Source organism: Vibrio sp. 03_296 (assembly GCF_002265885.1).
Map to the genome: position 1 here is coordinate 1 of NZ_NPKW01000143.1, position 48,696 is coordinate 48,696.

The following is a 48,696-nucleotide window of genomic DNA, read 5'->3' on the forward strand; positions in this document are numbered from 1 at the left end:
GACATGGTTACAACGACAAGGTGTAACAGAGCGAAATGCGTGGAAGCTGGCGATGTCAGATAAAGGGTGGTGGCACTTAGCCCTCTCGCCCCAGGTGAATCACGCAATGCCAATCAAATGGTTCGAGGAGAGGGGACTGTACTCATTGAGAGATGGGTATGAGTCACTAAAGATATATTCGGAACCGCCGTATGCGACCCACGCTTGTACGGTGGTGTGAGAGGATGGAGGCCGTGAGGCCTCCTCCTACTCGATTTCGTTCAGTAACCTATACCCTTCTTGCTTGAAGCTGCAGCGGTGTTGGCGACGTTCGTTCACCCCAATTACATAGTTCATCTATGCTCATGGGGATTCACTCACTTGCCGCCTACCTGCAACTCCAAGCAATTTGGGTATAATGAGGTTGTTACTTTTTCGCTTTGGCAAACGCGGCTGCGAATGCGCCGCCCATGGCACCACCAAGCGTATTGTCGTTGTCTTGGCGACGTGGCGATGGAGCGCGGCGCTCTTGCTGGCCACGTGGTGCGGCGGAGCGTTGGCTGCGATTGTCTTGCCCCGGCTCATCATTGAGACGCATCGACAGTGCGATACGCTTACGTTGCACATCCACTTCCATCACTTTGACTTTGACGATGTCGCCCGCTTTAACCACTTCACGCGGATCAGAAACAAAGCGATCGGTCAGCGCTGAAATGTGCACCAAGCCATCTTGGTGAACACCGATGTCAACAAAAGCGCCAAAGTTGGCCACGTTTGATACCACCCCTTCAAGAATCATCCCAACTTCCAGATCGGACACATTATGAATGCCTTCGGCGAAGGTGGCGGTTTTGAATTCAGGACGAGGGTCACGGCCCGGTTTATCCAACTCTTTGATGATGTCGGTCACCGTTGGCACACCAAAGTGCTCGTCGGTGTAATCCACTGCGCGCAATCCTTTAAGGAAGCTCGAATCGCCAATCAACGCTTTGACCGCTTTTTGATTCTTCTCGGCAATCGCTTTGACCACAGGGTAGGCTTCAGGGTGAACCGAAGAAGCATCGAGAGGGTTTTTGCCATCCATAATACGTAGGAAGCCCGCACACTGTTCAAACGCTTTTGGCCCTAAACGTGGCACTTTTTTCAATGTGGTACGGCTGTCGAAACGGCCATTCTCATCACGAAAATCGACAATATTCTGCGCCAACGTGGTCGAGAGACCGGCCACGCGGGTCAGCAGCGCGGCAGAAGCGGTGTTGACATCCACACCGACCGCGTTTACACAATCTTCCACCACCGCATCAAGGCGTTTCGCCAGCATGGATTGGCTCACGTCGTGCTGATATTGGCCCACACCGATTGATTTCGGATCGATTTTCACCAGCTCGGCCAGTGGGTCTTGCAGGCGACGAGCAATCGACACCGCGCCACGCAGTGACACGTCCATATTCGGGAACTCTTTGGCCGCCAGTTCTGAGGCAGAGTAGACCGAAGCGCCTGCTTCGCTGACCATGATTTTCTGTACTTTGAGATTGCCACGTTTAATCAAATCTGCAGCAAAGGCATCGGTTTCGCGTGAAGCAGTGCCGTTACCAATCGCAATCAAATCGACGTTGTGTTGCTTGATCAACGCGGCCACCGTTTGCATGGCGCGATCGTACTGGTTCTGCGGCACGTGTGGGTAAATGGTATCGGTGGCCAGCACTTTACCGGTGGTGTCCACCACCGCGACTTTACAACCGGTGCGCAGGCCAGGGTCAAGGCCAAGCGTTGCGCGTGGGCCCGCAGGCGCAGCCATCAACAGATCTTTGAGGTTAGTGGCGAAGACTTCAATCGCTTCGATTTCCGCGCGCTCTTTCATTGCCGCCATCAACTCGGTTTCCATGTGCATTGAAACCTTGATGCGCCATGCCCAACTGATGACCTGTTTGCGCCAGTTGTCTGCAGGGGCGCTGCTCAGCGTCACACCATAGTGATCGGCAATTAGGGTTTCGCAATAGGATTGGCGCACACTTTCTTCTTGCTGTGGATCGGCATTGAGCGTCAGGCTGAGGAAGCCTTCGTTTCGGCCGCGCAACATCGCCAAAGCACGGTGAGAAGGCACTTTGCTGATCGCTTCGTTATGCTCAAAGTAATCTTTGAACTTCTCGCCTTCTTGTTCTTTGCCCGCCACCACGCGTGACACAATTTCAGCATGACGATTGAGGTACTGGCGAATTTTCTCCAGCAAGTTGGCGTCTTCGGCAATGCGCTCCATAAGGATAGCACGTGCGCCATCGAGCGCGGCCTTGCTGTCTTCCACCCCTTTTTCGCCATTAATGTAGCGGATCGCTTCACTTTCAGGCTCGGTTTGTGGGTGGTTCCAAAGTGTATCGGCCAGTGGCTCTAGGCCTGCTTCAATCGCGATTTGCCCTTTGGTACGGCGCTTTGGCTTATAAGGCAGGTACAGATCTTCAAGGCGCGTTTTGCTATCGGCCGTGAGGATTTCACTTTCCAGCTCTGCGGTGAGTTTGCCTTGCTCTTGAATCGACTTAAGAATGGTTTGGCGACGGTCATCCAGCTCGCGCAGATAGGACAAACGGCTATCGAGGTTGCGCAATTGGGTATCATCAAGCCCACCGGTTACCTCTTTACGGTAACGGGCGATAAAAGGAACGGTGTTGCCATCATCAATTAGGGTAACGGCAGCAGTGATTTGCTCAGGGCGAACATTCAGCTCTTGAGCAATCAGACGACAGATAGCTTGGCTCATCCGTGGGATCTCTTTGTTCTTCGTTAGTGGGTCTAATATGGGGACAGTTCGCGTCAGTTTCTACCCTTGTGGGAGAGTGGCTGAGTGACCTGCGTTCATGTTGGTGATCAATAACACGTTTTGCCGCCGCTTTTGAGAGTATTGCGTCAAATCTTCGCAGGTGACTGGCAAAGCGCAGCAAAACTCGTTACTTTTTGCATCATCTGATTCCGTTCGAGCCATTAAGGGAAAGTTCGTGAAAACCAAAATGATTACCCGCGAAGGGTACAACAAGCTCAAGCAAGAGCTCGATTATCTATGGAAAGAGCATCGCCCTGAGATCACGCAGAAAGTGTCGTGGGCGGCGAGCCTCGGCGATCGCTCAGAAAACGCCGATTACACCTACAACAAGCGTTTGCTGCGTCAAATTGACCGACGTGTACGTTTCCTGAGTAAGTTTTTACCGGAAGTCAAAATCGTTGATTACGCGCCGCAGCAAGAGGGCAAAGTCTTCTTTGGTGCGTGGGTGGAAATTGAAAACGAAGCGGGTGAAGTGATGAAATTTCGCATCGTCGGCCCTGAAGAGATATACGGTGATGCCAAAGGTTACATTTCGATTGATTCACCGATGGCGCGCGCGCTGCTGAAAAAAGAAGTGGATGACGAAGTGCAAGTGCCAACCCCAAGCGGCATCAAAGAGTGGTTCATCAATTCGATTGAATACGATAAAGGGGAGTGATGTTTTGTTGAAGTGACGACTTATCTTGGAAAAAATGTTGTTTAGCGCTTGACTCTCCCCTTTACAGGAGACTCTAGGATAAAGCCTCCAGTAAATCATCGAGGCAGAAAATGAAAACAGCATTCATCAGTGGTTCAACATCGGGTATCGGTTTGGCTTTTGCGCAGCATTTGGCGCAGCAAGGTTATGCATTGATTCTTCACGGACGTAACCAAACGCGACTGAATCAGTTGGCTGAGACACTACCCAATGTCAAACTCACCATCGCAGCAGATTTGTCACACTCACAACCACTTGCTCATCTACTCCAACAGCTTGAAGGCTATCCAGAACCTATTGAAGTGGCGATTAATAACGCAGGATTTGGGCTGCATGGTGAGCATTTGTCACTTGCCGAAGAAGCGATTGATAACATGTTGGCGCTCAATATTTCCGCCACCACCAAGTTAAGTCGATATTTCGCTAATCGCATGACCAAACAAGGCGGAGGGCATATGCTCAATGTCGCGTCGACCGCAGCGTATCAACCCCAACCTTACATGGCCGCTTACGCTGCCAGCAAAGCCTATGTCTCCAGTTTTACTGAGTCTCTGGCTAAGGAAATGCGCGCGCAGAAAGTGAACATTACTTGCCTCTCTCCTGGGCGCACCAATACGGGTTTCTTTCACTTTGATGGACAAGATGCCGCAAGGTTTGGGCAGGGAACATTTGCGGAAAAACATCGCGCGGATCCCCACACCATTGCGAAATTGGGTCTGAACGCACTTTTCAACCATCAAGTGAGAGAAATTCCGCTGTGGGAGAACAAGTTCTATGTATTTCTCAATCGCTTATTGCCAAGAAACTGGGTGCTGAGCTTGTACCATCGCGCGATGGCGAATATTTAAACTTCGGCGTTTTCTAATGACATGAGCAGGCAGGCGTTGTGTAAGGAAACACTTTGCTCCAATTGTCCAAGCCCTTTGAGCATCCGTTCGATTTGGTTCTGCTGCTCGAGCAGTTTAGTGCGTTTTGCATTGATGTGCTCAAGTAGCAAATCCATTGGGATCAAGCCCTGCTGGGTTTTGGCTTGGGCTATCATTTTGAGCTCTTCAAGGGTGAAACCTAAGCTTTTGGCCAACTTAATCATCGCCAAAATATCCAAATAACTGGCATCGTAGTGCCGGTATTTGCCTTGGCGTAGTGGCGATTTGATCAGACCAATCTCTTCGTAATGTCGGATAGCCTTGATACTGTTCCCAGATTTCTTTGCTAGCTCGCCAATATACATGCTCTTTCCTGTTGCTCGAGACGACCGTCCTTTTCAGGGAGGGGTCATTTATCCGCTAGTGACGGTTAGTGTTTTTCCAAGCTTAATAAGTAATTACGCAGATTGACGCCGCGATTGGTGATGCCCAATTTGTTGCGTAGGCTGTTGCGGTGGTTTTCCACCGTCTTTCTCGCAACATTGAGCGTGCTGGCAATCTCTTGGCTCGACATGCCACTGCGAATGAACTCCGCCACCTGTAGCTCCGACGGTGTCAGCACTTCGAGTAAGCGACTGTTGATCGCACCGCCCTCTTGAAGCAGATTTTCCATATTGGTCTTAACGATTTCCAAGCAGAGCTTCAAGCTAGGATCTTGCAGCTGTGATAAACGACGTTCCACTTCTGGTAGGTGTTTGTTACGGATCTCTTGTTGCAGCTCGTTAGGCAGTTGTGTTGTCCCCGATTGGCTTAATAGGCTTAAGGACTCCGTTAGCTCATGAATGATTTGATAGTCTTGTTCGATGGCGCTGAGTTTCGGCTCGATAGCGACTTTTTCTTTCGATTCAATCTGCAAGCAGTAAAGTGGCTGAGCATTCGTATCCTGCAATAGACACATGGAAAAATGTAAGTTAGCGATATCAAAACTGAGTTGGGTGGTTTGCCCTTTCAATAAAGCGCGGATTTGACTAATGAACTGCGGCCCAACAAGAAAGACCAAATCATCCAAGGTCTTTAGCGATAATGTGGCAACAGGATAGTTACTTGCCACGACTTTTTCCTCGTGATCAAAAGCCACAAAATAAATGTCATGCAGGGCGAGCAATTGTTGATACATATTGCTGGTCATTCGACTTTTGATTGTGTCTGAGGAGGGCATAAACCGTTACATATCTCTGCTGATTGAACTGAACTGACAATATACCTATCTTTTACCTATTAGGCATCTCAAATTTAACCCACGCCATTCTACGCTTTTGCGCTTGCAGTGCGATGATTCCGCGCAATATGTACCGTTTTGTTTAATTATTAGTCATCTTTGCGATTGTTATCACAATGTAAAAAGTGATTGATGAGATCTCGACCTCATATGAATACCTATAAAATACCTAAATTAATACCTACCTAATACCCATAAGGTTGGATGAGAAATGGAAAAACAAGCAATAATCAGTTTATGTCGTGCGGTAAGTATGAGTGCTGTGCTTGCCGTGAGCAGTTTGGCATTCGCGGTCACGGAAACCAAAGGCCCTAATGGAGAAAGCGCGACGCCTTATTCACAAGTGAAGCTTTCTGAGGTGGAGAAAAATCAAGTGCGCGCCGCAGGTTATACCGCCGCCATTTTGATGCATAGCACATCGGATTGGTCCAATGCCTTGATTGAAGGAGCAAAGGACAAGTTTGCTGACTTGAACATCAAAGTGGTTGCGGTGACGGATGCAGAGTTCAATGCCAATAAACAGAAAACGGACGTTGAAACCACCATGGCTATGAAGCCTGACATTCTCATTTCGTTGGTCGTTGATCCGGTTTCGGGGGCTGCGGCGTTTCGTCCAGCGGTCGAGCAGGGCAGTAAGCTTGTGCTGATCAGTAACCTACCAAGCGGTTTTGAGCATGGTAAAGATTACGCCGGTATTGTGACGGATGATTTATCTCAGATGGGCAAAATCGCCGCTGATCTCATCGCCGATGCCGTAGAGGAAAAAGGCAAAGTCGGCTTTATCTATCACGAAGCCAACTACTACGTCACCAACCAGCGTGATCAAGCAGCGTTAGCCAACTTGCAACAACGCTATCCAAACATCGAAGTGGTCGCAAAACGCGGTATTGCCAATGCCAACGATGGTGAAGTGATCGCGTCAGCCATGATTACTCAATATCCTGACATTAAAGCGATTTATGCGCCATGGGACAGCATTGCGGAAGGGGTAGTAGCCGCTACTCGTGCTGCGGGGCGTAAAGACATCAAAGTGATCACCATGGATTTGGGCGCGGCCAATGCTTTAGACATGGCCAAACAGCGCAACGTGGCAGGCATTGTGACGGATTTGCCTTATGACTTGGGGCAAACACTGGCACGCATGGGAGCCTTGGCGAAACTGGATCAGCCAACCCCTCCTTTTGTGACCGTTGGTGCCAGCGCGGTGACCCGCGATAACTTGTTGGAAGCGTGGCAGCAAGCGCTGCGTCGCCCTGCGCCTGAAGCGGTGCAAAAAGCACTGAAATAGAAATAATCACAGGCCTGCCAGCCTGCTGGCAGGTTGAACCTGATTCAAACAGGGAGAGAGTGTGTGAGTAATGCAATTGAAGCCCGTGGTTTAAAAAAAGGGTTTGATGGTACTCCGGTGTTGAAAGGCGTCGATTTCACCTTAAAGCAAGGGGAAGTTCATGCGCTAGTGGGGCAAAACGGCGCCGGGAAATCCACGTTGGTGAAGCTGATCAATGGTTTCCATGCTCGTGATGGCGGTGAAATTCGCTTGTTTGGCAAAGAGGTCACCTTCTCGTCACCGAAGGCGGCACAAGCCGCTGGAATTGCGATGGTTTATCAGGATCTCAGCCTCGTACCGACATTAAGTATCGCTGACAATATTTTTCTGAACCATCCGACCGCAAAGCGCAGCTTGATTTCCAACCGTGCCCGCGAGCGTCAAGCGAGGCCACTGCTGGAGTTGCTGGGCGTGGAGATTGACCCTAGCCAGCTTGTTGAAACCTTGAGCTTGGGTGAGCAGCAGCTGGTGGAAATAGCCAAGGCGCTGGCATTGGATGCCAAAATATTAGTGTTAGATGAGCCGACGGCGTCACTCTCCAACAATGAAATCAACGAGCTATTTCGTGTGATCGAAAAACTTAAGGCGAGTGGTATCAGCATCATCTACATCACGCACTATTTGGCCGACATCCTGCGCATTTGCGATGCAGTGACGGTGCTACGTGATGGCTACAGTGTGCTGGAAACCGCGACGTCACAAACGTCAGTCGATGCGCTGGTTGAGGCGATGTTAGGCAATAAAAGTGATACCCAAATGGATTGGCTTCGCCCTGTGGTTGATACGCAGAAAGTGCCGTTGCTTGAACTCAGAGAGGTGACGACCGATCAGCTTGATGCGATTTCGCTCAAAGTGATGCCAGGACAAGTGGTGGGCTTAGCCGGTTTACTGGGCAGTGGTCGCACTGAAATCTTGCAAGCCATCTATGGTTTAACGCCACTCACCAAAGGGGAAGTCTTGGTTGAGGGCAAACCAGTACACATCCGTTCACCGCGGGATGCGATTGAAAATGGCATCAATATGGTGCCCGAAGAGCGCCGCTCACAAGGGTTAGTACTGGATTTCTCCGTGTTTGATAACCTGCTGATGGCCTCTTTTGATCGTATTTCTCACTCCTTGGTCATTGATAAAAATGAAGGGCAAGGCATTGTCGATGCGGCGATTCGCCGTCTCGGAGTAAAAACTTCTGGAGCGTCCCAAGCCGTCCGCTACCTCTCTGGAGGAAATCAGCAAAAAGTGGTGATTGGTAAATGTCTCTCGACCCAAGCCAAAGTGCTGTTGCTCGATGACCCAACATTTGGCATCGATATCAATGCCAAATATGAAATCATGAAAATCGTCAATCAGTATGTGGAGCAAGGCAACGGGGTGATTTTTGTCTCCAGTGAATATGCCGAAGTTGGCAGCTTTTGCGATGTGATCTACGTGGTCAACAAAGGTCGAATCGTCAAACAGATTCAGGGACAACGAATGTCAGAAGAGGAGTTGCTGGCAGCGGTCCAGTAATAAGGAAATGAGTTATGAATGAAAAAACCATCCCAGCGCCAAAAGAACGCACCATCCAGTGGCGTGACTATATTATCTATTTTGTGTTTGTCGGCATCTTCATCTTCTTTTCCGTGATGTTGCACGATAAGGGGTTCTTGACCTCGATGAACTTGATGAACATCGCACGTCAGACAGCCACCATCGCCATTATGGCCGTGGGTATGACGTTTGTGCTCAGTGCGGCTGAAATTGACCTTTCGTTTGGTGCGACGGTGGCCTTGTCTGCGATCGTCTCAGCGCTAACTTTGCAAGAAACGGACAGCATTTTGATGGCGGTTTCGGCAGCGCTTTTGGTTGGCACCATGATTGGCTTCATCAACGGTATTTTCGTCACTCAGGTTGGAATACCTTCGTTCCTCGTTACCTTAGGGACGACAGGCATCATTACTGGGGTGGCACGTTGGTCTACCTCTTTGCAATCCATTCCAATTGATAATGACACCTACGCGTTTATTTTCGGTTCTGGTGACATTGGCCCCTTCTCCGTTCTCTTCATCTGGACATTGGTCGTCACGGTGATTGGCGCCTTTGTGCTGCGCAACACCACGTTTGGCAAACACGTTCTGGCAACCGGTGGAAATAAGGTCTCTGCCATGTACTCAGGAATTAACGTCAATCGCATCAAACTCTACGTTTTGATGCTCAATGGTTTCCTTGCTGCCTTGGCTGGCATTTTATACTCGGGACGTTTGTACAGTGCACGTTATACCTTAGGTGAGAGCGATCTGATGCTGGTGATTGCCGCCGTGATCATCGGCGGAACCAGTTTGTTTGGTGGAAAAGGTACAGTGATTGGCTCGGTGATTGGCGCGTTGATTATGGGAATGGTGAATAACGGTCTGATTTTGATGGGCTTAAACGTTGATCAGCAACTTATTTTACGCGGAATCATCGTGATTGTGGCGGTGACGTTCACCATGGGACAGATCAAACAGTTGCGCAAAAAATAGCGGTGTAAATTTAAGGAGAACAAACAATGGTAAGCCAACAACAGATCGCAAATCAGATCGCCCAATGGAGCTTGAAAGAGAAAGTCGGACAACTGTTTATTTTGGCCTTTCCCGGCAAATCGGCTCAGGCCGCACAGCGGATGATTGCGGAATACAATCTCGGTGGCTGTTACTTGAGTCAAGATAACGCAGAGACCTTTGCCGAAGCTCAACAGCTCAATCAAGCGTTACAGTGCTTACTTGATGCTCATCAGCGTCTACCGTTATTGCTCGGTGTCGATCAAGAAGGGGCATGGGGCGTGTTGGTTGGAGAATCGACCACGGGGCCCGGCAATTTGGCGCTAGGCGTGGCGGACCAAGCCGTGGGCACGGAACGTATGTATCAAGTGTTTGCCGAAGAGATGCGCAGTGCCGGTTTTAACTGCATTCTTGGCCCATGCTGCGATGTGAACTTAAACCCAGCTTCGCCGATCATCGATACTCGTTCGTTTGGTGATCAGCCAGAGAAAGTCGCACTTCACTCAGCAGCAGCAGTTCGTGGTCTGCATACTGGAGGGATCACCGCGTGTGCAAAACATTTCCCAGGCCACGGTGATACCCATGGCGACACTCACCGCGATATTCCACGCGTTGATAAATCCTACGACGATCTGAAACTTAACGACTTAGCACCTTTCCAAGCCGCCGTGGATGCGGGCGTTGATCTGGTCATGACCAGCCATATTCTCTACCCACAGTTGGACGCTCATGCCCCTGCAACACTCTCAGCGACGATATTGCAACAAGTACTGCGCCAAGATATGGGATTTGAAGGGGTGATTATTTCCGACAGCATGAATATGGGGGCTATTGTCAATCATTACGCGCCTGTCGATGCAGCCGTCAAAGCCATGCAGGCGGGCATCACCATGATTATGCTTTCTGAGGAACATTATGACCACTCTGATGCCTATTTAGACAAACAACTGGCGATGATCCATGGTGTGATCGATGCCGTTGAGCTGGGGGATTTGGCGGAATCAGTGATCGATCAAGCCTTGGAGAAAGTCGTACGCCTAAAACTGGAGAAACTGGTACCGATGGCGTTGTACCAAGATCTTTCTCTTACCGAGAACCAACAAGTCGCAGCAGACGTATCTCAGGGCGCAGTGACTTGGGTTCGCGGTGGTCTTGAGCTTAGCGGTCAGAAACTCTATTTGCTCAATGCCACACCAGCGACAAGTTACCACAACTTAATGAATCCGCGTGGTATTGGCCCCAACCAAGCATTGCCCGCGTTCAGCGCGCTGTGTCAGGCTTTAACGGAACAAAACGCCAATTGGCAATTGATCCAAGAAGAGCAATTGGATGCATGTCGTGATGGTTACCTCATTGTAGTGACCGAGAATCACCCATTGCCCGGAGAGGACTTTGAGCAAGTTGAAGCGCAAGCCAAGGTACAGCAGCTCAGTCAGGATTTCCCTAACCTCATCGTCCTTGCGTTACGAAGTCCTTACGACTTACTGCAATACCCACATGTGAAGCATTATTTATGCTCGCATTCCCCACGGCCAGAAAGTGCCGTTGCCGCCGCTCGTGTGTTAACTGGGTACACAGCGCCTGCTCGAGGTTGCGCGGTGGAACGAGTAGGCTAGCAATGACATTTAGAAAACAAAAAAACGAAAACCCGCCTTGTGCGGGTTTGTTTTATCTTAACGATTAGTGACGTATGACGTTGCAAGTGGGTAGTGCATCCGCTAAAAAGTAATAAAGATTAACAATTCTTTGCGCCACATTCGGATGATTGGTGTTACATTTTACCGAACCAAATTTGGTGGAAGCTTATGAAATAGGTGGACGGACACATGCAAGAGAATTTTAAAATTTTAGTGGTTGATGATGATGCTCGCTTGCGTGCGTTGTTGGAGCGTTATCTATCAGAGCAAGGTTTCCAAGTGCGCAGTGTCGCCAATGGAGAGCAGATGGATCGCCTATTGACCCGTGAAAACTTCCACTTAATGGTACTGGATTTAATGCTTCCTGGTGAAGATGGTCTTTCGATCTGTCGTCGTCTGCGTAATGCCAACAACATGTTGCCTATCCTGATGCTAACGGCCAAAGGCGATGAAGTTGACCGCATCGTTGGTTTAGAAGTGGGCGCGGATGACTACCTGCCAAAACCGTTCAACCCACGTGAGTTACTTGCGCGTATTAAAGCGGTGTTGCGTCGTCAAACGATCGAGCTGCCTGGTGCGCCAAGTGCGGAAGAGAAAATTGTCGAGTTTGGTGAGTTTCGTTTGAACTTGGGCACGCGTGAAATGTTCCGCGGTGATGAGCCGATGCCACTCACCTCGGGTGAATTTGCGGTACTGAAATCGCTAGTGACCAATGCGCGTGAACCGATGTCGCGCGACAAGTTGATGAACATGGCGCGTGGACGTGAATACTCCGCGATGGAACGTTCCATTGACGTGCAAATTTCTCGCCTGCGTCGCATGTTGGAAGAGGACCCAAGCAAACCTCGCTACATCCAAACTGTATGGGGCTTAGGTTATGTGTTTGTTCCTGATGGCAAACCAGCTTAATCTGACATGATGATTCTTCTCCAATCCCTGGCTTTGACCAGGGATTGTTGTTTATTCTACCTTCGTACTCTACCTAGCTGCCGAGGTCTTTGATGCGTTTTCGTAGTTCCTTTACCCAATCGATCTTTATCTTCATTACGTTGCTGCTCGCCAGTCAGGTGTTCTCCTATTACGCGGTGTTCAACTACGCGCTATTGCCGAGTTTGCAGCAGTTCAACAAAATCCTCGCCCATGAGCTGAATTTGGTGCTCGATGATGATAGTGCGCTGATGGCGGATGCGCCGTTGCGTCGGCAGGTTCTGGAGCAACTTGGCGTGACGGTGCACGCGGCCGACAGTGAGCAAGCCAAAGAGTTTGACCATGCAATGACCATCGATCTGATGAGTGAAGAGATGACTCATGAGCTTGGTTCGCCAACCGAAGTGCGTCTGCTGTTGGGCAGTGAAAGCTACATTTTGTGGATGAAAATTGACGAGCTTCCAGGCTCACTGATCCGCATTCCGCTCTCTGAACTGCAAGAAGAAGATTTCGCTCCACTGTTTCGCAATAGTTTGATTGTGGCGCTGCTGATCGTCGCTGGTGGTTGGCTGTTTATCCGTTTGCAAAATCGCCCTTTGATCGCGCTGGAGAAAGCGGCCAAGGAGGTGGGGCGAGGGGAGATCCCACCGCCGTTGCCAGAAAAAGGGGCCACAGAGATCCGTGCGGTGACGCGAGCATTCAATCAGATGTCTCGCGGCATTCAAGAGTTGGAAGCTGACCGTGCGTTGTTGATGGCGGGCATTAGCCACGATTTAAGAACGCCGTTAACACGAATTCGCCTTGCCACTGAGATGATGTCGCCAGAAGACAGCTACTTAGCGGAAGGGATCATCAGTGATACTGAAGAGTGCAATGAAATCATCAGCCAATTTATGGACTATCTCAAACCGGTGAATACCCAAAGTTTCACCGAGGTCGATATCAACGGGATTTCTGGGGATATAGCGAGCTCAGAAGGGGGCTATGAAGTGCAGATTGAGACCGCCTTCCAGCCTTCGATTCGCCCCGCTTTTGGCAGCCCGATTGCGATTAAGCGTGCTGTGAGCAACTTAGTGGTCAATGCGCTGCGTTATGGTAATGGATGGGTGAAAATCAGCACGGGGATGACGGCTGATCGCAAGTTGGTGTGGGTGTGTGTGGAAGATAACGGCCCAGGGATTGAAAAATCGCAAGTGGCGAAGCTGTTTGAACCTTTTACCCGTGGCGATACGGCTAGAGGTAGCGAAGGAACCGGCTTAGGGCTGGCTATTGTCAAACGTATTGTCAGCCAGCATCACGGCTCGGTGGTGGTGAACAACCGCAGTGAAGGTGGGCTCAAAGTACAGCTGAGCTTTCCGACTGGCGAACGTTAGTTGTAACCGTATTTTGGAAGGGTTAGTTGGGTTAAAAAAGGGTTGCCTCCGTCGGCAACCCTTTTTCTTTGTGCAGATTAACGCTTTGCCATTGCAGGCTCGTGCGCTTTTTCCTCTTCTTCGTCCTGAAGCTTTTCAGGCAGAAGAAGGTTGAGCACAATTGCGGTAATACCGCCAGCAGCAACGCCGGAAGAAAAAATGCTCTTAATGAATTCAGGCATAAACTGCAAAATCTCCGGTTTCTGCGCAATGCCTAAACCCATCGAGAACGACAGTGCCATGATGAGAATGGCACGGCGATCGAGGTCAACACGAGAAATGATGCGCACACCTGCAGCAGCGATGGTGCCGAACATTACGATGGTTGCACCGCCTAAAACCGGTTCCGGAATCAACTGAACAAAACTAGCCACGCCAGGGAACAGCCCAAGCAATACCAACATGCCGGCGATGAAGTAACCGACGTAGCGGCTTGCCACACCCGTTAGCAAGATCACGCCGTTGTTTTGGCTGAAAGTGGAGTTCGGAAAACTATTGAACACGGCCGCGATTGCCGAGTTAAGACCGTCGGCCAATACGCCGCCTTTAATGCGTTTCATGTACACCGGGCCTTTGACTGGTTCGCCAGACACTTCCGAGGTGGCGGTAATATCACCAATCGCTTCCAGCGCGGTGATGAGGAAAATCAGGACCAGTGGAATAAACAGCGACCAGTCGAAACTCAGACCAAACTGCATCGGGATTGGCAAGGCAACCAGTGCGCTACTGCTGCTGGCTTGGCGAGTATCTACCATGCCCATGAAGTAGGCCATGACATAGCCCACCAACATGGCAATCACAATCGACGCCACGCGTACGTAAGGGTTCTTGGCGCGATTGAGTAACACAATCAGGCCCAGTACGGTTCCCGCCAGCGCCAACTTATCGAGGCTGCCAAAGGTGCCATCGCCCAGTGCTGCGTAGCCGCCGCCCATCGATACCAAACCGACTTGAATCAGGGTCAAACCAATTAAGGTCACAACGATGCCAGAAACCAATGGAGTAATGATGCGACGCGCGTATTCCAACACGCGCGAAAGGAGAATCTCTGCAAACGAGGCAACTAAAATGGTGCCAAAAATCGCCGCCATCATGCTCTCAACGCTGGCGCCGCCAGCCTTCAGCGCCAAACCAGCACCGATAATCGGACCTAAGAAGTTAAAACTGGTGCCTTGTACGGACAGAAGCCCAGAACCAATCGGACCAAAAGTACGGATTTGAATAAAGGAAGAAATGCCCGAAGCAAACAGCGACATGCTGATGATGGTGTTGGTTTGCTCGGCAGACACGCCAAGTGCTTGGCAAATAATCAAAGATGGGGTGATCACAGCGACAAACATCGCCAGCAAGTGCTGCAGGGCAGCAAACAAAGTTTGCGGCAAAGGTGGACGATCATTGAGTGGATAGATCAGGTCCGTTTTACGCGTCGGGTTCGGCGTTGTCATGGTATTTTCCTAATTGTTGTACGCAGACTTAGCGCTCGCTGAATGGGAGGCCAAGGTGAACGGATGTCATCATCTGTGATTGCTGTTACTCAGAAATCCGCTCTGGTTGGAAAGGTGAGAAAAGTCATCCTCACAATTTGTGCGGCATTATAGGGCGATTATTCTAAAAAGCAATCGTTTGCTATTTTATGTTGACTAAACAGGATGATTGATTCGACAGGGAGCGAAGAGAGAATGGTCAATGAAAGGCGTGGATCACGCCTTAGAATAAATATCACGTTCGCCCAACCAGCGTTCAATAATCGCGGCGGCATTTTGTGGGTAATTGTGGTGAATGTAGCGTGCGGCGCGCTGAACTTCGGGGATCAGGCGCTGATCGCGGACGAGATCGGCAATTTTGAAATCCGCCAATCCGGTTTGTTTGGTGCCGAGCAGCTCACCCGGCCCGCGGATTTCAAGATCGCGTTGGGCAATGACGAAACCATCGTTACTTTCGCGCAGCACCGAGAGGCGCTTTTGCGCTGTTTTGGACAGCGGAGCGTGATAGAGCAATACGCAGTGGCTTGCAACTGAGCCTCGACCGACGCGACCGCGCAACTGATGCAATTGTGCGAGACCCAAGCGCTCAGGGTTTTCGATGATCATCAAGCTGGCGTTGGGCACATCGACACCGACTTCGATCACTGTGGTGGCGACCAAAAGATGTAATTCATTGTTTTTGAACGCTTGCATTACCGCTTGTTTTTCAGCCGGTTTCATTCGGCCATGCACCAAACCAATGCGCACATCAGGCAATTTACGTTGCAGCTCTTCGGCAGTGTCGGCAGCCGCTTGGGCTTCCAATACTTCCGATTCATCAATCAAGGTACAGACCCAATACGCCTGCTTGCCCTCATTGAGGCAGGCATGACGAATGCGCTCGACAATGTCCTCGCGTTTGGTATCGGGAATCGCGACGGTTTGGATCGGGGTTCGCCCCGGCGGTAACTCGTCGATTACTGACGTTTCCAAATCGGCATAGGCGGTCATGGCCAATGTGCGAGGGATCGGAGTGGCGGTCATGATCAGTTGGTGTGGGTAAGCACCTTGTTTGGCGCCTTTTTCACGCAGCTCCAAGCGTTGATGTACGCCAAAGCGATGTTGTTCATCAATGATCACAAGCGCAAGATGGTCAAACACCACGTGTTCTTGGAACAGCGCATGCGTCCCAACCACCATTTTCGCTTCGCCACTGGCAATGCGGGCTAACTCGGCTTCTTTGGTCTTGCCTTTGAGCTTGCCTGCTAGCCAGCCAACGGGGATGCCCATTTTTTCAAACCAATTAGCGAAGTTGATCGCGTGCTGCTCGGCCAGCAGTTCGGTGGGCGCCATCAGCGCCACTTGGTAGCCATGTTCGATAGCGCGTACCGCCGCCAATGCCGCCACTAAGGTTTTGCCCGAACCGACATCCCCTTGCACCAAACGCATCATCGGATGCGCTTTTTGCAAATCTTCTTCAATCTCTTGCACCACCCGCGCTTGGGCATTGGTCGGTGAAAAAGGCAGCTGGGCTAACAGCTGTTGTTTAAGCTGGTGGACAGGGGGCAGTGGCAACGCGACATCTTGCTGACCTTTGCTGCGCACGGCGAGCATGGATAAGTTCTGAGCCAACAACTCTTCCATAATTAAGCGGATTTGGGCTGGGTGCTTTCCTTCATCGAACAGTTCCAGATTCATCTCCGGCGAAGGACGATGGATAATGTGCAGCGCTTGTCCCATGGTCAGTTGTTGGTCATACAACCCGGCAGGCAGTAACTCTTGAACCGCGGCTTTATCGAGCAGGGCGAGGGCTTGGTCTGTGAGGTTACGCAGCGTGATTTGCCTTAAGCCATCGGTGGTAGGATAAACAGGCGTTAAGCTCTGTTCCACATCGGGCTTCTGCGTTGGGGCGAAAAACTTGTAGTCTGGGTGAACGATCTCCAGCCCCATATTGCCGCGCTTAATTTCGCCGTAAGCGTGTACTAACTTACCTTCGGCAAAATTGTTTTTCATTGCCGCGGTAAAGTTGAAAAAACGCAGCGTGATGGTGCCATTCCCGTCGCTGAGTTTTACCGTTAACATCTTGCGTTTACCAAACAAGGTATCCACTTGCATCACATTACCCTGCACAGCGGCCCACAATCCAGCATGCAATTTGGCTATCGGGTAGATGCGGGTACGGTCTTCGTAACGAAGTGGCAAGTGAAACAGCAGATCTTGCACGCTGCTTAGGCCAATTTTCTCCAGCTTTTCAGCCACCTTAGCACCGACGCCGCTGAGGGACGTGAGGGGGACAGCAGATAACAGTTGGGCAGACATATTGGCCTCAAGACAATGATAAACATAGCGTTATGTTAACCATTAAGCTGTGTTTTTGTACAGGAAAAATAGGCTCTAGAAAACTAGAAAACGACTATTTCTTTTGCATGTCTGCCCACCAGTCAGGATCCGCAACAATTTGTCCGGCATCATCCAGTGGTGGGTAAGCAAGTCCTTTGCGCTTGGCGACCTTGGCCAGCACCGGGTGGCCGCGTTCAAACAAAATGCGGTTGATGGTTTCGGCATCAATCGAGCTTTCGTCGTTTTGGTACATACCCGCGGCTTCACGTTGGCGCTGCGCTTCATACAGAATCACCGCGCACGCGACCGAAACGTTGAGAGATTGCACCATGCCCACCATAGGAATAATGATGTCTTGATCGGCCAGCGCTTTGGCTTGCTCCGAAACGCCAATCTTTTCGCTGCCCAAAATGATCGCGGTCGGTTGGGTGTAATCGATTTGGCGAAAATCGACGGCGCTATCAGAGAGGTTGGTCACCAACACTTGCATGCCTTGTGCTTTTAAGGCGCTCACGGCGTCTGCGATGGAGTCATGCGTATCCACTTCCACCCAGTTTCTTGCACCAGCAGAGGTGTTCTTCAAGGTCTTCATTCGCTCGGTGGGCCACACGGCATGCACTTTGTGCAATCCCGTGGCATCGGCAGTGCGGATCATCGCTGACACATTATTGGGTTTATGCACTTCTTCAAGGCACAAGGTGAGATCGGTTTGACGTGCTTTTAAAACTTGTTGGATTCTCTGATAACGTTCTTCATTCATAACATTTTGAATTTGGCTTTCTGATAAAAATAAAAAGCCCTTGAAACCTTGATTTCAAGGGCGATGAAAAGCGATCGAATGCGGTGATCAGTTCTTGCGACGACGCACGCGTGAACAAGATGGCATGACGCGAATCTTCTTCATGATGCCTGCAAGATGCACACGATCTTTGGTGGTCAGTAGCACCGTTACGGTATACAAACGGCCATCACGCTCTTCAGTCGACAGGCCATGGATGTTTGAACCCGTTTTGGAAATCACGTTAGTCAGCTCTGCCAAAGCACCTTGATGGTTGAGCATGTCGACTTTAAGTTCCGCGATGAACTCTTGATCGTAATCGTCTGACCATGCCACCGCCATGTACTTATCGGGTTCGCGTTGGTAGCCACGTACGTTTGGACAGGTCTCACGGTGAACCACCAAGCCTCTGCCCGGTGACACATGGGCAATGATGTGATCATCTGGGATCGGATGACAACAGTTGGCAAACGTGAGCAGTAACCCTTCTGAGCCACGAATTGGCAGCTTCTTCTTGGTTTTGCTGTCGTTTGAACGCAGTTCCGTGAGCTCGTCTGCATCGCCTAATAAACGACGCGCAATCACGATGCTCATACGCTCACCCAAACCGATGGCTGCAAGCAGATCATCCAAAGATTGGATTTTGAGATCGCTCAAGACATGGTTGAGATTTTCTGGGCTGATGTCGGCAAGTGAGTGCTCACCGAGCGCATGATTCAACAAGCGGCGACCGAGGGTAATCGACTCTTCACGACGCATGGTTTTCAGCACTTGGCGAATCTTAGTACGTGCACGAGAAGTCACCACATAGTTGAGCCAAGCTGCGTTAGGACGGGCGCCTGGGGCACTGATGATTTCAATAGTTTGACCATTTTTCAGCGCTTTGCTCAGCGGGTATGGATTGCGATCGACACGTGCACCAACACAGGTATTACCGACATCGGTATGCACGGCATAGGCAAAATCCACCGCCGTCGCCCCGACAGGCAGTTCAACAATGCGGCCTTTCGGTGTGAAGACGTAAATCTCATCCGGGAAGAGATCCGACTTAACGTTCTCGATGAATTCGAAGGAGTTACCTGCGCTCTGCTGAAGTTCCAGCAAACTTTGCATCCAGCGCTGCGCCTTCACTTGCGCTGTGGTGCCAGTGCGTTCGCCATTACCCTTATAAGACCAATGTGCCGCGACCCCTTTGTCCGCCATTTGGTCCATGTCTTCGGTGCGGATTTGCACTTCGACCGGAACGCCATGAGGGCCGACCATCGAGGTATGCAGCGATTGGTAGCCGTTGGCTTTAGGGACCGCTATGTAATCTTTCATACGACCAGGGCGAGGCTTGTATAAGCTGTGTACCTGGCCGAGTACGCGATAGCAGGTGTCGGCGGTATCGACCACGACACGAAACGCGTAAATATCCATGATGGTGTGAAAACGTTGCTCTTTGGTTTTCATCTTGTTGTAGATGGAAAAAAGATTCTTTTCACGACCGACTACGCGAGCTTTCAAACCCACTTCTTGCAAGCGGCCTTCAATTTCACTGTGGATACGTTGGATCATCTCTTTGCGGTTACCACGTGCAGATCGAACGACTTCTTTTAACACGCGGTAGCGATTGGGGTAGAGGGCTTCAAAGCCGAGCTCTTCCAATTCGGTTTTAATATTGTGGATACCAAGGCGATGAGCCAAAGGTGAATAGATTTCGAGTGTTTCGCGGGCAATTCGGCGTTTTTTGTCTGGGCGAAGTGCGCCCAAGGTACGCATGTTATGAGTACGGTCGGCCAATTTGATCAGGATAACGCGAATATCTTGCACCATCGCCAGCACCATTTTGCGGAAGTTTTCCGCTTGTGCTTCTTTGCGATCGCGAAACTTGAGTTTATCTAGCTTGGAAACCCCATCGACTAACTCTGCCACCGTGTGGCCAAATTGTGCTTCGAGATCTTCTTTGCTGACGTCACAATCTTCAATGACATCATGGAGTAAAGCTGCTTGTAGAGTTTCAACATCCAAGCGCATGTCGGCCAGAATGCGCGCTACTGCGACTGGGTGGATGATATACGGTTCGCCGCTTGAGCGGGTTTGCCCTTCGTGGGCATCTCGCGCTACCACATAAGATTGACGCAGAGCCTCAAGTTGAGGCTCTGTAAGGTATTCTTGGGCAACGTCTTTGAGGCTATCGAATAGATACAAATTATGGGCCCGGGATGTTGTGTTTTAAGGCGTATTAACGGTTGCGAGCGATGCTGCTAACGGCCGCTAACTCAGCTGCTTCTTGTTCTTGTTGCTCTTGACGCTCACGTGCATCAAGTACATCTTTAGTGATAAGGCCTTCTTCAATTTCGCGAAGTGCGATAACAGTTGGCTTATCATTCTCTTCCGGCACTAATGAATCTTTGCCGCCAGTTTGCATTTGACGAGCGCGGCGAGCCGCAATCAGAACCAAGTCGAAACGGTTGCCAACTTTTTCAACAGCGTCTTGAACAGTTACGCGTGCCATGAGAACTCCAAATTAGTTAACTAAATTTTTTTGAATGACGAGAAAGTATACAGGCTCTCAGTTCTCAGTGTCTAGCTTGAGGTACCTTGAGTTGTATTATTAGTGCCACAGAATGCTTTCTGGGGTCTTATTCCGCTAAAAGCGCGTCAAGCATACCGCTATATTTAGCAGCTTGTTTGTCTTGCTTCAATCTTTCTGCTCGGATAATGGCCTTAAAGTCCATTAAAGCAGTATCGAAATCATCATTGATGATCACGTAATCGTATTCGTTGTAGTGCGAGATTTCGGATTTCGCTTCTGCCATGCGCTTGGCGATCACCGCTTCGCTGTCTTGACCGCGCGTATTAAGACGACGCTCAAGTTCACCATTAGATGGTGGTAAGATAAAGATGCTCTTGGCGTGTGGCATTTGCTCACGAATTTGACGAGCGCCTTGCCAATCGATATCGAGAAAAACATCAATGCCTTTATCTAGGGTGTTTTCAATCCAAACACGTGAGGTGCCGTAGTAGTTACCAAACACTTCTGCGTATTCCAGAAACTCACCTTTGGTAATCAGATCTTCAAAATGCTCTTTCTCGACAAAGTGGTAGTGCACGCCATCTTGTTCACCTGGGCGCATGCCACGTGTGGTGTGAGAGACCGACACTTTCATTGCGTAAGTCGGGTTTTTCTCCAGCATCGCGGAGATTAAGCTGGATTTGCCTGCACCGCTTGGAGCAGAGACGATGTAAAGAGTACCTTTGCCCATCTGTTTTAGTCCACGTTTGGTTTGGATTGAGAGCGGATAGGGAATATCTGCTACTAAAAGATAGCACTGACCAGCGAAAGTTCACCAGTTGATGACTTTTCGGCCAGAAAAATGGAGGCGAAGAGTATCACGAACTGAGGGTGGTTGCCAGTTGAAGTTGTCTCCAAAATGAACGCGATTTGCCAGTGGTGTAGACGAAAAAAGGGGAAGACAAGCTTCCCCAGACACGTGCGACTGACTCACACTTAACCAGATGCCAGAATTACTAACAATTCAGACGTTTGGTTATCCTTGACCCGCCAGATATGTGATCCAAGGGCTAACCACTTGGCGCATTTTTTCTGACTGAGCAGCACTTTGCATTGAGCGTAACGCACGCTGAGAATCTTTCAGTTCAAAGTAAGCAAGGCCACGAACGTATTCCAACTCTGCTTTTTGATCTAATTTGGCATCGGCCGCTGGCGTGCCAGTAAACTCAGTGGCTTTATCAAACTGCTTATCTTGAAGCATCAAACGCGCGATGCGAATTTGGCTTTTGGCACTAGGGGCCAAAGCATACGCTTGTTGATAAGTGTCGATCGCTTTATCCAGTTCTTTTGCTTGTTGCCAAAAACTGGCTAAACGCTCTAAATTGTCCTGATTTCGCGTGATATTGCCGTTATCCAGCTCTGTTTGCAGCGTTTTCGCCGCTCGGTATGGAATGTTTTGGTACGCTAAGAAATTCACCAAGCGAAGAAACTCTTTCTCTTCATCGAGTAGCCCCATTTTGTAAGCCATTTCGAGTGCGGAAAGGGCATTGCGCTCTTGGTTGAGTTCCATATAGGTTCCCGACAACTGCATCCAATACCGTTTTTTCTCTGGGTATTTTGTGGTGAGTATTTGTAAAACGCCCACCACCTCTTTCAATTGCTTGAGCTCGTAGTGCGATGCCATCAACAGCAGATACCAGGATTCACTTGGATTCTTACTCATTGCGATGGCTTGCTTGGTAGGCGCAATCGCGTTTTTGTAATCATCCATCTGAACGTAGGCACTGGCTAGGGTGATGTACGCATGGGCTTGAGGCTTTTCATCGGTGGTTTTGGCGATTTCAAACCAGGTTTTCATCGTCTCTACCGACTGTTTGTACTTTTCTTCAGAAAGGTACAATTGGGCCAAGCTATAACGCACTTGCTGAGCCACAGGAACAGGCAAAGCCTCCAGTTTTAACGACTCTGCGAAGTATTTTGCCGCATTTTTGTAATCTTCTTTGAGGGAATACAAAAAGCCCGTTTGTTGCAGCAGTACCGCGCGATCATATTTTTTGGTGGTGCCTTCCAGCGCGTCAGAGAGCTTTTCCAATGCCGCAGAGTATTTCTCTGTTGCGATCAGTTCCTGCACCTTATTCACAGTACGGAAGGTACGGTCAGACAGTTCCGGAGCTTCTTTCGCTTGCGCTGGTGTGAGTATCACACCAGCAATCAAGGTGAGGGAAGCCAGGACATTTTTGAATGATTTCATCATGTTTGACTCCTTAGTTTACCGAGAACTCAATTTCCTGAGCCATGCGAGAGCTGACAGGTTTGCCATCGACCATCTTGGGTTTAAAGGTCCACTTAGACACGGTTTTCCGTGCTTCTTTACCCAAATCCATGCGGCGAGGTTCCTCTTTGAGAACTTTGATGTCTTCCACCCCGCCACGCTCGTTGACGGTGAACTCGAGAACAACCAAGCCTTTTTCCAATCCCGCCTTGGCGGCTTTACGCGGCATTTGCGGCTGGAAAGTCGCCAATGGCATCGGCCCACCAGTGCCGGCGACTTGCGCCCCGCCACCTTGGGAATAATGACCAAGAACGGAACCACCAGTAATGTTGACGGGCAGATCCAGCTTAGGCATGTCCATTGGGATCTGTTCCATCACCGGTTTTACTGTGGAGGTGATCTTCATCTCCGGCGGTGGTGGTGGACGTTTCGGTGGTGGCGGTTTGGGTAGCTCGCGTTTTTTCTCCTGTACTTTTTCTTCGGGTTTGACTCGAATGAAATCCACCATGCGCAGATCATCGTTCGATGCCAGTTCGTGGCGCTCTTTATTTACCAGCTTGTCCATCCCCCAGAACAATCCGAGGGAGACAACGAGCGCCAGTGCAATTGAGGCCAGATAACGCATAAGCTTAATCCTTGTTGGTCGCGGCGATGGAGATATTGGCTACACCAGCCATGCGTATCTGGTCCATCACTTTTACAACCACACCAGCATTCGCTTCTTCATCCGCTTGGATGACCACTGCACCATCTGGGCTTTCTGCACGCAGGCGTTCAACGTTGGCTCGGACCGCATCGACTTCGACGCGTCGCTTATCGATCCAGACATCGCCCGCCGCGCCAACCGCGACCATGATGTTACCTTTGGCGACGGTTTGTGCCGAGTTGGCACTAGGGCGATTCACATCGATACCCGCTTCTTTTACAAATGACGTTGTTACAATAAAGAAGATCAACATGATGAAAACGATGTCGAGCATCGGGGTCATATCAATGGCCATTTCATCATTACTGTCACTGCTATAGCGTCTTTTCATGACCTATACCTCTAATTCCATTTATTGATACCAAATCAGCCAGAGCGATAGAGAGAAAAGGCGATCGCTCTGTAATTGGTATTAGGCAATATGCTTCAACTTATCTTCCAGTTTACGAGTGGTGACTTTCGCTAAGTGATCCAGTCGGGTGCTAAAGAACAACCCTGATAGCGATGCCACCATTCCTGCAAGTGTTGGAATGGTTGCCTTTGAGATCCCTGACGCCATGGCGCGAGGGCTTCCTGTTCCGACGATGGCCAAAATATCGAATACTTGAATCATGCCCACCACGGTGCCTAAAAGGCCAAGCAGTGGACAGAGGGCGATCAACACTTTGACGATCGGTAACCCCTTTTTATTCTCGATATCCTGACGGGAGATGATCTCCTGCCTGATCATTTTGGCGTTCCAGCTGGTGTGTTCCGAGCGCTCAGTCCAAGTGGCAACGGCTTGCTTCATGGCACGAGGAGCGACGGCAATAAAGTAGAACCAGCGTTCCAACAGTACGACCCACAGCATGAAGCTGAGGACAAAGATCGCGACCAGTACGTCGCCACCCATGCCAAGGAATCGTCTGATGGACTCTAACTCTTCAATTAACCACCACATAGCGCCTCCTTAGCGTTCGGCTGTGTGCAGTTTTTCCTGGTAGCGAGCAATAAAGCCTGCGCTTTGCTCTTCAAGGGTTTGCACTAAACGACGGCCTTTACTGTGCACTAAGGTGTAGAAGAACAGCAGTGGGATTGCCACAACCAGACCAAGCATGGTGGTCACCAGCGCTTCAGAGATACCGCCAGCCATCAGTTTCGGGTCGCCAGTACCAAAGAGAGTGATCGCTTGGAAGGTACCGATCATCCCCATTACCGTACCCAAAAGGCCCAGTAGTGGTGCAACGGAAGCAAACAGTTTAATGGAGACAATGAATCGCTCGATCTTAGGCGCGTTGCGTAGAATGATTTCATCCAGTTTCGCTTCTAGATCTTCCAAGTTGTCGCCTTTGTGATCTTGATACGCTTGAATCACTTCACCCAGAGGGTTGCCTTCAATCACCGCATCGGATTTGGCTTGCTTACGCATTTTGCCGCCGATCACCAGTAAGCGTAGGTAACAGAATAGGGCAATCAATGCGCCTAATGCACCCATAGCGAGAATCACGTAACCCACGATACCACCTTGGTCGATGCGCTCTTTTACGGTCGGGCTTTGTACCAGTAGCGACAAAATGACGCCGCGAGAAGGGTCAATAAATAGCGGCTCATAGCTTGAAGAGGTGGATTCAAACTCCGCTACGTGACGTGTGATATTGGCACGAGGTTGACGAGACAACTCTTCGAACTTGCCGGTTTGAGGTACGTAGGTAACGTATTTACCATCAGCGATGGCGTTAAATTCACCCACTAAGGTGACGTCACGTACGGCTTCTTTACCTTCGCCGTAAACCACGGTAGCGGGTGTGGTTGAGGTTTCCCCTGAAACAATGATCTGTTGCAGCACGGTGTGCCAGAACGACTCCAGTTCTTCGGTGGAAGGCAGTTCTTTGCTCTCGGCCAGTTTGGTGAGCAAAGCATCACGTTGTGGGAACTGAACTGCGTTCTGTGAGGCGTTGAATAGGCCTTTGAACTCCCCAGCATACTGACGAACCACACCAAACATTTCGCCCAAAGTGCCTGAACGTTGGCGCAATGTTTCGGTCAGTTCGGTCAGCTTTTTGTCGTTGTCGTCAAAGGTGGCTTTCAGTTGCTCACCCAGCGCTGTCTCGGCTTTGAGTTGGGCTTTCGCCTGCTTGAGCAGCTCTGCTTGTTTATTGCGGTCGGCAAGAAATTCTTGCTCACGCGCTTTGTTTTCTTTTGACTCAACGATACTTTCCGATTTGACGTTTTTGAGCAGTTCGTTGAGTGACTTTGGTGCTTCCGCTTGCGCGCCTGAGACCATAAACAGGCTAGCCAGTAGTGCGGCTGCGATGGTTTTGAATCCTTTCATGATTATTCCTCCCCAGCAAACACTGGCAATTTGATCAGAGCCGGTGGCGCTTGTTTCTTCGCGATACGAATCCCTTGCTGTACGTCAATACGGTAGCTTTCAGGCAGCGCTTCCCATTGGCGGGTTTGCTGGTTCCACATACCGGTTTCAACACCGTCTGGAGATTGGTAGAGCAACGCGGTACGACCGATGCGTAGGAAGTCGTAAGTCACCACTTCACCATTGCGATCTAAGCTGGCTTTGTAAGATTCGATAGAACGAGAGAAGCCTTCTTCGATTTGGTACGCTTCCATCACTTTGCGGAATTTTTCCGAGGTGGTGACGTCTGCGCGATCCATCAGCTCGCGTAGTTCGTTGATTCGTTTGTTGCGTTCTTTGGTTTGGAATGGCAGATCGAGCGTGACGATTTCGTCGAGCGCATCAATCATTTTTAAAGTCAGTGGTACGACTTCCATCGCGGTTTGGTCAATCTGCGCGATTTGGCGATCTAATGAATCCAGTTCGCCTTGCTGCGATTGCACCATGCGATTGATCTGCTCGTTGTAGACTTTCATGCTGTCTACTTGGCGCATAATGGCCTTGTATTCGGCGAGCATGGTGTCGGTGCTATCCGCGTAGCCATCGATTTTGTTTTGAGAGGCTTGAGCGGCTTTATTCGTGCCTGCCTGAGTGGAAATCACGCTTCCTGCGTCTGCGGCTAACGCGCTGCCTGTTAGGTTCAGCATCGCTGCGGTGAGTGCACTCACGCCAAATTTCTTTAACGTCATGGTTGCATCCTTGTCAGTGTTTTTGTCAGTCGAAAAGGGCGCGGGCATTTCCCGCGCCAAAAGGGTTTACAAAGCGTGGCTATTTAGAAGTCGTAAGACGCCTCAACATACACTTGGCGACCAATTGGATCGTCATAACTGTCCGCGTAGAACGGAGAAGTGTCGTTTAGAGGATCTTTTGGTGGCTCTTTATCAAACATGTTGATGATGCCTAGAGTGACACGACCACTTTCGTTGAATTGGTAAGACGTTGTTAGGTTCCACGTTGTCATACTTGAGATCTTAGTTTCGTAACCCGCTTTTTTCGCAGCGTCACAATCTTCGAAGTAGTAGTCGTTCGCGTAACTTGTACACATCTCGTCGCGGAACTTACCAAATAGGTTCACGTTCACGTCTTGGTATGCCCAGCCTAGATTCAATGTTGCTGTGTATTCCGGTAGGAAGTCACGTTCATCGATCACTGGCTCACTGCTGCTTTCTTGAGATTCTGCAATCAAGATCTTAGTGATAGAGAACTTGGTTGAGAATGAACCCATGTTTGCCGTGTCGTACGCATAACCCAATGACAAGTCGATACCTGAGCGCGTTTCAAACGCTTGGTTTACTGGGCCATAAATAACGGTTTTGATGGTGCCATCTGGGTTACGAACCACTTGGGTACCTGGGTACTTAGACGGATCGTTGATAACGTCTTGGTAAGAAGGGGCAGACACCACGTTTTCCATTTTGATGTGGTACCAGTCAACCGTTAAGCCAAGATCATCAACAGGTTCCCACGCTAGGCCCAAGTTGATGTTGGTGCTGGTTTCTTCTTCAAGCTCGGCGTTTGGACCGTTTACCGTATCAAAGTACTGTGTTGAACACTCAGGAATGGTGTCGTTAGGGCCAGTACCGCCTACAGAAGCACAAAGTTGTGGATCGAAGCCTGAGCCAAACGCTTTGGTTTCTTCACCAAACAGACGTTTTAGGTCTGGTGCGCGGAAACCAAGGCCGTAGCTACCGCGTAGCAATAGGGTATCGGTAGGACGGTAAGCGATCGACGCTTTCGGTGTAAAGGCACCGCCAGTCGCTGAATCATCGAAGTAGTGGTCATAACGACCCGCTAGCGTTACTTCTAGGTCTTCCAGTACTGGGATCAGCACTTCCACACCTAAACCGATTTGGTCACGCTCACCACCACCAGAAGTGCCGCCTAGACCAGAGAATCCACCTGCTTTGGTGATCGCATCGATAGATTCGTTGTAATCGGTACGGTTCCATTCACCGTAAACCGCAAAACCAGACATACCTGCAGGCAGTTCCACTAGGTCGCCAGCAAGTGAGCCGTTGATAGAGTAGAGTTTTGAGTATGCTTCTTTGGTTGAGCGACCGCTGTATTTGGCAACGTCGGCAGCTGAGATCGTATCGAGTAGGTCGATGTCGCCGTTTTGAACCGCTTGATCGAGTGTGTTTAACACCGCAGGGTTGTCGGTCTCGACTTTTTGCTCAGAGTAACTGGCGTACACTTCCCAATCGTAGGTATTTGCCAGTAAACCCGTTAAACCTGTGGTTAAGCCGAACGCGTTCGCTTCCGTGTTGCTTTCACGTGGGCCAAATTCCACCAAGCGACGAGTGTATTTACCTTCGCCACGGAAGTGTGTTGCGTCCGTTTCAATGTCGTATGGGTTCGGTTCGAAAATGGAAGAGGTAGATTTGTAACCGAAACGCGCTTCTGCCATCGCAGTTAGATCATCATTAAGATCCATTTCGCCACGAAGTAGTAGGTCAACTTGTTTGTTTTCCGGTTTCAATGAACGATACGCTGAGCGGTTAAAACCACACTTGCCATCGGCGCGATCGATACCATGTTCACCCACAACGTCTTGACACGTTTTGCCATTGACCGCAGGTGTTAGAACGTTGCCGGTGCCTTTTTCAACAAAGCTTGCACCGTAGCTAGAGTAAGCACCGAAGGCAGAGCGATCGGAGTTATCGTCACCTGCCCAGCTTCTGTCGCTTTGTTGCAGCATTTCGTTGCCCGCTAACTGCGCAACAAACAAAACACGCTTATCTTCCATGTCTTTACCCGCAACGATATCAAGACGGCCGTTTTCGTAGCCACCTTCAGTGGCATCGCCATAACGCGCTTTCACTGACACGCCGTCGAAATCTTTCTTGAGGATAAAGTTAACCACACCGCCGATCGCATCAGAACCGTAGATGGCCGAACCTGAGTCTGTCATCACTTCCACACGCTCAATCGCTGATACAGGGATTTGGCCAATGTCTTGGAAGTTTGAAACGCCGTTTTGTGCCAGCGGGTACTGCGGCATACGACGGCCGTCGATCAAAATCAACGTACGTGAAGCGCCTAGGCCACGAAGGTTAACGGATTGCGCTGCTGGAGTGAACGAGAATGAGTTGGTTTGTGCGAGTGTACCACCCGTGTTTTGCGTCAAGCTGTTGAGAATGTCTTGTGCGCTGTTAAATCCTTTCGCCGCAATATCTTTGCTGGTAATGACGGTGACAGGAGAAGGTCCTTCCATCTCAGTAGTTGAGATTCGTGAACCGGTGACTTTCATCTTTTGTAGTTGCTCGACTTGCTGCTCTTCTGCGAAAGCTATCGGGGACATGGCTGCTGTACCCAATGCAAGGCTGATCGCAACGGATAAGGCTGTTGTGTTTTTATACATCCGTGTTGCTCCGTGTTGCTTAATTCCTATGTTTGGTCTGAACGACGACCAAATGTGACGTTAATGTTTCGTTAACGTTTCGCGACAGATATACATGAGATGAATTTTGCAAGTCAAACCAGTGGGATGCGCGGCTAATAAAATGTAAAAAATATGTAAAATTTTAAATTAAGTTGTATATGCAGCATGATTATCTGTGATTTGGTGCACTTTATTGTAAAATGTTTCAATAAAACACCGTATTTTGTGTTGTGCGCATTATCTAATGGTATGTGTTGGAGGGTGGATCTATTGTAGTGAAATATGTTGGGTAACTTCATTTGTCTGAAGCTTTAAACTGAATGATGTATTATGCTTCATTTTTGTGCAAACTGGTAAGATGAGTCTGATGGTATCAAATTATGATACCCCTTGTATCATAAGGGCTCATCATGGTTTTTGCGGTTTTTAACTGTTAGAATGGCTGACTGTTTATTGTGCAATATTGCATTTTTATGTAGTGCAAAAGCCCCATTCATTACAGTTTGATATTCTGTGATGGGAAAACGAGCAGTTTTTTATGTTTTTTTACAAATTTATTTATAGAATTTAGATGTAGTTGGTAATTTGTCATGCTTTCATCACAAATACTTGAAGCTTTGGTTATTTCAAGATACATATGGCGCTTAATATCTGGCGTTGAGCTTGAATTCCAGAGATTGAAGCTGTTCAGGATGAACATTTCGACCGACTTATTTCAATTAAGTTCCTAATTCTCTAGATAAGTTAGAATTTGATTATTTATTAAATTAACAAACTCTAATTTATAGGCAGTCGACATGGAGTAGTTGTATATGCTGTCATATTTTCTGCGCCGACTGGCGCTGGTAATTCCTACTTTCCTAGGAATTACTATTCTTATCTTTGCTATTACCCGTTTTGTTCCTGGTGGCCCAGTTGAACGCATGCTGTCTAAAATGCAGGCACAAGGTGACGGCGCTGCGGCGATGACCACCGCAGGGGGCAACTCGGCACTCTCTGAAGAGCAAATGGCGGAACTCAACGCCTTTTATGGTTTGGATAAACCTGTTGCACAGGCGTATTTGGATTGGCTAAGCAAGCTGGTTAGGTTGGATTTTGGCGAGTCAACTCGCTATTACGAACCAGTGGGAGACATGATCGCAGAGCGTCTTCCGGTTTCCCTCTTCTACGGTGGCATGACCTTTTTTATCAGTTACTTCATTTCTATTCCACTGGGCTATTACAAAGCGCTCCGGCATGGTTCGGTTTTTGATTCCGCCTCGTCGATTTTAATTTTTGTTGGCTATGCGCTGCCCGGTTATGTGGTGGGTGTTCTGCTGATCACACTCTTTTCCTACCACCTAGAATGGTTCCCGATGGGGGGCTTTGTCGGCGATGATTTCGATGATTTGGAGACGTTTTTTGAGCGTGCGAAAGACGTCATGTGGCACGCGGTCTTGCCGCTTATCTGTTATTTGATTGGTGATTTCGCCACGTTGACGTTGACGATGAAAAACAACCTGATGGAGAACTTGTCATCGGATTATATTCGTACCGCAATCGCCAAAGGCTTGCCGTTTAAAACGGCAGTACGCAAACACGCTTTACGAAATAGTTTAATTCCTATTGCTAGCCATTTTGGTAATTCCTTACTCTTCTTTATGACTGGTGCGTTCTTAATTGAGGTTATTTTCAATATCGATGGCATAGGTTTATTAGGCTATGAGTCGATCATTGAGCGTGATTATCCTGTTGTAATGGGTATTGTGGCAATTAATGCGGTGCTTCTCCTGCTAGGAAATATCATTTCCGATGTTTGTGTTGCGCTGGTCGATCCTCGTGTGAAGTTTGGAGCTTAATATGATCAAAGTGAGTCCGTTAACTCAAAAGAAAATAAGAAGCTTCAAGGCGATCAAGCGTGGCTATTGGTCTTTCATTCTTCTTTCTGCAATGTTGGTGTTATCGCTGTTCGCTGAATTGCTGATCAACAGCAAAGCCTTGATGGTGAAATACGATGGCCATTATTACTTTCCCGTCATCAGTGATGTGAGAAGTGGCAGTGAGTTTGGGCAAGAGTCTGCGGGTGAAGCCAACTATCGCCAGTTGCAAAAACAGTTTGCAGCGGATGAGTCAGGCAACTTCGTGATCATGCCGATTGTGCCGTGGAACCCCTACGAGCAGGACTTCTCGGGCGATTTTCCGCCGACTGCGCCCAGTGCAGAATCAAAACACTATCTCGGCACCGATGTGATTGGTCGCGATATTCTCGCGCGACTGGTGTACGGTTTTCGGACCGCGATGGGGTTCGCACTGCTGACGATGGCCATCTCTTATACAATTGGTACTGCGGTGGGCTGTGCGATGGGCTATTGGGGCGGCAAATTTGACCTGTTTGTCCAGCGACTGATAGAGATCTGGTCGATGGTACCGTTTTTGTACGTCATCATGATTCTGGTCTCGATTGTGCAACCGACTTTCGCGCTCTTTGTTGGCATCAACGTGCTATTTGGTTGGATGGGCATGACGTGGTACATGCGTACCATGACCTATAAAGAGTCAGCGCGCGAATATGTACTGGCGGCCAAAGCGCTTGGTGCTTCAACTTCGCGGATTCTCTTCCAGCATATCTTGCCAAATACCATGGTGATGATCGTGACGCTAGCGCCGTTTACCATCGCTGGCAATATTACGGCATTAACGGCGTTGGATTACTTAGGACTAGGATTGATGCCGCCAACGCCAAGCTGGGGTGAACTGCTACAGCAAGGGAAATCGAACTTGGATTCGCCTTGGATTGTGGCCTCAGTGGTGAGCTCTATCGTTGCTGTGTTGGTGATGGTGACCTTTATTGGGGAAGCCATTCGTGCAGCCTTTGATCCGAAAAAATTCACCCGTTACGTTTAGATGGTCAATACTGTTGGAACGGATAATATAGGGACATAATGATGAAAAAAACGTTACTAACCACAGCGTTATCGCTGATGAGTGTCGGTGTTTACGCCACCACTTTACCTGCGGATGTGAACTGGCAGACCAACTGGGATGAGCCGTTGTTTGTTTCTTCAGATGCCAAATTTGGCGGGACATTCCGTACTTTCATTCAAAGCTTTCCACAAACTTTACGCAGTGTTGGGCCTGATTCTAACTCAGGGTTGCGTTCGTTTTTCCTCGATGAGACACCTGCGCTGGTAGACCAACATCCAGACACGTTGGAGTGGATCCCGGCCTTAGCCAATGAATGGGCCTTCGCTGGGGATAACCGCACGGTTTATTTCAAATTAAACCCCAATGCCAAATGGTCGGACGGCAAACCCGTAACGGCTGATGACTTCGTTTTTATGCTCAAGTTTTACCGCTCAAAAGATTTGGTAGCACCTTGGTATAACGAGTACTACACCAATGTGATTGACGATGTGCAGAAAATTGATCAGCACACGTTCGCGGCGGTGAGCAAAGTTGAGAAAAACCAAGAAGATCTTCTCTATACCTTAGGCGCGCTTCGTCCGCGACCTGCGCACTTTTATGCCAAGCCAGCAAAAGATGAAAATGGCGACGGCATCGACGATAACTTTGTTCGCAAATACAACTTCAAAGCTGAGCCAACCACCAACGCTTATTACCTTGATGACATTAAGAAGGGCAAAAGCGTCACCTTCAAACACGTTGGTCAAGATTGGTGGGGGTATAGCAACAAGTATTATCAACACCGTTATAATGTGGAGAAAATCCGTATCACGGTGATCCGCGATAACGACATCGCGATGAAGCATTTCGAAAAAGGCGATTTGGATACTTTTGGCCTAATCCTACCCGATTTGTGGCACGATAAATCCAACACAGAACCGTACCAAAAAGGCTACATCGAGAAGTTCTGGGGTTACAACCAAACCCCACAAGGTGCGGGTGGACTGTGGATGAACGTTGCCACGCCTCTGCTGGATGATCTCAATGTGCGTAAAGGGATCATGCATGCTACAGATTACGATGGCATGATCGATAAGATCACCCGTGGTGACTACTCACGTAAGCCTCACGCGCTCGGTTCTGGCCATGGTAAATACGACTTACCTAACCCAGTTCCGCCTAAGTTTGATCCGGAATTAGCCATTCGTTACTTTGAAGCGGCGGGCTTTAACCAAATTGGTGCCGATGGGGTGCGGGTTAACGATAAAGGGCAGCGTCTCAGTTTCGCCATCACCTATGGTTATGCTCACCACACGCCACGTATCGCGTATTTGAAAGAGCAAGCGAAGAAAGCAGGATTGGAGTTTGAACTAAAACTGGTGGATGGTTCCTCTGCGTTTAAATTCATCCTCGAGAAAAAGCATGAACTGGCGTTCTTAGATATGGGTACTTCCGATGTGCCAGCTTATTGGGAGTACTTCCATTCGGCCAATGCGAATCGCCCACAAACCAATAACCACACCAATTTCAGCACGCCTGAACTGGACAAGTTAATCATGGCGTACAAAAACGAATTTGATTTGGAGAAGAAGTACAGCTATTCCCATCAACTTCAGCAAATTATTAGCGATGCGAACCTGATTGTTCCAGGCTACATGGTACCGTATACCCGTGTGGGTTACTGGCGCTGGTTGAAGTACCCACAAAAGGCGATGACCAAAAAATCGGAAGTCTTATTTACCAGTGGTGGTGCGATTGGTTTAGGGACATTCTGGATCGATAAAGACGCGAAGAAAGAAACCGAAAAAGCCATTAAAGCAGGGAAGGCGTTTGCTCCTGTGACGGTCATTGATGACACCTATAAATGATAAGTTGGCCAAAAGAGGGAAGCACGATGCAGGATGATGTGATTCTGAGTGTCAGAGACCTTGAGGTCTCTTTCACCACCGATGATGGCCCAGTCAAGGTATTGCACGGCGTCAACTTTGACGTTCGTGCAGGACGCACTTTGGGACTGGTTGGTGAGTCTGGCAGTGGCAAAAGTGTCACTTCCATGTCGATCATGGGGTTGTTGCCCAAGCCTTATGGTCAGATTGTGAATGGACAAATTCTCTATCGCGGCACCGATTTGGTGACGCTGCCTGCTGAGCAGATGTACGCGATGCGTGGTGATCGAATCTCCATCATTTTTCAAGATCCAATGACGGCGCTTAATCCAGTTCACACCGTTGGTCGCCAGATTAACGAAGTCTTAGAGTTACACCGCCCTGATTTGGATAAACGCGCTCGCAACGAGTACGCCCTTGAGATGCTGAAAAAAGTGAAAATTCCACTGCCAGAGAAGCGCCTCAATGAGTACCCGCACAACCTATCTGGCGGGATGCGTCAGCGCGTGATGATCGCCATGGCACTGGCGTGCAAACCGGATATCTTGATCTGTGATGAGCCAACTACTGCGTTGGATGTGACCGTTCAAGCCTCCATTTTGGAACTGATGAACGAGTTACAGCAAGAAACTGGTATGGCGATGATATTCATCACGCATGATCTGGGTGTGGTGGCGGAAGTGTGCGACGACGTCGCGGTCATGTACGGTGGTCGGATTGTTGAGTACGCAGAGATTTTTGAACTGTTTGATCATCCTAAGCACCCCTACACTGAACGGTTGATGGGCTTAATGCCAAGCTTGGACAGTGAGCCTAAGCAGCTCATCGACATTAAGCCGATGGATAGCCGCATGTTTGAAGTCAGTCAGAGGAGCTAAGGAATTCAGGATGAGTAAAGAAGTATTAAGGATTGAAAACCTCAAGCAGCATTTTGTCTCTGGCAAAGGCTTGTTTCGCAAAGGCTATACCGTCAAAGCGGTGGATGGCGTCAGTTTATCGGTCAACCAAGGGGAAACCTTAGGTTTGGTTGGCGAGTCGGGTTGTGGCAAAAGCACCTTAGGGCGTACGCTGCTTAAACTGTATGAACCAACGGAAGGGCAAATTTTCTTTGAAGGGCGCGATATCACCAAGCTTTCTCCCAAAGAGATGCGCCCGCTGCGCAAAGAAATGCAAATTGTTTTCCAAGATCCGATGGAGTCGCTCAATCAGCGTCATACCATAGGTATGATTTTGGAAGAGCCTTTTATCATCCATAAGGTTGGCACTCCGGAGGAGCGTAAAACTTGGGTGAAAGAGTTACTGGTGAAAGTGGGATTGCCCGCAGAAGCCGTTAATCGTTATCCACATGAATTCTCCGGCGGCCAGCGTCAACGCATCGGTATTGCGCGCGCGATTGCGTTAAAGCCTAAATTGCTTATTTGTGATGAGTCCGTTTCTGCGTTAGATGTCTCTGTGCAAGCGCAAATTCTTAATCTGTTACTTCAGTTACAGCAAGAAATGAACTTGGCGATCATTTTCATTTCGCACGATCTGTCTGTAGTGAAACATGTCTCCGACAAAGTGGCAGTGATGTACTTCGGTAAAGTGGTGGAAGAGGGCTGCGCCAAAGAGATCTACGCCAATCCACAAAACGATTACACCAAAAAGCTATTGTCTGCGATTCCAATTACCCATCCCAAATATCGCAAACACAAACGCAAAGCCGAGCAGCAACAAGACGTGGCGTAACGACGCTTACATCCAATCCAACTCAGCCAAAACCACGGCTTTTGTCGTGTTTGGCTGAGCCCAAACAGACGCTCTCTTCTGTTTGGCTAATACCGCATGTTACACTGCCAGCTCAGTTCATTGTTTTGCTTGGAATGTTACAAGTGCCGTCACATCTACCGAAATCATTCAGTCGCCCATTCTTAAAAATCTTTCATATCTTGGAAGCGGTCTTGTTGGTTGCCATTACGGTGGCCACGCTTTATGCCATGGTGCAAGAATTCATTCATGTGTTTGTGGAAAAGCGGGTGCTACTCACCGACATCTTATTAATGTTCATTTATCTCGAAGTGCTGGCGATGGTGCAGCAGTTTGTGGTGAATGGTAAGATTCCAGTCCGTTATCCTATCTATATTGCGATGATGGCGATTGCTCGTTACATCACTCTCGGCATGAAAGAGCTGGATGCGGTCCTCATTGTTTGGCTCTCTGTTGCTGCGTTTGTTTTGGCGGCTGCCACGTTGCTGATACGTGTGGGTCACCACTACTGGCCGTATGTAGATAGTTATACAGCAGAAAAAGATGAGTAACTCGATGTCTCGATATGAGTGAAGTTCTATTGTACACAGTGATCTCGGTGAGAGATCGCACAATCGCTGCCACGTAAGGCCAATTGGAGAGAGTGTGTAAAAATGAAAATCGGACGTAACGAACCTTGCTTCTGTGGCAGTGGCAAAAAATACAAGCGCTGTTGTATGAGTCGTTCAGAAAAAATACATAGTCAGCTGTCTGATGATGCCGAGCAACTGCTTGCCATGAACCCAGACTTAACACTCGATGAACTCAATCTGGTGATGCAACATAAAGCGAATCAGCTGAACAACACGCCCAATCCCGATTTTTGTGGTCTCAGCCCAACACAAATGGCCAATTGGCTTTATGCGCCTTTCAACGAGTTGCAGTGGGTGACAATCAGCACGCCAGACGATCTCTCTGCCAGCCCAGTGATGCGTTATTTAACCCTCATTCTTGATGAAGCGATGGCACAAGAGGGATCATTCAAAGCCACCAGTAAAGGCAATTTACCGACTAAGTTGGTTAAACAGGCCAGTGAGTTGTTGCCTGAGTTTGCCGTTGCTCAGTTCGAACGTGATCTCAGTATCAGCGAGTTTGCGGGCAGTAACGAAGACAAATTTAATGCCTTACATTACACCCGAGTGCTTGCCGAAATTAGCGGCATTATTTATCAGCGAAGCGGTCGCTACCATGTAAAAAAATCAGCGCAAAAGCAGTATCAAGCTCTAGGCATACAGGCTTTTTTCAAACCTATGTTAGAAGCCGCCATCAGCCAATATAACTGGGGTTATTTGGACGGTTTTGAATACGATGTCGACTTGCGTACTTTTTGGTTGTTTATGTTGTGGCGCATTCAGGGCCACAGCAGTGTAGAACAGCTGGTTGAAGAGGTGATGACAGCTTTCCCCGATTTACTGCTAGCATTTCCGACGGATGATTACTTCTCGCCAGAAAGAAACTTAAGTATGCTCATCGAATCACGATTTATTGAGCGACTTTTGCAGTTTTGGGGATTTATCATCATAGATCCGATACGTTATTTAGATGGTGAGCCTGTATCTAGAATGGTTCAGACACAGCCGTTGTTAAAACAAGCCTTTCAATTCTCCATTGACGCATAGCAAGGTCGCCTGAGTGCTGCTGGCTGCAAAATCAAGCGACTAGAACTAGTGTCAGTGGTTACGGCGCGGCATCACGCTAATTTCTCAGCTGAACGCAGCCTATCAGTTTAAAGTGGATGAGGCGGCGTTTGAGCACTTTGTCGCGGCGAAAAATAGCCGTAAAGCGCTGTTATGTCTTCTCAAAGCAGGGCGATCCGTTATGCGCCTTTGCGTAGTACAAACATCTGATAGCCAAACTCGCCGAGGTCGCGTTCATAAGTCGCAATTTCTTGCTCGAGATCTGCAATGGCGGTTGAATTTGGCATGCTGACTTTGACATCCGCAACCCGCGCTTTGAGTGGTCGATAGTAATCATGCCATGCTTGTTCACTCATAGTGAAATGATCAATCACATCAAAGCCGGCTTGGCGTATTTGTGTTAAGCGTTTTTCGATGGTTTGCATATCTGGGTATTCACCTGCCCAGAACGCTATCGCTTCAGGGTTTGGGTCATTCGTTAACCAGACGAGGTCACTCACTACCATGACGCCGCTATCAGTGAGCAATTTGCGCCATTGGGCTAACGCTTTTTCGATGCCCATGATGTAGGCTGAGCCTTCTGACCAGATGCAGTCAAAGCTTTCAGGTGCGAAAGGCAGATTCGTCATGCTGGCGCAGCATAGAGTTACGCGGGTATCTAATCCCTGCTCCGTGAGGCGTTCACCGAGTTCATCAAGCGCACTTTGCTCGTTATCCACCGCCACAATATTTGCGTGGGTGTGCTTTGCCAATAAACGGGTTGAAAAGCCTTTGCCACAGCCAATATCAATAATTTTGCGGGGTGTTGTTGGAAGCGTGAAAAGTGCTTTTAGCGAATCGGCATCACAGCTCGGTCCCCAGCGTTCTAAGTGTTGAAATACCGTCATAAAGTCAGCCATGTATTGTTCGTGTTCGTTCATATCTTTTGATAACCATTTCAAATGTAGGGCTTGTTGTTCATTAAAGCCTTGCTGCTTTAACCAATCCAGATGGGCATCTGGCGCTAATTTATCGGTCTGTTGGTGCCAAAGCCGAAGCGAACCCTCACCAAGCAAGGCGGCAAGCAATGTGCGAGCTTGCTGCTTTTGAACTATTTCTTCGTCCAACTGCTGCAAGCGTTTTTCAAGTACAGAGCGCTGCACCTTGCTGTCCAAAAAGGACTTACATTCCTTCAGCGTTAAGCCGCCTGCTTGCAGTTGCAGCAACAAGTGCAACTGCTGAACATCTTTATCCGAATACAGCCGATAGCCGTTGGTTTGTCGAACACCTTGCAGCAAACCGAGCTTTTCGTAGTAGAGCAAGGTTGAACGTGACAATCTGACTTTCTCAGCTAACTCGGAAATGCGATACATGGATAGAACCTCCTTTAACAATGGCACGGCGGACTCAAACAGACCAGAACGCGAATGACGATAAACTATGAAGTTATAGACAGGTCAAATGTGGTTAGCAAAAAAAATTGTCCAATAAAACGCATGGATGAGCACTCAACTTGCATTCCATACTTTTATGCGCATAGAAGTGTTGTTTTTCTTGGTCGAGCATAAAAAAGAACCTAAAAACTCCCTTTTCTTCTTTGTTGGTAAGCGATTGTTTTTATTTGTGCGTGAACAAACCAAAGATGAATACGGCCGCACTATGGGGTTTGTGAATTATGGTGAAGTGGATTATGTATCACACACAGGCTCACAACCAATGAGTATTACTTGGCAGCTAAAAGAGCCAATGCCGCACTTTATGTGGCAACAAGCCGCGAAGTTGGCAGTGGGGTAATGTTGCTGACATCACATTGGTTGATTTGAGAATATCGGTAAACCGATTTGGACCGGAAAAATAAAAAAAGCCCTGTATTTACAAGGCTTTTTTCCAGGAAATACAGAGCATTTAAGACATTCTTGGACGGGGTACTCCCCCCAAGAATCTATTCAATATTTTGGATCTGCTCGCGCATTTGTTCGATCAGCACTTTAAGCTCAACACCTGAAGCGGTGATGTCAGTGGCGATCGATTTTGACGCGAGCGTGTTGGATTCACGGTTGAACTCTTGCATCATGAAATCCAAACGACGGCCAACGGCACCGCCTTTTTTCAAAATGTTGGTGGTCTCTTTAACGTGAGAATCGAGGCGATCCAGCTCTTCTGCTACATCTGATTTCTGCGCCAAAATGATCAGCTCTTGCTCCACGCGAGAAGCATCCAGTTCCACCTTGGCTTCTTCGAATTTCGAGAACAGACGCTCACGCTGCCACTCAATGATCTCTGGCATGCGGGCACGTACTTTCACCACTTCCGCGGTGATGGCTGCTAGGCGTTGCTCAATCAAGGCTTTCATGTTGTCGCCTTCACGGCCACGCGCTTCGATAAATTCGTTGAGTGCTTGATCAAAAGCGGCCAACAATTGCTGATTAATGGCGTCCATATCTTGCTCTGGCGTTTCCATTACACCAGGCCACTGCATCACTTGGAATGGGTTGATGCGGCTATCTTCACCGGTGAGCTGCATGATTTGCTTTGCGGCACCAATCACTTGGCTCGCTAAGGTCTCATTGATCGTCAGTTCGCTGCGCGCCGCTGGGTTGGCTTCAAATCTTAGGCTGCACTCGACTTTGCCGCGAGCAAGGCGTTGGCGAAAACGCTCGCGCAGAACGGGTTCTAGACCGCGGAACTGCTCTGGCATGCGGAAGTAGGTTTCTAGGTAGCGTTGGTTAACACTGCGGATTTCCCATACCGCGCTGCCCCAATCGGCTTTGATCTCTTTGCGCGCGTATGCGGTCATGCTGTAAATCATCGAATTTTCCTGTTTTATCATCTTTGAAAATAACGCTTGGCAATAGTAGCACAGAATGGCGTTGCGGCTAGGCGTGAAGCATTGTTGCTAAAACTGTGAGCTAAAAACCGTGAGCCTTTCCCTAGTGCCTTGCGGTGGTTTCCGCTATACTTCACCCCCAATCAAATCGATCCCCAGAAAAGGTATTCATCCATGCGTCCAAATGATCGCGCGGCAGACCAAGTGCGCCCAATTAAAATTACTCGTAACTACACGGCTTATGCGGAAGGCTCCGTGCTGGTTGAGTTTGGTAATACCAAGGTGCTGTGTAATGCGACCGTGGAAGAATCGGTGCCTCGTTGGCTAAAAGGCCAAGGTAAAGGCTGGGTTACGGCGGAATATGGCATGCTGCCACGCGCAACTCATTCACGTACTCGTCGTGAAGCGGCCAATGGCAAGCAAGGCGGTCGTACCATGGAGATTCAACGCTTGATCGCACGTAGCTTGCGCGCGGTGGTGGATCTGGAAGCGATGGGTGAGTTTATGATCACCGTGGACTGTGATGTCATCCAAGCCGATGGCGGCACACGCACTGCGTCAATCAGTGGTGCTAGCGTGGCGATGGCGGATGCATTCCAGCACCTTGTTGACAGTGGCAAGCTAAAAGCAAACCCAATGAAAGGTCATGTGGCTGCGGTTTCAGTCGGCATTTTGGGTGAAGATGTTCTGTGCGATTTAGAATACGTGGAAGATTCGGCGGCGGATACCGACATGAACGTAGTGATGACGGAAGAAGGCAAGATGATCGAAATCCAAGGCACTGCCGAAGGAGAACCGTTTAGCCATGAACAATTGCTGACTCTGCTAGAGTCGGCCAAGAAGGGCATTAGCGAGATCGTCGCGGCGCAGAAGGCGGCGTTAGCCAATTGATTTAGATAGCTCCCATTTGGGGGCTATTTTTTTGTTTTCTTCTTAGATAACTTAACCGCGTTGTTAGCTTCAACTTTTCACTCCATCACATAGCGCACTATGCTCAGGAGCTGAAAAGTCTCGCTGTCTAGCTGTAAAGCTATCTACTTTGAAAACACTCTTATAGTTTGAGTTATCTTTTCTAGGGACTAGATACTAGGCACTAGAAACTAATAAACGGAGAAAGTAATGAAAGCATACCAGCGTGAATTTATTGAGTTTGCACTAGAGAAACAAGTCCTTAAGTTTGGCGAGTTTACGTTGAAATCTGGCCGTAAAAGCCCATATTTCTTTAACGCTGGTCTTTTCAATACAGGTCGTGATTTGGCGCGCCTTGGTCGTTTTTACGCGGCGGCGTTAGCCGATTCCGGCATTGAGTTCGACGTACTCTTTGGCCCTGCGTACAAAGGCATTCCGATTGCCACCACCACTGCTGTTGCGCTGGCGGATCACCACGATATCGACACGCCTTACTGCTTCAACCGTAAAGAAGCCAAAGATCACGGCGAAGGCGGTAACTTGGTTGGCTCGGCGCTAGAAGGGCGCATTATGTTGGTGGACGACGTGATCACCGCGGGCACAGCGATTCGCGAATCGATGGAAATAATCCAGGCCAATGGCGCCGATCTGGCTGGCGTATTGGTGGCGATTGACCGCCAAGAAAAAGGGAAGGGTGAGCTGTCTGCGATTCAGGAAGTTGAACGTGATTTCGCTTGTGCGGTGATTTCTATCGTTAGCCTGTCGGACTTGATCACTTTCTTGGAAGAGAAAGGCGATGCAGCAGAGCATCTTGATGCGGTGAAAGCGTATCGCGCCCAATACGGGATCTAAGTAAAAGGCAGAGGCTAGATTCTAGGAAGTGCAGATCCTAGAATCTAGTTATCTAGTTATCTAGTTATCTAGTTATCTAGTTATCTAGTTATCTAGGCTTCTAGTCCCTAGTCCCTAGCAACCTAGAATCTATCCTAACTACTTATAACGAATGCCGCGTGGTTGGCTTGGGTCAGCCATGCTCTTAAAGCGTTTGTGCAGCCACATCCATTGATCTAATCCACGCAAAATCACTTTCTCAATCGCTTGGTTCATCACCGTTGCCGCGCCAACAGTGTCTTTACGTGGGAATTGGTCGCTGATATCCGGGTCAATTTCCAGCGTATAGGTTTCGCCTTTGCGGAAGCTAGAAGCGGTGATCACCGCACACTTACTCGCATCGACTAATACGCCTGTGCCTGCCGTTGTACACGCATCGGGTACGGCAAAGAAGGGGACAAATACCGCATGGTTGTTGCCATAATCATGGTCAGGTAAGTACCACAAGCGGCCACCGCCACGGAGAATTTTCAGCATGCCTTTAACGTCTTTGCGATCCACCATTTGGTTGCCACAACGGGTGCGACCCCAAGTTTGGATAAAGTCGTAAGCGGGGTTGTCATGTGGGCGATACACGCCATAACCGGGCGCAAACAATGAAAAGGCACGCGCGGTAATCTCAAGGTTAAGTGAGTGCGTACACACCACCAACACCCCTTTTTTATTGGCATCCAGTTCCATTAGTTCACGGGTGTCACCAAAGACAACATGACGCTTGATGCGCCAATCTGGCCAGAACCATGCGATGCCCGTTTCAAATAGCGCTAAGCCAGTGTTTTTGAAGTTTTCAACCACAATGGCCTCGCGCTCTTGCTGACCCATTTCTGGAAAGGCCAACTCCAAGTTACGATGAGCGACATGCACACGGCTTTTGGCGAAGCGCATGGAAAATTGCCCAAGGCTACGACCCAGCCAAAGCTGTAATTTGTACGGCAGGATGGTGACGATGACAGCAAGTAGGCCAAAGCCCAGCCAAACTGGCCAGTATTTAGGGTGAAGCAGCGAAATTGAAAACGCAGGTTTTGTTGCAGTTGCCATAAATTACTTAATCTGTGCACTGAGCAATGCCCAGTATTCTTCAAAATTTTCAGTTGGTTGGTATTTAAAGTCGGAGCGAACGAAGCGATTCAAACTGCCTTCCACTTGGCCCAGTAACTGAGCGGCGAGGATTTTCTCTTCGACAGGGAAGGATTTCCCTTCACGCAATTTGCGCTCACGTAGAATCTGGCGCAGTTGAGTTTCGATGCGTTCAAACAGTTGGTTGATGCGATCGCGCAGTCGTTCATTTTCAAACATCAGTGCATGGCCAGACATAATACGCGTTAACCCTGGGTTGCGTTCCGCAAAGGCGAGCAGCAGTTGCAGTACTAAACGAATACGTTCTAGCGTGTCTTTCTCTTCATCTAAGATACGGTTGATACGCGACATCAAGGCTTCTTCAATAAACTCAATCAAACCTTCAAACATACGCGCTTTGCTTGGAAAATGGCGATAAAGTGCCGCTTCTGATACGCCCACCTGTTGTGCCAATTTCGCGGTGGTAATACGCGATGCCCCTTCCGCAGACTCCAACATATGAGCAAGAGCTTGGAGGATCTCTTCACGGCGGTTTGATTTTTTACTGCCTGCCATTGATTAACTTCCTTTTGAATAGACGTTTTTTCGTCTGCGATTATATCAGCATGCCCAGTTCAAGACATCAGGTATCGATCAGGTTTTGTGAGATCGTTTAGCAAAAAGCTGTACGAATAACCTGATCAATAACGGAGGGCGATATGTCGATTAGTGACCCATCAGGGTTTGGATCTGTTTCAAGATCTCCATACTTAATGCCGCTTTGCTGTTGAGTGGCAGGGCTTTCTCTCCCTGTGACCAGTAAAGCGTAATCGCATTGTCGCTGCTGTTGAAGCCTTGCCCTTCAACGGACACGTCGTTCGCGCAGAGCAGATCGAGCTTTTTCTTTTCCAGTTTACGGCGAGCGTACACTTCAACGTCGTTGGTTTCTGCCGCAAAGCCGACCGTAAAAGGACGATTCTCCGTCATGGCGGAGACAGACGCGACGATATCGGGATTCTTCACCATAGTGATGGTCATCTCGTCGCTGTCATCGGTTTTCTTCAGCTTTTGCTCAGCAATCGTGGCTGGGCGGTAATCTGCCACGGCCGCGCAACTGATGAAGATATCGTGATCAGAGGCCTGAGCCATCACGGCGTCATACATTTCTTGGGCACTGTCGACGTTGATGCGGTTGACATTGACAGGGGTTGGCAGAGAAACCGGGCCGCTGATAAGTGTCACATTCGCACCCAACTGCATCGCGGCTTGTGCCAGCGCGTAACCCATTTTGCCTGAGCTGTGGTTGGTAATGTAGCGCACAGGGTCAATCGCTTCACGAGTTGGACCCGCCGTGATCAAAATCGATTTGTCTTGCAACGGTTTTGGCTGGAAGAATTGTTCGCACAATGCGACCAACTGCATCGGCTCTAACATACGGCCTGGGCCGACATCACCACACGCTTGCTCGCCAGCCGCTGGGCCCCAAATTTCCATACCGCGTCGGCTCAAAGTGGCGATGTTCTCTTGGGTTGCGACGTTGCGATACATCTGTTGATTCATCGCTGGAGAGACCGCAACAGGGGCGTCAGTAGCCAACACTAAGGTGGTCAGTAGATCGTTGCCCATGCCGGCGGCCATGCGAGCAATCAGATCCGCAGTGGCAGGCGCAAGTAAAATTAAATCGGCCCACTTCGCCAGCTCTATGTGGCCCATTGAGGCTTCGGCGGCGGGATCAAGCAAGCTATCCGAGACTGGTCGGCCAGAGACCGCCTGCATGGTGAGCGGGGTAATAAATTCTTTCGCGGCTTTGGTCATCACCACTTGCACCTCTGCGCCTCTTTCTTTAAGACGTCGGGTGAGGTCTGCACATTTGTAGGCCGCAATACCACCACTGATACCCAGTAGAATCTTCTTTCCTGCCAATGTTTGCATTTGATTACTCTCCAAAATAACTGTTGCCGATCCTAACACAAATTATCTGCTCAGGTGATTGAAAGATAGGCGATTGATAGTGCAAGGTTGGGATCGGATTGTTCACCTGAATAATAGAGAAACGACTAGGGCGGTTTTACTTCTCTAATTGAAGACAAACTCGACAAAGAGATCAGAGAAACAGCACGTTGCTCACAGACATTGACTAAATAGACACCAGATAATGTTTGCGATACACCTCTTAAAAATTAAAACAATCATATGGATAGCGACGGAACTTGTTATGAAGAGTCGGAACAAATTATTGCTGCTAACGTTAATCCCATTAGTGCTGCTGACAGCGATGGTGACAGCGGTTTTCTATTTTAACAGTGTAAAAAGCTTAGACGTTGAACTTAGCGAATATCGAAATGAGCTGATTGAAACGCGCAAAAGCGAGCTAAAAGCCTATTTGATGATGGGCGTCACCGCCATTAAGCCTTTGTATGACGCGGATGTGAATGGCAACAATCAACAACAAGCCAAACAGATTTTGAAAGCAATGCGCTTTGAGAGTGATGGTTACTTTTTTGCTTATGACTCCAAAGGCGTCAACACGCTGCACGCGATAAAGCCGGAGTTGGAGGGTAAAAATCTTTACGGCATGAAAGATGACAATGGTGTTGCGGTGATCACGGGGCTGATTGACGCTTCACAAAAAGGCGATGGCTTTCTTTATTTCTCTTGGCACAAGCCGACCATCAATGCGCAAGCGCCCAAATTGGGTTATGCGGAATATCTACCAAAATGGGATTGGGTGCTCGGCACGGGGATCTACATTGACGATATCGACACGCAAGTGGCAGAGCATCGTGTACAAAGTATTGCCAGTTTGAATGAGCGTACCTTTACGGCGATTGGATTCACTCTGGCGGGGCTATTGATTGCGTGTGGTGTGATAAGCGTGATTGTTTCTCGGGCGATTTTGCCGTTGCAACATATCGCGGCCTCATTGCAAGATGTAGCCGCAGGCGGTGGCGATTTAACCGCTCGTTTGAGTGTCGAAAGCCAAGATGAAGTGGGGGAAGTGGCCAAAGCCTTCAACCAGTTTATGGACAAATTGCATCCATTGATGGTCGATATTCGTAATTCGGCGCAAACAGTGCAAAGCGCTGCCACTGGGCTGGATCAACAAACTTCGTTGGCCAGTAACCAAATGCAAACGCACTGTTTGGAGACGGATAAAGTAGTAACCGCCGTGACGGAAATGAGCGCCACGGCGAGAGAAGTCGCCAACAATACCCATGCCACGGCGCAGGCAATTGATTCTGCCAATGCGCAGATCTCAGAAGCGCAAGTGGAAGTGAATCACGCGATAGAAGGAATTGGCAAACTAGTTGACGAAGTGAACATTACCTCAGAGGCCATTTCTCAGCTTAGCCAACAGACCGATCAAATCACCAAAGTGTTGCAAGTGATAGGCGAAATTGCTGAGCAAACGAACTTACTGGCACTGAATGCCGCCATTGAAGCGGCGCGTGCGGGAGAGCAAGGTCGCGGATTTGCCGTGGTTGCTGATGAAGTTCGTTCATTGGCCAGTCGTACACAAAACAGCACGCTGGAAATTGGCGATATGCTTAAGCAGTTGCAAAATGGGGTGGCCAGAGCGGTCACCACCATGTCTGCCAGCCAAGAGCGTGGTGAGCAAACGGCGCTTGAGTCTGTGCAAATCAAAGAGTCACTTGCCGGCATCCAGTCGGCGGTGGAAATGATCCGAGATATGGGGATTCAAACGGCATCCGCCGCTGAACAACAGAGCGCGGTCGCTGAGGACATCAACCAAAACCTCGTCACCATTCAGCAAATCGTCAATGAGATTAATCACAACTTACAAGAGTCGGAAACGATCAGTACGCAGCTCAGCACATCAGGCCAAGAAATGCATAAGTTGGTTGGGCATTTTAAGCTCTGATAAAAATCTCAGTTACATAAACCTCTTCTATTAATAGAGAACTGGCATTGTCATTCTGGACTTTGTCAGTTTTCTCGCTGCAATAGACTCAATATGAACAAGAGTCTATCAGTATGAGCCTAAAAAACCTGCCTAGTGAATCCATGCCAAGAGAAAAGTTGCTTCAGCGTGGGCCTGAGTCTTTGTCCGATGCTGAGTTACTCGCCATCTTTTTAAGAACAGGCACACAAGGAATGAACGTGATTGAACTTGCCGATTTTTTATTGCGAGACTTTGGTTCGCTGAGAAAACTGTTTTCTGCCGATGAACAGAGCTTTTGCCGTCACAAAGGATTGGGGCAGGCAAAATACGTTCAATTACAAGCTGTTTTGGAAATGACGCAACGTTATTTGGCCGAAACATTGCAACGTGGTGACGCGCTCACCAGTCCACAGCATACTAAGCTTTATCTCTCTTCCATGCTGCGCGATCGCCATCGAGAAGCGTTTTATGTGTTGTTCCTCGATAATCAAAATCGTGTCATTAAAGATGAGGTGATGTTTGAAGGCACCATCGATGCCGCCTCGGTCTATCCTCGGGAAGTTGTCAAAAGAGCCTTATACTATAATGCCGCCGCTTTAATACTGGCGCACAACCATCCTTCAGGCGTAGCAGAGCCAAGCCAAGCAGATCGGCGAATTACTCGACGTTTGAGTGACGCATTGGGCTTAGTGGATATACGGGTATTGGACCACTTTGTTGTCGGCGATGGAGAGGTAGTTTCATTCGCGGAAAGAGGCTGGATTTGAGTTGATAAAATCATCGCTCTTGACAGGCAAACTTTTTGTTGTTCATAAGTGAGTTTCTGCTACAATCCTCGCCACTCAAAATTTTTAACTTACATTCAGCTTGGACTACTTGAAACGTGCTGTCTAAAAAAAGATCACGAAAACCTGTAAAAAGGATCTGTTCGGGTCTTGAGCAATGCATGGCAAGTTAGTATAATGCGCGACCTTTGATAGCCTTGTATGGATTTTCCATAATGGTATTTGACCTCTAATTGATGAGGTTCGGCCACCAAGGTTGATATCGAGCTGAAACGATTTGGAGAAGACATTCATGTCCCGAGTATGCCAAGTAACTGGTAAGCGTCCTGCAGTTGGTAACAACCGCTCACACGCACGAAATGCTACTAAGCGTCGTTTTCTGCCGAACCTACAAACTCATCGTTTCTGGGTAGAGAGCGAAAAACGTTTTGTTAAACTACGTCTGACTGCTAAAGGCATGCGCATCATCGATAAGAAAGGCATCGATGTTGTTCTAGCTGATATGCGTGCACGCGGCGAAAACGTTTAATAAGAGGAATTAGCAATGGCTAAGAAAGGCATTCGTGAGAAAATTCGTCTAGTATCTACTGCAAATACTGGTCACTTCTACACAACTGACAAAAACAAGCGCAACATGCCAGGCAAGTTCGAGATCAAAAAATTTGATCCAGTAGTACGCCAGCACGTTGTGTACAAAGAAGCGAAAATCAAGTAATTGATTGAGTCTCTTTGAAGATTGTAGAAAACCCAGCTTTCGAGCTGGGTTTTTTATTTGCTGTTTTTAAGCTCCTCCTAGAACCTAGAACCTAGAACCTAGAACCTAGAACCTAGAACCTAGAACCTAGAACCTAGAACCTAGAACCTAGAACCTAGAA

The 48,696-nt window shown here is 48.8% G+C and carries 42 protein-coding genes and 2 pseudogenes; 23 read left to right on the top strand and 21 right to left on the bottom strand.

The features are described from left to right. Window positions 1-220: pseudogene (locus tag CIK04_RS35610) on the top strand (hypothetical protein); the annotation flags it as partial. Between the two features lie 186 nt (window positions 221-406). On the opposite strand, the gene CIK04_RS18825 reads toward CIK04_RS35610, so the two are convergent. Continuing rightward, window positions 407-2,731 carry a Tex family protein gene (locus tag CIK04_RS18825; protein WP_097353367.1) on the bottom strand — a complete coding sequence of 775 codons (2,325 nt, stop codon included), beginning with the start codon at window positions 2,729-2,731 and terminating at the stop codon, window positions 407-409. A gap of 235 nt (window positions 2,732-2,966) precedes the next feature. Here CIK04_RS18825 and greB point away from each other — a divergent pair, with 235 nt between their 5' ends. Further along, on the top strand, window positions 2,967-3,449 hold the full coding sequence (gene greB, locus CIK04_RS18830; protein WP_011078926.1) for a transcription elongation factor GreB: 483 nt from the start codon (window positions 2,967-2,969) through the stop codon (window positions 3,447-3,449). Between the two features lie 110 nt (window positions 3,450-3,559). Next, window positions 3,560-4,336 carry an SDR family oxidoreductase gene (locus CIK04_RS18835; RefSeq protein WP_097353368.1) on the top strand — a complete coding sequence of 259 codons (777 nt, stop codon included), beginning with the start codon at window positions 3,560-3,562 and terminating at the stop codon, window positions 4,334-4,336. Here CIK04_RS18835 and CIK04_RS18840 read toward each other — a convergent pair. Together CIK04_RS18840 and CIK04_RS18845 are read right to left on the bottom strand one after the other, a co-directional pair. Beyond that, entirely contained in the window at window positions 4,333-4,719 is a 387-nt protein-coding gene (locus CIK04_RS18840) for a MerR family transcriptional regulator (RefSeq protein ID WP_097353369.1), read from the bottom strand. The genes CIK04_RS18835 and CIK04_RS18840 overlap by 4 nt on opposite strands. Before the next feature lie 65 nt (window positions 4,720-4,784). Further along, window positions 4,785-5,531: a response regulator transcription factor gene (locus tag CIK04_RS18845; RefSeq protein WP_097353370.1), complete on the bottom strand. Its 747-nt coding sequence runs from the start codon at window positions 5,529-5,531 to the stop codon at window positions 4,785-4,787. Between the two features lie 313 nt (window positions 5,532-5,844). On the opposite strand from CIK04_RS18845, the gene CIK04_RS18850 reads away from it, so the two are divergent. The 6 genes from CIK04_RS18850 to envZ all read left to right on the top strand — a co-directional run bounded on the left by CIK04_RS18850 (window position 5,845) and on the right by envZ (window position 13,413). Next, entirely contained in the window at window positions 5,845-6,921 is a 1,077-nt protein-coding gene (locus tag CIK04_RS18850; RefSeq protein WP_039451373.1) for a substrate-binding domain-containing protein, read from the top strand. 63 nt (window positions 6,922-6,984) lie between these two features. Continuing rightward, a complete protein-coding gene (locus CIK04_RS18855; RefSeq protein WP_080525919.1) occupies window positions 6,985-8,466 on the top strand; it encodes a sugar ABC transporter ATP-binding protein in 1,482 nt (493 codons plus the stop codon). Window positions 8,467-8,480: 14 nt separating this feature from the next. After that, a complete protein-coding gene (locus tag CIK04_RS18860) occupies window positions 8,481-9,458 on the top strand; it encodes an ABC transporter permease (RefSeq protein ID WP_039451380.1) in 978 nt (325 codons plus the stop codon). Between the two features lie 26 nt (window positions 9,459-9,484). Then, window positions 9,485-11,092, top strand: coding sequence for a glycoside hydrolase family 3 N-terminal domain-containing protein (locus CIK04_RS18865; RefSeq protein WP_097353371.1), 1,608 nt, complete (start codon window positions 9,485-9,487; stop codon window positions 11,090-11,092). Window positions 11,093-11,302: 210 nt separating this feature from the next. After that, window positions 11,303-12,022: a two-component system response regulator OmpR gene (ompR, locus tag CIK04_RS18870; RefSeq protein WP_011078925.1), complete on the top strand. Its 720-nt coding sequence runs from the start codon at window positions 11,303-11,305 to the stop codon at window positions 12,020-12,022. Between the two features lie 92 nt (window positions 12,023-12,114). Further along, window positions 12,115-13,413 (top strand): two-component system sensor histidine kinase EnvZ, encoded by a 1,299-nt coding sequence (gene envZ, locus CIK04_RS18875; protein ID WP_097353372.1) that lies wholly within the window; start codon window positions 12,115-12,117, stop codon window positions 13,411-13,413. A gap of 77 nt (window positions 13,414-13,490) precedes the next feature. On the opposite strand, the gene CIK04_RS18880 is transcribed toward envZ, so the two are convergent. From CIK04_RS18880 to CIK04_RS18940, 13 genes are all read right to left on the bottom strand, one after another. Then, window positions 13,491-14,897, bottom strand: coding sequence for a uracil-xanthine permease family protein (locus tag CIK04_RS18880; RefSeq protein WP_097353373.1), 1,407 nt, complete (start codon window positions 14,895-14,897; stop codon window positions 13,491-13,493). Between the two features lie 255 nt (window positions 14,898-15,152). Then, window positions 15,153-17,234 carry an ATP-dependent DNA helicase RecG gene (recG, locus tag CIK04_RS18885; RefSeq protein ID WP_039541380.1) on the bottom strand — a complete coding sequence of 694 codons (2,082 nt, stop codon included), beginning with the start codon at window positions 17,232-17,234 and terminating at the stop codon, window positions 15,153-15,155. A 94-nt stretch (window positions 17,235-17,328) separates the two neighbouring features. Further along, on the bottom strand, window positions 17,329-18,015 hold the full coding sequence (trmH, locus tag CIK04_RS18890; protein ID WP_038969587.1) for a tRNA (guanosine(18)-2'-O)-methyltransferase TrmH: 687 nt from the start codon (window positions 18,013-18,015) through the stop codon (window positions 17,329-17,331). 87 nt (window positions 18,016-18,102) lie between these two features. After that, window positions 18,103-20,223 carry a bifunctional GTP diphosphokinase/guanosine-3',5'-bis pyrophosphate 3'-pyrophosphohydrolase gene (gene spoT, locus CIK04_RS18895; protein ID WP_038941675.1) on the bottom strand — a complete coding sequence of 707 codons (2,121 nt, stop codon included), beginning with the start codon at window positions 20,221-20,223 and terminating at the stop codon, window positions 18,103-18,105. A 34-nt stretch (window positions 20,224-20,257) separates the two neighbouring features. Next, window positions 20,258-20,530 (bottom strand): DNA-directed RNA polymerase subunit omega, encoded by a 273-nt coding sequence (gene rpoZ / locus CIK04_RS18900; RefSeq protein WP_017420484.1) that lies wholly within the window; start codon window positions 20,528-20,530, stop codon window positions 20,258-20,260. A 127-nt stretch (window positions 20,531-20,657) separates the two neighbouring features. Beyond that, window positions 20,658-21,281: a guanylate kinase gene (gene gmk, locus CIK04_RS18905; RefSeq protein WP_011078918.1), complete on the bottom strand. Its 624-nt coding sequence runs from the start codon at window positions 21,279-21,281 to the stop codon at window positions 20,658-20,660. Window positions 21,282-21,566: 285 nt separating this feature from the next. Beyond that, entirely contained in the window at window positions 21,567-22,781 is a 1,215-nt protein-coding gene (locus CIK04_RS18910) for a hypothetical protein (protein ID WP_170861607.1), read from the bottom strand. Between the two features lie 13 nt (window positions 22,782-22,794). Continuing rightward, a complete protein-coding gene (locus CIK04_RS18915) occupies window positions 22,795-23,427 on the bottom strand; it encodes an energy transducer TonB (protein WP_011149230.1) in 633 nt (210 codons plus the stop codon). Between the two features lie 4 nt (window positions 23,428-23,431). Beyond that, window positions 23,432-23,839, bottom strand: a complete 408-nt coding sequence (locus CIK04_RS18920) for a biopolymer transporter ExbD (protein ID WP_011078915.1) — start codon at window positions 23,837-23,839, stop codon at window positions 23,432-23,434. Between the two features lie 81 nt (window positions 23,840-23,920). Then, entirely contained in the window at window positions 23,921-24,448 is a 528-nt protein-coding gene (locus CIK04_RS18925; protein WP_017420482.1) for a MotA/TolQ/ExbB proton channel family protein, read from the bottom strand. A gap of 9 nt (window positions 24,449-24,457) precedes the next feature. Then, the gene (locus CIK04_RS18930; RefSeq protein ID WP_097353374.1) at window positions 24,458-25,819 is read right to left on the bottom strand and encodes a MotA/TolQ/ExbB proton channel family protein; all 1,362 of its coding nucleotides are present in this window, start codon (window positions 25,817-25,819) and stop codon (window positions 24,458-24,460) included. Window positions 25,820-25,821: 2 nt separating this feature from the next. Next, window positions 25,822-26,586, bottom strand: a complete 765-nt coding sequence (locus tag CIK04_RS18935) for a DUF3450 domain-containing protein (RefSeq protein ID WP_097353375.1) — start codon at window positions 26,584-26,586, stop codon at window positions 25,822-25,824. A gap of 83 nt (window positions 26,587-26,669) precedes the next feature. Continuing rightward, entirely contained in the window at window positions 26,670-29,258 is a 2,589-nt protein-coding gene (locus CIK04_RS18940; RefSeq protein WP_039541375.1) for a TonB-dependent receptor, read from the bottom strand. 833 nt (window positions 29,259-30,091) lie between these two features. On the opposite strand from CIK04_RS18940, the gene CIK04_RS18945 reads away from it, so the two are divergent. From CIK04_RS18945 to CIK04_RS18975, 7 genes are all read left to right on the top strand, one after another. Continuing rightward, on the top strand, window positions 30,092-31,117 hold the full coding sequence (locus CIK04_RS18945; RefSeq protein ID WP_011078910.1) for an ABC transporter permease subunit: 1,026 nt from the start codon (window positions 30,092-30,094) through the stop codon (window positions 31,115-31,117). Window position 31,118: 1 nt separating this feature from the next. Then, window positions 31,119-32,162: an ABC transporter permease gene (locus CIK04_RS18950; RefSeq protein ID WP_017420477.1), complete on the top strand. Its 1,044-nt coding sequence runs from the start codon at window positions 31,119-31,121 to the stop codon at window positions 32,160-32,162. Window positions 32,163-32,203: 41 nt separating this feature from the next. Further along, entirely contained in the window at window positions 32,204-34,030 is a 1,827-nt protein-coding gene (locus CIK04_RS18955) for an extracellular solute-binding protein (RefSeq protein ID WP_097353376.1), read from the top strand. A gap of 26 nt (window positions 34,031-34,056) precedes the next feature. Then, window positions 34,057-34,926: an ABC transporter ATP-binding protein gene (locus CIK04_RS18960; protein ID WP_017420475.1), complete on the top strand. Its 870-nt coding sequence runs from the start codon at window positions 34,057-34,059 to the stop codon at window positions 34,924-34,926. Window positions 34,927-34,936: 10 nt separating this feature from the next. Then, window positions 34,937-35,776 (top strand): ABC transporter ATP-binding protein, encoded by an 840-nt coding sequence (locus tag CIK04_RS18965; protein ID WP_072599837.1) that lies wholly within the window; start codon window positions 34,937-34,939, stop codon window positions 35,774-35,776. A 143-nt stretch (window positions 35,777-35,919) separates the two neighbouring features. Then, window positions 35,920-36,345 (top strand): phosphate-starvation-inducible protein PsiE, encoded by a 426-nt coding sequence (locus tag CIK04_RS18970; RefSeq protein WP_026050275.1) that lies wholly within the window; start codon window positions 35,920-35,922, stop codon window positions 36,343-36,345. 102 nt (window positions 36,346-36,447) lie between these two features. Further along, a complete protein-coding gene (locus CIK04_RS18975) occupies window positions 36,448-37,452 on the top strand; it encodes a YecA family protein (protein WP_097353377.1) in 1,005 nt (334 codons plus the stop codon). Window positions 37,453-37,649: 197 nt separating this feature from the next. Here the strand turns inward: CIK04_RS18975 and CIK04_RS18980 are convergent, their stop codons facing one another. Further along, window positions 37,650-38,822 (bottom strand): MerR family transcriptional regulator, encoded by a 1,173-nt coding sequence (locus CIK04_RS18980; protein WP_097353378.1) that lies wholly within the window; start codon window positions 38,820-38,822, stop codon window positions 37,650-37,652. 229 nt (window positions 38,823-39,051) lie between these two features. Between CIK04_RS18980 and CIK04_RS18985 the strand changes: the two are divergent. Next, window positions 39,052-39,243, top strand: a pseudogene (locus tag CIK04_RS18985) (hypothetical protein); the annotation flags it as partial. Between the two features lie 148 nt (window positions 39,244-39,391). On the opposite strand, the gene CIK04_RS18990 reads toward CIK04_RS18985, so the two are convergent. Then, window positions 39,392-40,258: a YicC/YloC family endoribonuclease gene (locus CIK04_RS18990; protein WP_017420469.1), complete on the bottom strand. Its 867-nt coding sequence runs from the start codon at window positions 40,256-40,258 to the stop codon at window positions 39,392-39,394. A gap of 192 nt (window positions 40,259-40,450) precedes the next feature. Here CIK04_RS18990 and rph point away from each other — a divergent pair, with 192 nt between their 5' ends. Together rph and pyrE are read left to right on the top strand one after the other, a co-directional pair. Then, window positions 40,451-41,167 carry a ribonuclease PH gene (gene rph / locus CIK04_RS18995; RefSeq protein ID WP_097353379.1) on the top strand — a complete coding sequence of 239 codons (717 nt, stop codon included), beginning with the start codon at window positions 40,451-40,453 and terminating at the stop codon, window positions 41,165-41,167. Between the two features lie 228 nt (window positions 41,168-41,395). Beyond that, a complete protein-coding gene (gene pyrE, locus CIK04_RS19000; protein ID WP_011078900.1) occupies window positions 41,396-42,037 on the top strand; it encodes an orotate phosphoribosyltransferase in 642 nt (213 codons plus the stop codon). Window positions 42,038-42,175: 138 nt separating this feature from the next. Here pyrE and CIK04_RS19005 read toward each other — a convergent pair whose 3' ends face one another. The 3 genes from CIK04_RS19005 to coaBC form a co-directional block, all read right to left on the bottom strand. Further along, window positions 42,176-43,114 (bottom strand): Kdo(2)-lipid IV(A) acyltransferase, encoded by a 939-nt coding sequence (locus tag CIK04_RS19005; RefSeq protein WP_039468941.1) that lies wholly within the window; start codon window positions 43,112-43,114, stop codon window positions 42,176-42,178. 3 nt (window positions 43,115-43,117) lie between these two features. Further along, window positions 43,118-43,708, bottom strand: a complete 591-nt coding sequence (gene slmA, locus CIK04_RS19010) for a nucleoid occlusion factor SlmA (protein WP_011078898.1) — start codon at window positions 43,706-43,708, stop codon at window positions 43,118-43,120. A gap of 150 nt (window positions 43,709-43,858) precedes the next feature. After that, on the bottom strand, window positions 43,859-45,064 hold the full coding sequence (gene coaBC, locus CIK04_RS19015; RefSeq protein WP_039541039.1) for a bifunctional phosphopantothenoylcysteine decarboxylase/phosphopantothenate--cysteine ligase CoaBC: 1,206 nt from the start codon (window positions 45,062-45,064) through the stop codon (window positions 43,859-43,861). A gap of 283 nt (window positions 45,065-45,347) precedes the next feature. On the opposite strand from coaBC, the gene CIK04_RS19020 reads away from it, so the two are divergent. From CIK04_RS19020 to rpmG, 4 genes are all read left to right on the top strand, one after another. Further along, the gene (locus CIK04_RS19020) at window positions 45,348-47,015 is read left to right on the top strand and encodes a methyl-accepting chemotaxis protein (protein WP_097353380.1); all 1,668 of its coding nucleotides are present in this window, start codon (window positions 45,348-45,350) and stop codon (window positions 47,013-47,015) included. 113 nt (window positions 47,016-47,128) lie between these two features. Then, entirely contained in the window at window positions 47,129-47,803 is a 675-nt protein-coding gene (gene radC, locus CIK04_RS19025; RefSeq protein ID WP_017420465.1) for a DNA repair protein RadC, read from the top strand. Between the two features lie 310 nt (window positions 47,804-48,113). Continuing rightward, window positions 48,114-48,350 carry a 50S ribosomal protein L28 gene (gene rpmB, locus CIK04_RS19030; RefSeq protein WP_011078894.1) on the top strand — a complete coding sequence of 79 codons (237 nt, stop codon included), beginning with the start codon at window positions 48,114-48,116 and terminating at the stop codon, window positions 48,348-48,350. Between the two features lie 15 nt (window positions 48,351-48,365). Next, window positions 48,366-48,536: a 50S ribosomal protein L33 gene (rpmG, locus tag CIK04_RS19035; protein WP_011078893.1), complete on the top strand. Its 171-nt coding sequence runs from the start codon at window positions 48,366-48,368 to the stop codon at window positions 48,534-48,536. The last annotated feature ends 160 nt before the right edge of the window (window positions 48,537-48,696 follow it).

Bases quoted from the DNA above. Each gene is read 5' to 3' on its own strand.
- CIK04_RS18925 (WP_017420482.1), bottom strand. From the start codon at position 24,448: ATGTGGTGGTTAATTGAAGAGTTAGAGTCCATCAGACGATTCCTTGGC.
- CIK04_RS18950 (WP_017420477.1), top strand. From the start codon at position 31,119: ATGATCAAAGTGAGTCCGTTAACTCAAAAGAAAATAAGAAGCTTCAAG.
- CIK04_RS19020 (WP_097353380.1), top strand. From the start codon at position 45,348: ATGAAGAGTCGGAACAAATTATTGCTGCTAACGTTAATCCCATTAGTG.
- CIK04_RS18960 (WP_017420475.1), top strand. From the start codon at position 34,057: ATGCAGGATGATGTGATTCTGAGTGTCAGAGACCTTGAGGTCTCTTTC.
- rpoZ (WP_017420484.1), bottom strand. From the start codon at position 20,530: ATGGCACGCGTAACTGTTCAAGACGCTGTTGAAAAAGTTGGCAACCGT.
- slmA (WP_011078898.1), bottom strand. From the start codon at position 43,708: ATGGCAGGCAGTAAAAAATCAAACCGCCGTGAAGAGATCCTCCAAGCT.
- CIK04_RS18825 (WP_097353367.1), bottom strand. From the start codon at position 2,731: ATGAGCCAAGCTATCTGTCGTCTGATTGCTCAAGAGCTGAATGTTCGC.
- CIK04_RS18975 (WP_097353377.1), top strand. From the start codon at position 36,448: ATGAAAATCGGACGTAACGAACCTTGCTTCTGTGGCAGTGGCAAAAAA.
- CIK04_RS18955 (WP_097353376.1), top strand. From the start codon at position 32,204: ATGAAAAAAACGTTACTAACCACAGCGTTATCGCTGATGAGTGTCGGT.
- recG (WP_039541380.1), bottom strand. From the start codon at position 17,234: ATGTCTGCCCAACTGTTATCTGCTGTCCCCCTCACGTCCCTCAGCGGC.
- CIK04_RS18860 (WP_039451380.1), top strand. From the start codon at position 8,481: ATGAATGAAAAAACCATCCCAGCGCCAAAAGAACGCACCATCCAGTGG.
- CIK04_RS18915 (WP_011149230.1), bottom strand. From the start codon at position 23,427: ATGCGTTATCTGGCCTCAATTGCACTGGCGCTCGTTGTCTCCCTCGGA.
- CIK04_RS18845 (WP_097353370.1), bottom strand. From the start codon at position 5,531: ATGTATCAACAATTGCTCGCCCTGCATGACATTTATTTTGTGGCTTTT.
- CIK04_RS18945 (WP_011078910.1), top strand. From the start codon at position 30,092: ATGCTGTCATATTTTCTGCGCCGACTGGCGCTGGTAATTCCTACTTTC.
- CIK04_RS18880 (WP_097353373.1), bottom strand. From the start codon at position 14,897: ATGACAACGCCGAACCCGACGCGTAAAACGGACCTGATCTATCCACTC.
- CIK04_RS18965 (WP_072599837.1), top strand. From the start codon at position 34,937: ATGAGTAAAGAAGTATTAAGGATTGAAAACCTCAAGCAGCATTTTGTC.
- CIK04_RS18940 (WP_039541375.1), bottom strand. From the start codon at position 29,258: ATGTATAAAAACACAACAGCCTTATCCGTTGCGATCAGCCTTGCATTG.
- trmH (WP_038969587.1), bottom strand. From the start codon at position 18,015: ATGAATGAAGAACGTTATCAGAGAATCCAACAAGTTTTAAAAGCACGT.
- CIK04_RS18980 (WP_097353378.1), bottom strand. From the start codon at position 38,822: ATGTATCGCATTTCCGAGTTAGCTGAGAAAGTCAGATTGTCACGTTCA.
- radC (WP_017420465.1), top strand. From the start codon at position 47,129: ATGAGCCTAAAAAACCTGCCTAGTGAATCCATGCCAAGAGAAAAGTTG.
- CIK04_RS18920 (WP_011078915.1), bottom strand. From the start codon at position 23,839: ATGAAAAGACGCTATAGCAGTGACAGTAATGATGAAATGGCCATTGAT.
- pyrE (WP_011078900.1), top strand. From the start codon at position 41,396: ATGAAAGCATACCAGCGTGAATTTATTGAGTTTGCACTAGAGAAACAA.
- gmk (WP_011078918.1), bottom strand. From the start codon at position 21,281: ATGGGCAAAGGTACTCTTTACATCGTCTCTGCTCCAAGCGGTGCAGGC.
- CIK04_RS19005 (WP_039468941.1), bottom strand. From the start codon at position 43,114: ATGGCAACTGCAACAAAACCTGCGTTTTCAATTTCGCTGCTTCACCCT.
- CIK04_RS18865 (WP_097353371.1), top strand. From the start codon at position 9,485: ATGGTAAGCCAACAACAGATCGCAAATCAGATCGCCCAATGGAGCTTG.
- CIK04_RS18840 (WP_097353369.1), bottom strand. From the start codon at position 4,719: ATGTATATTGGCGAGCTAGCAAAGAAATCTGGGAACAGTATCAAGGCT.
- envZ (WP_097353372.1), top strand. From the start codon at position 12,115: ATGCGTTTTCGTAGTTCCTTTACCCAATCGATCTTTATCTTCATTACG.
- coaBC (WP_039541039.1), bottom strand. From the start codon at position 45,064: ATGCAAACATTGGCAGGAAAGAAGATTCTACTGGGTATCAGTGGTGGT.
- rpmG (WP_011078893.1), top strand. From the start codon at position 48,366: ATGGCTAAGAAAGGCATTCGTGAGAAAATTCGTCTAGTATCTACTGCA.
- CIK04_RS18990 (WP_017420469.1), bottom strand. From the start codon at position 40,258: ATGATTTACAGCATGACCGCATACGCGCGCAAAGAGATCAAAGCCGAT.
- CIK04_RS18850 (WP_039451373.1), top strand. From the start codon at position 5,845: ATGGAAAAACAAGCAATAATCAGTTTATGTCGTGCGGTAAGTATGAGT.
- CIK04_RS18935 (WP_097353375.1), bottom strand. From the start codon at position 26,586: ATGACGTTAAAGAAATTTGGCGTGAGTGCACTCACCGCAGCGATGCTG.
- CIK04_RS18910 (WP_170861607.1), bottom strand. From the start codon at position 22,781: ATGAAATCATTCAAAAATGTCCTGGCTTCCCTCACCTTGATTGCTGGT.
- CIK04_RS18930 (WP_097353374.1), bottom strand. From the start codon at position 25,819: ATGAAAGGATTCAAAACCATCGCAGCCGCACTACTGGCTAGCCTGTTT.
- CIK04_RS18835 (WP_097353368.1), top strand. From the start codon at position 3,560: ATGAAAACAGCATTCATCAGTGGTTCAACATCGGGTATCGGTTTGGCT.
- rph (WP_097353379.1), top strand. From the start codon at position 40,451: ATGCGTCCAAATGATCGCGCGGCAGACCAAGTGCGCCCAATTAAAATT.
- rpmB (WP_011078894.1), top strand. From the start codon at position 48,114: ATGTCCCGAGTATGCCAAGTAACTGGTAAGCGTCCTGCAGTTGGTAAC.
- ompR (WP_011078925.1), top strand. From the start codon at position 11,303: ATGCAAGAGAATTTTAAAATTTTAGTGGTTGATGATGATGCTCGCTTG.